This is a genomic window from Weizmannia sp. CD-2023 (genome assembly GCF_036225245.1).
Lineage (GTDB): Bacteria > Bacillota > Bacilli > Bacillales > Bacillaceae_C > Weizmannia > Weizmannia faecalis.
In genome coordinates this window covers 1-54,170 of sequence record NZ_JARTJQ010000041.1, presented here as the reverse complement: position 1 = coordinate 54,170, position 54,170 = coordinate 1, and the positions used below count along the sequence as shown (strand labels likewise).

At 45.3% G+C, this 54,170-nt stretch carries 51 protein-coding genes; 14 read left to right on the top strand and 37 right to left on the bottom strand.

Annotation, left to right across the window (positions count from 1 at the left end; translation table 11 throughout):
• Positions 1–109 precede the first annotated feature (109 nt).
• The 17 genes from P9687_RS06085 to P9687_RS06005 all read right to left on the bottom strand — a co-directional run bounded on the left by P9687_RS06085 (position 110) and on the right by P9687_RS06005 (position 15,883).
• Positions 110–499: a hypothetical protein gene (locus P9687_RS06085; protein ID WP_035183232.1), complete on the bottom strand. Its 390-nt coding sequence runs from the start codon at positions 497–499 to the stop codon at positions 110–112.
• Between the two features lie 65 nt (positions 500–564).
• A complete protein-coding gene (locus P9687_RS06080) occupies positions 565–1,137 on the bottom strand; it encodes a thymidine kinase (RefSeq protein WP_014096746.1) in 573 nt (190 codons plus the stop codon).
• A gap of 116 nt (positions 1,138–1,253) precedes the next feature.
• The gene (gene rpmE / locus P9687_RS06075) at positions 1,254–1,454 is read right to left on the bottom strand and encodes a 50S ribosomal protein L31 (RefSeq protein WP_013860746.1); all 201 of its coding nucleotides are present in this window, start codon (positions 1,452–1,454) and stop codon (positions 1,254–1,256) included.
• A 159-nt stretch (positions 1,455–1,613) separates the two neighbouring features.
• A complete protein-coding gene (rho, locus tag P9687_RS06070; RefSeq protein WP_013860747.1) occupies positions 1,614–2,894 on the bottom strand; it encodes a transcription termination factor Rho in 1,281 nt (426 codons plus the stop codon).
• Positions 2,895–3,328: 434 nt separating this feature from the next.
• Positions 3,329–4,294, bottom strand: a complete 966-nt coding sequence (gene glpX / locus P9687_RS06065) for a class II fructose-bisphosphatase (protein ID WP_014096744.1) — start codon at positions 4,292–4,294, stop codon at positions 3,329–3,331.
• Positions 4,295–4,403: 109 nt separating this feature from the next.
• Complete coding sequence (locus P9687_RS06060; protein ID WP_014096743.1) at positions 4,404–5,690, bottom strand: UDP-N-acetylglucosamine 1-carboxyvinyltransferase; 1,287 nt, start codon at positions 5,688–5,690, stop codon at positions 4,404–4,406.
• A gap of 179 nt (positions 5,691–5,869) precedes the next feature.
• Positions 5,870–6,517, bottom strand: coding sequence for a fructose-6-phosphate aldolase (gene fsa / locus P9687_RS06055; RefSeq protein WP_014096742.1), 648 nt, complete (start codon positions 6,515–6,517; stop codon positions 5,870–5,872).
• Between the two features lie 300 nt (positions 6,518–6,817).
• Complete coding sequence (locus P9687_RS06050; protein ID WP_061577325.1) at positions 6,818–7,675, bottom strand: class II fructose-bisphosphate aldolase; 858 nt, start codon at positions 7,673–7,675, stop codon at positions 6,818–6,820.
• Between the two features lie 211 nt (positions 7,676–7,886).
• Positions 7,887–8,252, bottom strand: coding sequence for a response regulator (locus tag P9687_RS06045; protein ID WP_013860752.1), 366 nt, complete (start codon positions 8,250–8,252; stop codon positions 7,887–7,889).
• A 192-nt stretch (positions 8,253–8,444) separates the two neighbouring features.
• Entirely contained in the window at positions 8,445–9,593 is a 1,149-nt protein-coding gene (locus P9687_RS06040) for a hypothetical protein (RefSeq protein WP_035183228.1), read from the bottom strand.
• A 12-nt stretch (positions 9,594–9,605) separates the two neighbouring features.
• A complete protein-coding gene (locus P9687_RS06035; RefSeq protein WP_035183226.1) occupies positions 9,606–10,439 on the bottom strand; it encodes a hypothetical protein in 834 nt (277 codons plus the stop codon).
• Positions 10,436–11,125 carry an ABC transporter ATP-binding protein gene (locus tag P9687_RS06030; RefSeq protein ID WP_035183224.1) on the bottom strand — a complete coding sequence of 230 codons (690 nt, stop codon included), beginning with the start codon at positions 11,123–11,125 and terminating at the stop codon, positions 10,436–10,438. The genes P9687_RS06035 and P9687_RS06030 overlap by 4 nt, the downstream gene beginning before the upstream one ends.
• Positions 11,122–11,523: a GntR family transcriptional regulator gene (locus P9687_RS06025; RefSeq protein ID WP_328228487.1), complete on the bottom strand. Its 402-nt coding sequence runs from the start codon at positions 11,521–11,523 to the stop codon at positions 11,122–11,124. The genes P9687_RS06030 and P9687_RS06025 overlap by 4 nt, the downstream gene beginning before the upstream one ends.
• A 272-nt stretch (positions 11,524–11,795) precedes the next feature.
• Positions 11,796–13,397, bottom strand: coding sequence for a CTP synthase (locus P9687_RS06020; protein ID WP_014096736.1), 1,602 nt, complete (start codon positions 13,395–13,397; stop codon positions 11,796–11,798).
• A 230-nt stretch (positions 13,398–13,627) separates the two neighbouring features.
• Positions 13,628–14,212 carry a DNA-directed RNA polymerase subunit delta gene (rpoE, locus tag P9687_RS06015; RefSeq protein ID WP_014096735.1) on the bottom strand — a complete coding sequence of 195 codons (585 nt, stop codon included), beginning with the start codon at positions 14,210–14,212 and terminating at the stop codon, positions 13,628–13,630.
• Between the two features lie 725 nt (positions 14,213–14,937).
• Positions 14,938–15,381, bottom strand: coding sequence for a VanZ family protein (locus P9687_RS06010; RefSeq protein WP_328228197.1), 444 nt, complete (start codon positions 15,379–15,381; stop codon positions 14,938–14,940).
• Positions 15,382–15,496: 115 nt separating this feature from the next.
• Positions 15,497–15,883 (bottom strand): hypothetical protein, encoded by a 387-nt coding sequence (locus P9687_RS06005; RefSeq protein ID WP_328228486.1) that lies wholly within the window; start codon positions 15,881–15,883, stop codon positions 15,497–15,499.
• Between the two features lie 273 nt (positions 15,884–16,156).
• On the opposite strand from P9687_RS06005, the gene P9687_RS06000 reads away from it, so the two are divergent.
• Positions 16,157–16,837, top strand: a complete 681-nt coding sequence (locus P9687_RS06000; RefSeq protein ID WP_035183217.1) for an ABC transporter ATP-binding protein — start codon at positions 16,157–16,159, stop codon at positions 16,835–16,837.
• Positions 16,830–19,295, top strand: coding sequence for an ABC transporter permease (locus tag P9687_RS05995; protein ID WP_328228485.1), 2,466 nt, complete (start codon positions 16,830–16,832; stop codon positions 19,293–19,295). The genes P9687_RS06000 and P9687_RS05995 overlap by 8 nt, the downstream gene beginning before the upstream one ends.
• Positions 19,296–19,553: 258 nt before the next feature.
• On the opposite strand, the gene icmF is transcribed toward P9687_RS05995, so the two are convergent.
• The 6 genes from icmF to P9687_RS05965 all read right to left on the bottom strand — a co-directional run bounded on the left by icmF (position 19,554) and on the right by P9687_RS05965 (position 29,616).
• Complete coding sequence (gene icmF, locus P9687_RS05990) at positions 19,554–22,808, bottom strand: fused isobutyryl-CoA mutase/GTPase IcmF (protein ID WP_328228484.1); 3,255 nt, start codon at positions 22,806–22,808, stop codon at positions 19,554–19,556.
• 65 nt (positions 22,809–22,873) lie between these two features.
• Positions 22,874–23,509: a TetR/AcrR family transcriptional regulator gene (locus P9687_RS05985; RefSeq protein ID WP_035190054.1), complete on the bottom strand. Its 636-nt coding sequence runs from the start codon at positions 23,507–23,509 to the stop codon at positions 22,874–22,876.
• A gap of 19 nt (positions 23,510–23,528) precedes the next feature.
• On the bottom strand, positions 23,529–24,671 hold the full coding sequence (locus tag P9687_RS05980) for an acyl-CoA dehydrogenase (protein WP_328228483.1): 1,143 nt from the start codon (positions 24,669–24,671) through the stop codon (positions 23,529–23,531).
• Between the two features lie 33 nt (positions 24,672–24,704).
• Positions 24,705–25,841, bottom strand: a complete 1,137-nt coding sequence (locus tag P9687_RS05975) for an acyl-CoA dehydrogenase (protein WP_013860764.1) — start codon at positions 25,839–25,841, stop codon at positions 24,705–24,707.
• Positions 25,842–25,882: 41 nt separating this feature from the next.
• The gene (locus P9687_RS05970) at positions 25,883–27,061 is read right to left on the bottom strand and encodes an acetyl-CoA C-acetyltransferase (RefSeq protein WP_029142436.1); all 1,179 of its coding nucleotides are present in this window, start codon (positions 27,059–27,061) and stop codon (positions 25,883–25,885) included.
• A gap of 437 nt (positions 27,062–27,498) precedes the next feature.
• Positions 27,499–29,616 (bottom strand): (Fe-S)-binding protein, encoded by a 2,118-nt coding sequence (locus P9687_RS05965; protein WP_328228482.1) that lies wholly within the window; start codon positions 29,614–29,616, stop codon positions 27,499–27,501.
• A gap of 238 nt (positions 29,617–29,854) precedes the next feature.
• On the opposite strand from P9687_RS05965, the gene cls reads away from it, so the two are divergent.
• Positions 29,855–31,054 (top strand): cardiolipin synthase, encoded by a 1,200-nt coding sequence (cls, locus tag P9687_RS05960; RefSeq protein WP_328228481.1) that lies wholly within the window; start codon positions 29,855–29,857, stop codon positions 31,052–31,054.
• 278 nt (positions 31,055–31,332) lie between these two features.
• Here the strand turns inward: cls and argS are convergent, their stop codons facing one another.
• The 3 genes from argS to speB form a co-directional block, all read right to left on the bottom strand.
• The gene (gene argS / locus P9687_RS05955; protein WP_328228480.1) at positions 31,333–33,003 is read right to left on the bottom strand and encodes an arginine--tRNA ligase; all 1,671 of its coding nucleotides are present in this window, start codon (positions 33,001–33,003) and stop codon (positions 31,333–31,335) included.
• Positions 33,000–33,440 (bottom strand): DUF1934 domain-containing protein, encoded by a 441-nt coding sequence (locus P9687_RS05950; RefSeq protein WP_328228479.1) that lies wholly within the window; start codon positions 33,438–33,440, stop codon positions 33,000–33,002. Before P9687_RS05950 ends, argS begins: the two co-directional genes overlap by 4 nt.
• 155 nt (positions 33,441–33,595) lie before the next feature.
• Complete coding sequence (gene speB / locus P9687_RS05945) at positions 33,596–34,468, bottom strand: agmatinase (RefSeq protein WP_017550332.1); 873 nt, start codon at positions 34,466–34,468, stop codon at positions 33,596–33,598.
• A 180-nt stretch (positions 34,469–34,648) separates the two neighbouring features.
• Between speB and P9687_RS05940 the strand changes: the two genes are divergently transcribed.
• Positions 34,649–36,700: a transglycosylase domain-containing protein gene (locus P9687_RS05940; protein ID WP_061565479.1), complete on the top strand. Its 2,052-nt coding sequence runs from the start codon at positions 34,649–34,651 to the stop codon at positions 36,698–36,700.
• A gap of 107 nt (positions 36,701–36,807) precedes the next feature.
• On the opposite strand, the gene P9687_RS05935 is transcribed toward P9687_RS05940, so the two are convergent.
• Complete coding sequence (locus tag P9687_RS05935; RefSeq protein WP_017552680.1) at positions 36,808–37,320, bottom strand: YwhD family protein; 513 nt, start codon at positions 37,318–37,320, stop codon at positions 36,808–36,810.
• A 30-nt stretch (positions 37,321–37,350) separates the two neighbouring features.
• On the bottom strand, positions 37,351–38,013 hold the full coding sequence (locus P9687_RS05930; RefSeq protein WP_014096720.1) for a site-2 protease family protein: 663 nt from the start codon (positions 38,011–38,013) through the stop codon (positions 37,351–37,353).
• A gap of 145 nt (positions 38,014–38,158) precedes the next feature.
• On the opposite strand from P9687_RS05930, the gene P9687_RS05925 reads away from it, so the two are divergent.
• Positions 38,159–38,344, top strand: coding sequence for a 2-hydroxymuconate tautomerase (locus tag P9687_RS05925; RefSeq protein WP_035190072.1), 186 nt, complete (start codon positions 38,159–38,161; stop codon positions 38,342–38,344).
• Between the two features lie 14 nt (positions 38,345–38,358).
• Here P9687_RS05925 and P9687_RS05920 read toward each other — a convergent pair whose 3' ends face one another.
• Positions 38,359–38,877: a YwgA family protein gene (locus tag P9687_RS05920; RefSeq protein ID WP_035190074.1), complete on the bottom strand. Its 519-nt coding sequence runs from the start codon at positions 38,875–38,877 to the stop codon at positions 38,359–38,361.
• A 17-nt stretch (positions 38,878–38,894) separates the two neighbouring features.
• Complete coding sequence (locus P9687_RS05915) at positions 38,895–40,211, bottom strand: HD domain-containing protein (protein WP_017550337.1); 1,317 nt, start codon at positions 40,209–40,211, stop codon at positions 38,895–38,897.
• A gap of 428 nt (positions 40,212–40,639) precedes the next feature.
• Between P9687_RS05915 and P9687_RS05910 the strand changes: the two genes are divergently transcribed.
• Entirely contained in the window at positions 40,640–41,350 is a 711-nt protein-coding gene (locus P9687_RS05910; RefSeq protein ID WP_017550339.1) for an RsfA family transcriptional regulator, read from the top strand.
• 1,389 nt (positions 41,351–42,739) lie between these two features.
• Here the strand turns inward: P9687_RS05910 and P9687_RS05905 are convergent.
• Positions 42,740–43,573, bottom strand: coding sequence for a lipoate--protein ligase family protein (locus P9687_RS05905; protein ID WP_035183189.1), 834 nt, complete (start codon positions 43,571–43,573; stop codon positions 42,740–42,742).
• A 779-nt stretch (positions 43,574–44,352) separates the two neighbouring features.
• The gene (gene pta / locus P9687_RS05900; RefSeq protein WP_035183186.1) at positions 44,353–45,324 is read right to left on the bottom strand and encodes a phosphate acetyltransferase; all 972 of its coding nucleotides are present in this window, start codon (positions 45,322–45,324) and stop codon (positions 44,353–44,355) included.
• A gap of 169 nt (positions 45,325–45,493) precedes the next feature.
• On the opposite strand from pta, the gene hemQ reads away from it, so the two are divergent.
• Both hemQ and gerQ read left to right on the top strand, forming a co-directional pair.
• Positions 45,494–46,249: a hydrogen peroxide-dependent heme synthase gene (hemQ, locus tag P9687_RS05895; RefSeq protein ID WP_014096713.1), complete on the top strand. Its 756-nt coding sequence runs from the start codon at positions 45,494–45,496 to the stop codon at positions 46,247–46,249.
• 160 nt (positions 46,250–46,409) lie between these two features.
• A complete protein-coding gene (gene gerQ / locus P9687_RS05890; RefSeq protein WP_014096712.1) occupies positions 46,410–46,856 on the top strand; it encodes a spore coat protein GerQ in 447 nt (148 codons plus the stop codon).
• Between the two features lie 42 nt (positions 46,857–46,898).
• Here the strand turns inward: gerQ and P9687_RS05885 are convergent, their stop codons facing one another.
• The 3 genes from P9687_RS05885 to P9687_RS05875 all read right to left on the bottom strand — a co-directional run bounded on the left by P9687_RS05885 (position 46,899) and on the right by P9687_RS05875 (position 48,836).
• The gene (locus P9687_RS05885) at positions 46,899–47,270 is read right to left on the bottom strand and encodes a DUF423 domain-containing protein (protein ID WP_014096711.1); all 372 of its coding nucleotides are present in this window, start codon (positions 47,268–47,270) and stop codon (positions 46,899–46,901) included.
• Positions 47,271–47,441: 171 nt separating this feature from the next.
• A complete protein-coding gene (locus P9687_RS05880; protein WP_014096710.1) occupies positions 47,442–47,699 on the bottom strand; it encodes a YwdI family protein in 258 nt (85 codons plus the stop codon).
• A 450-nt stretch (positions 47,700–48,149) separates the two neighbouring features.
• Positions 48,150–48,836, bottom strand: coding sequence for a uracil-DNA glycosylase (locus P9687_RS05875; RefSeq protein ID WP_014096709.1), 687 nt, complete (start codon positions 48,834–48,836; stop codon positions 48,150–48,152).
• A gap of 147 nt (positions 48,837–48,983) precedes the next feature.
• Between P9687_RS05875 and P9687_RS05870 the strand changes: the two genes are divergently transcribed.
• Positions 48,984–49,331, top strand: coding sequence for a general stress protein (locus P9687_RS05870; RefSeq protein ID WP_013860790.1), 348 nt, complete (start codon positions 48,984–48,986; stop codon positions 49,329–49,331).
• 124 nt (positions 49,332–49,455) lie between these two features.
• On the opposite strand, the gene P9687_RS05865 is transcribed toward P9687_RS05870, so the two are convergent.
• Complete coding sequence (locus P9687_RS05865) at positions 49,456–49,728, bottom strand: helix-turn-helix domain-containing protein (protein WP_017550349.1); 273 nt, start codon at positions 49,726–49,728, stop codon at positions 49,456–49,458.
• Between the two features lie 479 nt (positions 49,729–50,207).
• On the opposite strand from P9687_RS05865, the gene P9687_RS05860 reads away from it, so the two are divergent.
• The 5 genes from P9687_RS05860 (at position 50,208) to P9687_RS05840 (ending at position 53,546) form a co-directional block, all read left to right on the top strand.
• The gene (locus P9687_RS05860) at positions 50,208–50,435 is read left to right on the top strand and encodes an uberolysin/carnocyclin family circular bacteriocin (RefSeq protein WP_017550351.1); all 228 of its coding nucleotides are present in this window, start codon (positions 50,208–50,210) and stop codon (positions 50,433–50,435) included.
• A 74-nt stretch (positions 50,436–50,509) separates the two neighbouring features.
• Entirely contained in the window at positions 50,510–52,135 is a 1,626-nt protein-coding gene (locus P9687_RS05855; protein ID WP_013860791.1) for a hypothetical protein, read from the top strand.
• Positions 52,136–52,180: 45 nt separating this feature from the next.
• Positions 52,181–52,699: a stage II sporulation protein M gene (locus P9687_RS05850; RefSeq protein ID WP_017550353.1), complete on the top strand. Its 519-nt coding sequence runs from the start codon at positions 52,181–52,183 to the stop codon at positions 52,697–52,699.
• Positions 52,700–52,716: 17 nt separating this feature from the next.
• Positions 52,717–53,382: an ATP-binding cassette domain-containing protein gene (locus P9687_RS05845; protein WP_013860792.1), complete on the top strand. Its 666-nt coding sequence runs from the start codon at positions 52,717–52,719 to the stop codon at positions 53,380–53,382.
• Entirely contained in the window at positions 53,379–53,546 is a 168-nt protein-coding gene (locus P9687_RS05840) for a hypothetical protein (RefSeq protein ID WP_013860793.1), read from the top strand. Before P9687_RS05845 ends, P9687_RS05840 begins: the two co-directional genes overlap by 4 nt.
• A gap of 391 nt (positions 53,547–53,937) precedes the next feature.
• Here P9687_RS05840 and P9687_RS05835 read toward each other — a convergent pair.
• On the bottom strand, positions 53,938–54,170 hold a 233-nt coding region (locus tag P9687_RS05835; protein ID WP_328228877.1), incomplete at its 5' end, for a hypothetical protein.

The following is a 54,170-nucleotide window of genomic DNA, read 5'->3' as shown; positions in this document are numbered from 1 at the left end:
ATTAGATGATAGAGCGTCTTCCCATTTTTTTCCACTCATTTGCCCCTTCGAGTAAAATTTTACACATACATGAAAACAGCTGCTGAAACGCCTTTTCTAGGATGATTTCCTATTTCACGTCTATTCGGACATGAATGTCGTAACGGGGGGCCACTTTCAAAAGTTGGCTGCGGATGTCCGCCGCTTTTTTCATTCTTTCCCTGTGGTTCAGCTGTTCCTCCGTGTGGACATTGACCCACATATCTTTCCCGTTCACATATACCGAATGCGGGACGGCGTTGTCCATTTTCCAAACCGCTTCCCGCACCCTCTCGATATCCGCGTTTACAGCAGCTGCCCCGCCAGCATCCCCGTTTCTTTGCCCGGCCTTTTGCGTATCCGCCGTGCTTAACGGCCTCGTTTCAACACGATCCGGCGCAGCTTCACGGGTCCGGTTTTGGGCCGTGCAACCTGCTAAGAGCAGCATGGCCAGGCAGAGGAAAATCAGCTGTTTTGCCATAAAAAAAACCTCCTTTTCCAATAGGTTTCCCTTCGGACGGAGGTTTATTTACGGACCACGTGCCGTCACAGCGGCGGATGGTCGTGGCATTTGCGGCAAACAGGATAATACGTGTCGTTCCCGCCGATCTGGATCTGGTCTCCTGTATACACCGGCTTCCCGTTCTCATCGACGCGCAAATTCATCGTTGCCTTCCGCTCGCAAAACCAGCAGATCGTTTTCATTTCTTCGATTTTATCCGCATACAAAAGCATGTATTTGCTGCCCTCAAAAAGTTCATTTTGAAAATCATTTTTAAGGCCGAATCCCATTACCGGGATATGCAAATCATCGACAATGCGGGCAAGCTGCAGCACATGTCTTTTTTTCAAAAACTGGACTTCATCGATCAGGACGCAGTATGGCGGGGGATTGTACCCTTTCACCATTTCAAAAATATCCGTATCATCGTAGATCGGGATCGCCTTCCTGCGCAAACCGATTCTGCTTGAAATATAGCCTTCTTCATCGCGCGTATCGATACCCGATGTAAAGATAAGGACCGGTTTATTCTGTTCTTCATAGTTATGGGCAACTTTCAATATTTCAATCGATTTGCCGCTGTTCATTGCGCCGTATCTGAAAAATAGCTGTGCCATCGTTCCCGCTCCTTATTTCAACAAATATGGTTTTAGGATCAGAAAAATCCGTCCGGGCAAACCGGAATCCCATAAAAAAAACAGGCAAACGCATCGCCTGTTTTTCATGGATTCTTTTATTTAAGTCCGTATTTTTTATTAAAGCGATCAACACGTCCGTCAGCAGTCGCGAATTTTTGGCGTCCTGTATAGAATGGATGGCATTCGGAACATACTTCCACGCGCAGTTCATCTTTTACAGAACCACTTTCGAATTCGTTGCCGCACGCACATTTGACCATTACTTTTTTGTATTCTGGATGAATTCCTGGTTTCATGCTTTTCATCTCCTTCAGCCCTGAGTCATTGCGAAACAGAGTTCTATTGTTTTACGGGACACGCCCTGTAAAATTTCATAAACACACTATGCTTAGTATAGCAAGTCCGAAGTGGAAATGCAACATCACTGCCTGAAAAAAGTTCTTCCTTATTTTTCCTTATATTACACGCCTTGACGATGATACTTTCAAGTCTGCTTTGATCATTTCCACAAACTCGTCGTTTGTTTTGGATTGTTTCAGCTTGCGCAAGAATTTTTCGACAAAATCCGGAGAATCGGACATCGATTTGCGGATCGCCCACAGCACTTCGAGATGGTCTTTCGAAAGCAGCAGTTCTTCTTTCCTTGTACCGGAACGGCGGATGTCGATGGCCGGGAAAACGCGCTTTTCAGCGAGGGAGCGGTCAAGATGGAGCTCCATGTTCCCGGTGCCTTTAAATTCTTCATAAATCACATCATCCATGCGTGATCCGGTATCGACTAGCGCGGTGGCCAAAATTGTCAGGCTGCCGCCTTCTTCAATATTACGCGCCGCCCCGAAAAACCGTTTCGGACGATGGAACGCAGCCGGGTCAATCCCGCCTGAAAGCGTTCTCCCACTCGGCGGAATCACAAGGTTATAGGCGCGTGCGAGGCGCGTAATGCTGTCCATTAAAATGACGACATCGCGCTTATGCTCGACAAGGCGCATCGCTCTTTCCAATACGAGTTCCGCAACCTTGATATGGTTTTCCGGCACTTCGTCAAAGGTCGAGCTGACGACATCCGCATGCACGGAACGTTCAATATCTGTTACTTCTTCCGGCCGTTCATCAATCAACAGAACGATCAATTCCGCATCAGGATGGTTCACGGTAATAGAGTTGGCAATTTCTTTCAGCAGCATCGTTTTACCGGCTTTCGGCGGCGCCACAATCAAACCGCGCTGCCCGAAACCAACCGGGGTGATTAAATCCATAATCCGGGTGGACAGTTTTTCGGGAGCCGTTTCAAGGATAATCTGCCGGTTCGGATAAAGCGGCGTCAGAGCCGGAAAATGAACCCGTTCCTTAGCGGTTTCCGGGTTTTGGCCGTTTACCGCTTCCACATGCAGCAAGCCGTAATAGCGTTCGTTTTCTTTCGGCGGCCGGACTTTGCCGGAAACCTTATCGCCGTTTCTTAAATCAAAGCGGCGGATTTGCGAAGCAGAAATATAAATGTCCTCCGAACTTGGGGAGTAGTTGATCGGGCGCAGGAATCCGAATCCTTCCGACTGGATGATTTCGAGCACGCCTTCCATAAAGAAATACCCTTCTTGCTCTGCCCGTGCTTTTAAAATCGCAAAAATTAACTCTTTTTTCGTCAGTTTGCTATAGTAGGATACTTTATACTCTCTTGCAAGGGCATAAAGCTCTTTTAACGTCATATTTTCCAGACTTGATATTGATAAACTTTCCATAAAAACACCACACTTTTTCAATTTACAGTCGGGTAGAGCAGTCTGTTTCTTCCGTTACATCAAAATTTTCCATTTGTTCCCGGCGCTTAAAACTATACCGGTATACCAATGGAACAGAACAGGCTAAAAATAAAGGAATGTGAAGGCAAGATATGAACATCCACAGTTTTGCTTTGCGCATAGATAGAAAACATGAGCTGTCTGCAAAGAGGCAATGTTGCAGCACGTGCATCTATGGAGCCGCACCATGTACGGAAGAAAAAGAAGACAAACAATTGAATATTTATAAATAAAATCATAATCATTTTAACCCTGAAACAGAAGAGAAATCAACTAAAAATAGCATAAGAGGTAAAAAACTTTGTTGAAAATGGGAGGGAAGGCGGCACTTCCGCCCTTCCCCCGCCGCTATAGCTGCATGGTCCCCCGGAGATTTACGCTTTGATCACAAGGTTCGGCTTTTTCTTCAGACTGTGCTGCCCTTCAATAAAGCGGACCGTCCCCGACTTTGCACGCATGACGACAGAATGGGTGGATCCGTACTGGCCCTTAAATTGGACACCGCGCAAAAGTTCCCCGTCGGTTACGCCGGTCGCAGCAAAAATGGCGTCATCCCCGCTCACAAGGTCGTCCATCATCAGCACTTTATTGATGTCAACCCCCATGCTCAGGCAGCGTTCTTGCTCCGCGTCGTTTTGCGGCAGAAGGCGTCCCTGGATCTCGCCGCCGAGGCATTTCAGCGCAACTGCTGAAATAACCCCTTCCGGCGCGCCGCCCGATCCGAACAAAATATCTACACCGGTATGGTCGAATGCCGTGTTAATGGCAGCTGCCACATCCCCGTCATTGATCAGTTTGATCCGGGCGCCTGCAGCACGGAGCTGCGCAATAATTTCTTCATGGCGCGGACGGTTCAGAACTGTTGCCACCACATCCTCGATATCTTTATTTTTTGCCTTTGCCACAGCTTTTAAATTATCGATAATCGGCGCATTAATATCAATCATGCCGACTGCTTCAGGGCCGACAGCAATTTTATCCATGTACATATCCGGCGCATGGAGCAAATGTCCGTGATCTGCTATCGCCAGCACACTGAGCGCATTCCAGCCGCCGGATGCAAGAATATTCGTTCCTTCCAGCGGGTCAACTGCAATGTCAACGCGGGGGCCGTATCCGTTCCCGAGTTTTTCCCCGATGTACAGCATTGGTGCTTCATCCATTTCCCCTTCACCAATGACGACAGTGCCTTTCATCGGAATGGTGTCGAACACATCACGCATCGCGGACGTTGCCGCATCATCCGCTTCATCTTTCAATCCGCGCCCCATCCATCTTGCGGATGCAAGTGCTGCAGCTTCCGTGACGCGAACCAATTCCATTGACAAACTTCTTTCCAATTTCACTACCCCCATAAATAGATTTTTAATTAGTATATCACATTTAAAAAATTATTGTGTCATAATTTCTCTGTTTTTTTCTATTTATGGGGGAGCCGGCAGTTGTTCGCTAGGAATGGTTCAGGTGTTCCATCTCCTTTTCGGACATGCCTTCCCGCCAAACAGCAGCACCAAGTCCGGTTAGTTTTTCCACGAGGCAGCTGTATCCGCGGTCGATATGTTCAACGCCTGTCACTTCTGTCACGCCTTCTGCCATCAGGCCGGCAATGACAAGGGCAGCACCCGCACGCAAATCACTCGCTTTCACCTTTGCCCCTTGAAGCCGGACCGGACCGTTTACAATCGCAGACCGTCCTTCCACTTTAATATTGGCGCTCATTCTCCGCAACTCGTCAATATGTTTAAAGCGGGCGGAATAGATTGTATCGGTTACGATGGACGTCCCTTCTGCTCTTGTCAGAAGCGTGGTGAACGGTTGTTGCAGATCTGTCGGAAACCCCGGATAAACGAGCGTTTTAATATCAACGGGTTTCAGCTTGTCTGCTTTCCCGATAAAAATCTGTTCATCCCCGGTTTCCACAGGTATGCCCATTTCCCTGAGCTTTGCGGTCAGCGACTCGAGATGATGCGGAATGACATTGTCAACAAGTACTCCTTCACCCGCGGCCGCCGCCAGGATCATAAACGTACCGGCTTCGATCCTGTCCGGAATAATCGTATGCCGGCAGCCGCTCAAATGGTCTACGCCTTCAATCCGGATGACATCTGTTCCGGCGCCTTTAATTTTTGCGCCCATATTTGTCAAAAGTGTGGCTACGTCAATGATTTCCGGCTCTTTTGCAGCGTTTTCAATGATTGTCCTTCCCTTTGCTTTAACGGCAGCCAGCATAATATTGATCGTTGCCCCGACACTGACAACGTCCAGATAAATACGGGCACCTTTCAATTCATCCGCCCTTAAATAGATGGCACCCTGCTCATTTGTCACTTTTGCGCCCAATGCTTCAAAGCCTTTAATATGCTGGTCGATCGGCCGCGGTCCGAGATGGCACCCGCCCGGCAGCCCGATGACAGCTTTTTTGAACCTGCCGAGCATCGCGCCCATTAAATAGTATGAGGCACGCAGTTTCTTCACCCTGCCATTGGGCAGCGGCATCGAGATCATATGGCGGGGATCGACCGTAATTTCCCCGTCCTCTGACGTAACCGTTGCCCCGATCTCTTCCAGCAGGCCGGTCAATGTCCGGACATCGGAAATTTCAGGCAAGCCTTCTATTGTTACAGGAGATTCCGCGAGGATGGTCGCAGGTATTAAAGCGACAGCGCTATTTTTTGCGCCGCTCACTTTAATGGTGCCTTTCAAAGGATATCCCCCGGCAATTTTTAGCTTTTCCATATTAAGCTCCCTTCTTTAGCGGGTATGGATGTACATTCCGGCTGTAAATGGCCGTTCGCAAACTGAGTCCGAAAGCTCCGAAAAACAATATGAATCCCAGCAACAGGATTGCCGAACAGGCGGAAAATCAAACTGTCCCGGAGAAAGCAAGAAATAAAGAGCAATTTTAAATATTTCCGTTATTTTGCTGTACGGCTGTTCCAGTCGCGTGTAAATTGTTCAATCCCTTTGTCTGTTAACGGATGCTTGAACAGCTGTGTGAGCACTTTAAACGGGACGGTTGCGATATGCGCCCCTGCGAGCGCCGCTTGTGTAATATGTTGCGGGTGGCGGATCGAAGCTGCGATAATTTCCGTATCAATTTGATGGATGGAAAAAATTTCGGCAATCTCGGAAATCAGGTGGATGCCGTCATGACCGATATCATCCAGCCTGCCAAGGAACGGCGAAACATACGTTGCACCCGCTCTTGCCGCCAAAAGCGCCTGATTGCTGCTGAAAACCAAGGTAACATTTGTGCGGATGCCTGCCTGTGCCAATTGATGAACGGCTTTCATTCCTTCCGGCGTCATCGGTACTTTAACTGTAATATTCGGAGCAATAGCCGCCAGTTCCTTTCCTTCTTTCACCATACCTTCCGCATCTTCGGAAACGACTTCAGCACTGACAGAACCAGGCACGAGCGCCGTAATTTCTTTTAACCGGTCATGGAATGAAACATTTTCCTTTGCCACAAGCGACGGATTTGTCGTTACACCGGACAAAATCCCCCATTCATTTGCGGTTTTGATTTCCTCGAAATTGGCAGTATCAATAAAAAATTTCATTCTGCTTCCATCTCCTTTTATGGTTCCTATGTATCCATTTCCACTATACCACGGAACGAAAAGAAAGTTCAGAAAAACAACCGTTTTTTTCACTGGCGCCTATCCAAAAAAACTATAAATCCTCTTGTTTCGCACCTTTGAACCTGTTTCCCTAAAAAAGCCCAAATCTAAAACGCTTAAAAAACCCGCATTTTAAAACGCCATACCAAAAAAGCCCGGCACGCACGGGGCAGCGCCAGACCTTTTTTATCTTGAACACTCATCCTTAAGGCATGCGTGTTCTCGGCTAATCTAAAACGATCATGCTTTTTGGTTAGAACCGAACTCGCGGATTTTGCCGATAACGGTTTGTTTAATCGTTTCGCGTGCAGGCCCGAGGTATTTGCGCGGATCGTATACATCCGGATCAGCTGCCAATACTTCACGAACCGTTTTCGCGGAAGCAATTTGGTTTTCCGTATTCACGTTGATTTTCGCAGTACCTAAAGAAATAGCTTTTTTAATATCAGCTTCAGGGATGCCTGTCCCGCCGTGAAGTACAAGCGGCATGCCGGTAATTTTGCTGATTTCTTCCATTTCTTTGAAGCCAAGGTTTGGTTCGCCGTGGTAAGGGCCGTGAACCGAACCAAGAGCCGGTGCTAAAGCGTCGATTTTGGTTGCGTCAACCAGCTTTTTGCATTCTTCAGGATCCGCATAAATGATGCCTTTTCCGATAACATCGTCTTCCTGGCCGCCGACAGTGCCGAGTTCTGCTTCCACAGATACGCCGTGGGCATGCGCGTATTCCACCACTTTAGAAGTAATTTCCACGTTTTCATCAAACGGATGATGGGAAGCGTCGATCATTACAGAAGTAAAGCCTGCATCAATGGCTTTCTTTGCATTTTCAAAGCTTGAACCGTGGTCAAGATGGATCGCGACCGGAACCGTAACATTCAAGTCTTCCATTAAACCTTCAACCATTTTTACAACGGTTTTAAAACCGCTCATGTAACGGCCTGCTCCTTCGGAAACACCGAGGATGACCGGGGATTTTTCTTCTTCTGCAGCCATCAGAATGGCCTGTGCGTATTCAAGGTTATTGACGTTGAATTGCCCTACCGCATATTTCCCTTCTTTTGCTTTATTCAGCATTTCAGTCATGGAAACTAAAGGCATGAATTTTCCTCCTTATCATTTGCGTTAAAAAGATTGCCCGAGGTTATCATTTTTATGATATACAATCTTCATAACATCATACTAGCCTATTGATCATTCCTTAACAATCATAACAAACAAAACCGGCATTTACCAATGAACTTTATTTGTCGGTAAAAAGAAATAAAATTATCAAAATTTTACGGTTTAGCACTTTTTTCACTTCATGCGCTTACATTGCCAAATATTTTTTCACTGCCTTGCGGATGTCGTCAATATCAAACGGCTTTGCAAAATGGGTCAGCGCCCCGAGCTCCTTCGCTTTCTCAATCAAGTCCAGTTCGCCGTAAGCGGTCATAATGATGGCCCGGATATCCGGTTTCATTTCTTTCAGCTTTTTTAAAATTTCAATGCCGTCCATGCCGGGGATTTTCATATCCAGCAAGACAAGGTCGATTTCATGGTTTGCAGCCAGCGAAAGTGCCTGGGGGCCGTTTGCCGCCTGAAAGGTTTCGTAGCCCTCTTTCTGCAGCACTTCCGTAAGCAAAACCCGGATGCCAAATTGGTCGTCAACAATTAAAATATTCGGCTCTCTCATTTTTCTCCTCCATCAGCTGATCAGTTTTAACAAAATTTGTATGTATTTTTGCCTGGCAATGCCCACTTGCTTTATGTATGTTAAACTATTTCTACTTCTCGTTCCTTTTTTCCTGCTTATGCAAGTGGCAAATTGAATGATCATAGACGGAGGCGGAAAAGCGGCAAAAAAAATAAAAGGGGAAGGCCCCTTTTATTCTATCGTCAACTCAACCCCTTCCACATACCGGGGGTTAATTCGTTTTCCTTTTTGAACCACTTTTCCACTGTACAGCTGCTTGCCGCTTGAAATGTCAAACACATACAGGAGACACGCTTTTTCCCGGGAATCGTTCGGGATAAGGAAGTACAACCTGCCGTTTTTGATTTCAGGGATGGGGTTGCCCGTACTCTGGTACTTGATAGCAAATGTCTTATCTGCTTTCAGCTTTCCATTCCCGTCAAAGGTTAAAAGGCGCGCGCCTCCGTTCTTTTTTTCGGTTGCCATATAAACTGCCTTTCCGTTGTAAACAGATTTCCAATCATCGCGGTTTCGTAGCGGAATGTTTATCGGTGGCTTGAGTTTTTTCGTTTCATTTGTGCAATATTTGTAAATAAAGGTATTCACTTCCTTTACTGAACCGTCACCGTCCACTTTCTCTTCTTGATATGCCAGTATATGGTTGGGCTTGTTCACGTCGGTTTCTGCGAGCTGGGTATATTGAGCCATTCTCCCCGTCTGTCCTCTTTGTGTAATCCATTTGCCTCCGGTTATTTTCTTGTCCGGCAGGCTGACACGATATACGCGGATATCTCCATCTGTGGCTGCCGCTACTTTCAGCTCATTTCCAGTTTTTTGCACATCCCAAACCGATGGAAAAGATTGTTTTGAAAAACCTTGCACCTTCCTCTTCATTGTTTCTGTTTTTCTTGTTTTCTTATCCAGCACCTCGACATACAGTTCTTTATCGAACCGGTGAAGCGGCTGCGGAATGATGTCCGCATAAGCAATCATTTGTCTATCCTCATAAAAGCCGCCATGATTGGTCTTTCCCCTCATAAATCGGGGATACTGCTTGACATACTGCTTGTACCAATCCGGGTCTTCATCTAGTAGCGAAAAAGAAGATTCCCTTCCTAAATAGCGGCTTCCAGATGAAGTAATCGAAAACATGCGATTCAAAAGGTTATCTTCCTGGTTATCCAGAGCAGTAATTTTAACATTCCGGATTTCTTTTTCATTTCCGCTTATCTTTTTCAGCACAAGCCCCGGATCCTTGTCAGCAGCCAATGCGGTATAAAAAAGGGGGATCGCTGCCACAACCGCAACCAAAATCACCAATAAATTTATATAACGTCTCATCGTATCTCTCCCTTACACCGTTACTTTGTATTTGATCAAGTATCCCCCCAGCAGGATAGAATACCCCGCAATGATGGCCGTCATGGCCACTTCCATCCATAATACTTCCGTTTCGTATAAAACACCGGGCAGCAATATATCAAAGAGCAATTCCGGCGTCCAAAATAAAACGAACGAGAGAAAACCGAAAAGCAGGCCGAGCAAGACCCCCTTCATGCGGAAACTTCTTTCCAATAAGATGGCCGTAAAGATCACAAGGACCACTGTAAACCCTAACCCGTAATGTAAGAGAAAGTCTATCACTGTACTAGGAAGCAACAGGTTAAACAAGGGAAAACTTAAGACAGCATCTATGACCGTCATATCCATCCTGTAAATGCCCGGTGTAATGGCATTAAAAAAGAAATGTTCAACCGGCAGCAAAACAATCTGAACAGCAACAAATCCAAACACCATCAGCAAAATGCTCGCCGCTTTCGCCAAATAGAGATTCCATCTTTCAACAGGAAGCATCAAAAGCCGGTATATAAACGTATGCTTACCGTACCAGTCCCTGTACCAAATCAGGAATATATAAAACATCATGGCCGCCGCACAAAGCGCAATCGGCCCCATGAACCAAACCGAACCAAAGCAGTCGATAAAGCCGATCGAACCATAATGCTTTACGTATGCCAGTTTTGGCAGTGACTGATGATACATGATCTCATTTGCTTGCGTGATGTAACGATGCACCGTCAAAAAAACGGACGTAAATTGTGAAAGGATGGTGATTGCAACCAAAGACCAGTAGATTTTCGCAAAACGGTTAATTTCGAAGTTGACGAGTTTTACAAAACTTTTCATTGCCGGTATACCTCCCTCATTATATCGACAACGGATTTCCCTTCGCTTTGGCGAATGTCTTCCGTGTAAAATTCCTTTAAAACCTTCCCGTCCCCGAGCAGCACCACTTTGTCCAATAGATGCTCAATATCATTGATTTCATGTGTGGTAATCAACACCCCGCGGTTTTCAACCAGGTCGCTCGCGAACACATTTGCAATTTGTTCCCGGCTGAAAATATCAATGCCCGAAAAAGGTTCATCCATCAGCACATAATCGACATCGAGCGATAGCCCGAGCAGCAAATTCACTTTTGCCATGTTTCCTTTTGAAAGGTCACCGATCCGGTCATTTTCATTCAGTTTGAAAAAATAAAGCAAGTCTTTTGCGCGCAATGTATTCCAGTCTGGATAATAATCCCGCATAAAAAGAATGGCATCTTTGATTTTCATCCGCGGCAGCATGATGGGCGCATCCGGAATGAATGCCAGCTTCTCGTAAATATGTTTGTTGTACGGTTCCCCATCGATCAGAATCTTTCCTTTGCTGACCGGGACAAGCCCTGCAATCGCTTTTAAAGTGGTTGTTTTGCCTGTCCCGTTCACCCCGATCAAACAGGTAATTTCCCCTTTTTCTGCTGTAAAAGAAAGCGAATCAAGCACTTTTTTTCGCCCGTATTTTTTCGTAACTTCCATAACTTCAATCATGCCCGGCCCCCCTTTTGCCCGCGGTATTGCCTTTTTACCAGCTCCAATAGCTCCTCCAGCGGAATGTCCATCGGGCGGATCGCATCCAGAAAATCAGCCAATGCTGACTGGATCAGTTCTTCCCGTACCCCGGCAAGCACTTCCCGGTCTGTTGTAATCCGGCTCGGAAGATTGCGTTCTGTGTGGATCAAACCTTGCTCCTCCATTTCTTTATACGCTCTTTGCGCGGTATTCGGATTGATTTTTAACATGGCTGCAAGTTCGCGCCGCGATGGAATTTCCTGTCCCGCCTCAAGGCTCCCTGACGCAATCCGGGTTTTAAAATAGTGGATAACCTGGATGTAGACAGGATCGCGGTTATTCAATTTAATCTCTGCGATGATCTGAATCGCCCCCATCCTTTTTCATCTCTCCATGTGTATGAAGGGCTTCATACACGAACGTCAAAATGATCGTATTAATACATTCATACATCTGATATGTGTATCAGATCGTTCATACACTTCTCCGTCAATGGTTTTTTATAAAAAACCCGAAAAAATTTCCGGGCTTTTGTATGAAAAAAAAACGAAATGCAAAAAAGCGGTGAGAAACCAAGCATAATGGTCTCTCACCGCTTTTTTCATTTAGGTGCCTTTGGAAAAATGGGGCACTATCCGAAGGGCCAGGTTTATTGTTTACCCTTGATCGACGCTTCGATAAACCCTTTAAACAAAGGCTGCGGTCGTGTCGGGCGCGAGGTAAATTCCGGGTGGAACTGGGAAGCAACGAACCACGGATGGTCCTTCAGCTCGACAATTTCAATGAGCCGGCCGTCCGGGCTTGTCCCTGAGAACGTGAACCCGGCATTTTCCATCTGTTCACGGAATTGATTGTTAAATTCATAACGGTGGCGGTGGCGCTCATAAATGACTTCATCCTGATAAGCTTCATACGCTTTCGTACCTTTCACAAGCCGGCAAGGATAAAGCCCGAGGCGAAGCGTACCGCCGAGGTCTTCAATTTCTTTTTGCTCCGGCAAAAGGTCAATCACCGGATAAGGCGTATCCGGGTTGATCTCCGAGGAGTGCGCATCTTTCAAACCGAGGACATGGCGGGCAAATTCGACCGATGCAAGCTGCATACCAAGGCAGATGCCGAGAAACGGAATCTTGTGTTCACGGGCATACTGGATGGCAAGAATTTTCCCTTCGATGCCGCGATCGCCGAAACCGCCCGGCACTAATATGCCGTCCGCATCTTTCAGCAGATCCGCCACATTTTCCCTGTCCACCTCTTCGGCATTGATCATGTCAATATCAATATCTGCATCAAACTGGTAGCCGGCATGTTTGAGCGCTTCTGCAACGGAAAGATAGGCATCCTGGAGTGCCACATATTTGCCGACAAGCGCAATTTTTACCGTCTTTTTCAGATTGCGCACCCGGTCAACAAGCCCTCTCCATTCGGCCATATCTGCTTCCGGGCACTGCAGTTTTAAATGGTCGCAAACAAGCTGGTCCAGTTTTTGTTCCTGCAGCATGAGCGGAATGGCATATAACGTATCGGCATCGATGCATTCGACCACTTCGCGCGGCTGGATATCGCAGAACAATGCAATCTTGTCCTTCATATCCTGGGAGATCGGCATTTCCGTCCGGACGACAATGACATTTGGCTGGATTCCGAGGCCGCGCAATTCTTTTACACTATGCTGGGTCGGCTTCGTCTTCATTTCGCCCGATGCTTTTAAATAAGGAATTAATGTACAATGGATATACATGACATTGTCAATGCCGACATCCGTTTTGATTTGCCGGATTGCTTCAAGGAACGGAAGCGATTCAATATCACCGACCGTCCCGCCGATTTCGGTGATGACGACATCTGCATTGGTTACTTTTCCAGCACGAAAGACACGTTCTTTGATTTCATTGGTAATATGCGGGATGACCTGTACGGTGCCGCCGAGATATTCGCCGCGTCGTTCTTTCCGGATGACTTCGGAATAAACTTTACCGGTCGTGACGCTGCTGTATTTTGTTAAGTTAATATCAATAAAACGTTCATAATGGCCGAGGTCAAGGTCGGTTTCCGCGCCGTCGTCCGTTACAAACACTTCCCCGTGCTGGTACGGGCTCATCGTCCCCGGATCAACATTAATATACGGGTCAAATTTCTGGATCGTAATATTCAACCCGCGGTTTTTTAACAACCGCCCGAGCGATGCCGCAGTAATCCCTTTTCCCAGCGAGGAAACGACCCCGCCTGTTACAAAGATATATTTTGTCACGTGTTGTCCCCTCCTGTAATGTAACATTATTGTTGCCCCAATACACGGCTTCATCCATTTTTAAGGACTTGGGTCTGGTATGAATCGTTTTTTAAATCAGTCCTGTAAAAAACAAAAAGCCCCTCTTGCAATACGGGTTGCAAGGGGGAGCTTGATTTATTTTGCGATATTCCGTCCTTTTCAAAGGAGCCCAAACATAATACTACCGTTGTCCTGGAAAGAAGTCAAGACTAATCTTTGTCGTTAGCGTCTTCCTCTTCTTCGTCTTCAGTAATGTCGAAATCATCCGTGAGCAGTTCATCGTCTTCGAAAGTTTCATCATCATCTTCATCTTCATCGATATCAGAAAACTCATCGTCAGCCAAATCTTCGTCTTCGGCCAAATCTTCATCTTCCTCGTCTTCGTCGGCAAAATCCTCATCATCATCTTCGACGACATCATCGATATCCTCAAGATCGAGGTCCTCATCATCAATAATGTCCTCTTCTTCCTCGACAACTTTCGCTTTTTTCCGCTTCGTTTTTGTTTTCACGGTGTGGGTCACTTCTTCGTCAATCTGGTCAACCGGGTACCAGGCGCGGAGACCCCAAGTGTTGTCCCCCAGGCTGATAAATCTCCCGTCAATGTTTAAGTCCGTATAGAACTGGATCATTTTTCTTTCGGTCTCTTCTTCCGGCAATCCTAAAACCGCGCCGATTTCCGCAAGCAAGTCCTGGAAGGAAGTCACTTGTTTCTTTTCCTCCAATATTTGTTCCGCCAACTCGATAAAAGACATTTCCTTCAGTTCTTCTTTCGGCAACTGTCGCAAGCTCACGCGTCGCACACCCTTTCTCATTGATCAAAACTGCTATATGGCAGGCAAATGCTAATCTTTGCATGATTTAATAGAAAACATATTTACCATTATATACAAAAAGCAAACGTTTATGCTAGCCCCGCGGCCTTTTCCGGCTTTTTTTATCCCGGATTTTTAAGCGGCCCGGTGTCCTCATCAGCCGGTATGCAAGATAAAACAGAAAAAAAGAGAGGATTAAAAAAGGGATGGCACCAAGTTCTTTACTGTATAAATAATACCCAGCCAGCAAAAAAACGATCATACCGCTGCATGATAGTAAAATTTTGATGAAAGAAAACAAACAGTCCACATCCCTTGAAAAAATAAGCGATTGACGAGTCCTACTCCCACCTTCCGCCTATTCAAGCACATCTCCTATATCCTTGTCCATTTTACATCCATCTGGTAGAAAGAAACAACAGAATTCTATGTGGAAAGAAAATTTATTTTCGTACTTGCCATTGAGCGAAAGCAAAAAACCGGCATTCAGATGCCGGTTTTTTGCTTTTGGAAGCACACGCTGCATTTTTGTCCAGCGGCGACTCCTAGCGGAAAATGCTATTTGGGTCGTTCAGCTTTGCATCCCGATTTTCCATTGTCGTTGATAATAAGGTGGATTTTTTTAAAGCTCGGATTTTCCACCAGAGTTACTGTCGCCTTTTAGCATATAACCGCCTTCTGACTGGTGTTCTCGCATTATTGCTCTAGACACTACTAAGCAATTTTATTTTGAAGATGTTTACAAGAAAATAGCCTAAGATATACCCTATGAAATTAAGAATTACATCGTCTATATCTATAGATCTAGTACCAAGTTTGAGCAAGTATAGAATAAACTGTCCACCTTCTATTACTATTGGAATCATCACACCTAACATGATAATTTTTTTAATCGATAATTTGCTAAATTGAAGCGGGAGTAAAAAACCAAGCGGGAATAATAACAATACATTACCAGCTAGGTTTTTCACGATAACGAAAACCGGAATAGTACCATTCATCAGACTCATCACATAATTCCCTATCGTTTTAAAGGGAATTAAGTTAATTGGCAGATAGCCAAAATTTGCAGTCGGAATCAGCCATACAACTCCTACCAACAAAATAATATACATGATGAGTACAGTTCTTATAGCTAGCGTTTTCAAAACTATACGTTCCCTCTTAACGTATTTCCCATACAAAAGTAAACTGATTAAAATAAATATTAGTATGATAAGGAGGGCTATAACAAATGAGCTGACCATAAATTTCCTGTATCCTTTATTGCGTAATTTTCCCTGATCCTTTTACTCTATATCCTATTGAGGAATGCTTGTTAACAACCACAACATATGAACCAGAGCTCACTTTGCCAATTGTTTTCGTATGAGAAACTCCATCTGCAGAGATAGGATCGGAATAGGTGGTTAAAAATTTTTGTAAACCAACTGTAAATGTAGATTTGCTTGAGCTTACATGCCCAGCTTGATTATACGTATTTCCTGTCACTGTAGTTTTAGCTGTATCAGTATCCAACTTATGCTTTGTTGATCCGGTAACGCTTGCAATAATATTAAAAGAATACCCAAAACTCTTGGCACTTGCTATACTCGGAATACATAATGCTAATATCAATATTGTCGGTATGAGCAAACTCTTTTTTCTCATTCTAAATCATCCCTTTCACGATTTTTATGCTCACATTATAATTGGAATATTGTCATAAATCAAGTCTTTTTTTAAAAAAGGTTACAATTATAATTATACTGAAAAGGTCAAAATTCAGAGAGCATCTTACCATCCATTCACAAAAAATGGCAACCACTATGCCGCGAGGAGATCTCTTCTATGAATAATGACTCACGATGCAGATCCATCCCTAAAATGACCATATGAATATATAGCTCAAAAATATTATCGTTTTTATTGAAGGAGAATATTATGGAAGCATTAATAGAAGCTAATCGAATTTGTAAAAGATATAATCAAAAGAGCAGTAACATGGAATTGAAAGAAACATCCCTTACCATTCAAAAAGGAAAGATTTATGTCATTGAAGGGAAAAGTGGAGCAGGGAAATCAACCTTGTTAAATATTCTGGGAGGAATGGAGAAACCCACATCTGGAAAAGTATATTACAAAGGAAAATCCTTTTATGATCTAAAGGATTCAGAACAGGCTGCTATTAGAGGGGAACAATACGGATTTATATTCCAATCTTTTCAACTTATTCCGGAATTGACTGTAAAAGAAAATATAGAACTTCCACTCATGTTTATAAATAGGCATGAAAGAACAAATAAAGTGGAAGAATTAGCTGGATATTTAGGGATTGAAAATCAATTACATAAGCTTCCTGACTTTTTATCAGGAGGGGAACAACAAAGAGTAGCCATTGCTCGGGCACTTATTACTGATCCCAAAATTATATTTGCCGATGAGCCCACCGGTAATCTTGATGGAGAAACAACCAAAAAAATGATCCATTTATTTACAAGTCTGTGTAACAAAAAAAATATAACACTGATTGTTGTTACTCACGAAAAGAATTTATTCGAATTTCCAGACACTTTGTTTCTTATGAAAAACGGGAGATTGCAGGTGATACAAGAAAATGTTTAATTTAAGCATGAAAATTCTTTTATCGCGAAAAAAATGGTTATTTCTCATCGCTGGTTCAATTGCCATTGTTCTATCATCCGTAGCTTCTATATTTATTGCTTCTGAATCTGTAAGATCAGCAATTAAACAAAAGGCTCAGAATACTTACGGAGAACATACCGGTGTGTTAACAAATATTACAGAAACAAAAAAATCATTGTTGAAGAGAAATAAGGGGATATCGGTAGGAGTATATCAAATTATTGGTAAAACTAAAGTTAGTAGTGATAGATTTGCAACGGTGGGCTGGATGGATAAAAAATCAATATTATTGGGACATTTAAAATTAATAAGTGGGAGATTTCCGGAGAAGCCAAATGAGGTTGCGATAGAATCTGCGTATTTACAAGGCCCTTTAAAAAATTGGAGAATCGCGGAAAAAAGAACAATCAAAATTGGAAACAGCACGAAAAGCTTACGCCTTGTTGGAATAGTAAAAAATTATTCATCACAATGGTCAGTAGCCGAGGATTTTGAGAAGGGTGTCAATGACTTCCCGAATATATTTATATCTAAACAGTTAACTACCAATTATAAGAAAAATAATAGTTTTTTGTTCAAATATAACGGAAGCACAAAAGATTCGTTTGAAAAATCAATAGATCTTATTAATCACTATGACCAACAAGGCACTGTTAATAGTCGATTATTTAATAACGGACTAAATCAATGTGATACGATCAGGACCTTATCGATTACATTTCAATTATTAATTGTGATTCTTTCACTATTTTCTATAAACAGTCTCATTTTATATTTTACCCAAGATCAACATAAAAAATTGGGTATTATGAAATCCGTAGGTGCAAGTCAACGAGCTTTATACCGCATATACATTTACCAAGCTGTTATTATTTTTGTTTTAAGTGCCTTATTTTCATTTCCTATAGTATATTCTATTCAGTCACTAATCATTCATTTCTCATACAGAGAGTATTTTTCTAACTTTATGCTGATGATTGAAATGGTTGGAATGAGTATATTACTATACATTGGATTATTCTTTATGATCTTATTTTTATTCCTTAAAAATGTTAAGGAGTCCGGCACATTACATGTACAAGAACTATTGAACCAGCAAAATCGTGTAAGTTTCAGCGAACGATATAAAAGCGTTTTTAAAGGCTTTCATTCTAGCTATGGAAAATTATTAGTGAAAGAATTATTTTCAAATCCGAAGCAATTCTACCTTACTGTATTAATTTTATGCTTTTCATCTTTAACATTCACATTTACAAATTATATTCAAAAAGATAATTTGTATGGTTGGGAAGGGCTTAAATCCAAGTATTATTTAAACTCCCAAGAAGCTTTTAGCTTTAAAACACAACAAAATTTAAAAGTATTAAGTCACCAGGGATTAACCTTTACAGAAGCTGAAGTAAAAAAACTGGAAAAAACACCCGGGGTTTTATACATAGATAAAACTCCATTCATGGAAGATGTCGAAACGCTAATTGATCGGAAAATGATTACACCTTCCATTAACAATTGGATCTTTAATGAAAACTCTGCTTATAAAACTTATAATAATAAAATTATTATTCCGGATGTAAAATACGTTCTTCTCAATAAAGACGACTGGAAAAATATTGAGGCTCCAAAGAAATATAAAGATCTTGATGGCAAAGCATTCATTTATAATCCAGTTAACAAGAAAAACACAAACGAGGATAAAATCTTAGTTGGAAATACATTGACTTTAGTCAGATTGTATAAAACGCCAACCGGAATGAAAACCAGTCAAAAAAAGTTAAAAATTCTAGATGTTATTCATAAACCATTTAAATATAGAGTCAGCCCTTCTGTAGAAATAAAAAAAGATGACTTTATTATTTTGATGGACACTCAAACCGCAGTAAAATCCGGTTTGTTCCATGGGTTTAATGAACTTGAGATTTACACGAAAAAAGATATCTCTCATAAAGAAAAAATGAATCTTGATAAACAAGTAAAATCCTTATCGTCAACATTTCCTGGCAGCTTAGTGCAGAATACTTCTCAATTAATAAAAGACGATAATAAAATTTATAATTATCTCAAGGTGCTTGGCATGCTTTTGTTTTTTGTCTCTCTTATCCTCACTGCGATTTCCGTCACGATCATGATCTTTAGCAAATATCAAACTCAGAAGAGACAGTGGGGCATTTACTTATCTCTTGGGATGAGTAAAAGAAACATCATGCAACTCGTTTTTAGCGAAATATTCATTTATGTTTTTGTCTCTATGATTTTAAGTATGTTAATTTGTTGTATTGGATTGATAATGTTACCGCGTCAGTATCCCCTTGTTTTCTATTTTAAATATTTTCTGTTGTCTATTTTAATTGAAATCAGTTTTCTCATTATCGGGGGCTATATAATAAATCGTTCCTTACAACGTCAATCAATTGCTTCTTTCCTTAGAAGGGATGAGTAACACGCCTTGGACATAAATAAAGAAGCGAAAAGCTATCGTGATATGATGCAATAGCTTTTCGCTTCTCTTTCTTTTTTCTAATTCATTCGCAATATGAATAGAACGCGTGTATAATCGAAATTTTTGCCAGTTTTTTAAGAACAATACTTCTTGCAGCCGGCTCCTCGGATAGCATAACCTGCCCGTAATAAAGCCCTTAGCTTATTCCGGCCAGAACATTTGCCTGTCGGATACGGGCAAGGCGGCGGGACTTTCTGTTCACATATTCCTTCTGTATTGCCCGCCAATTTGGTAGAGGGTGTTGGTGATTTGGCCGAGACTTGCGACTTTGACGGTTTCCATAAGCTCGGCGAAAATATTGCCTCCTGAAACCGCGGTTTGCTTTAATTTTTCCAGTGCGGCTTCCGCTTCTGCTTTGTGGCGGGCCTGGAAATCACGCAAATTTTTGATCTGCAAATCTTTTTCTTCCTTTGTTGCGCGTGCAAGCTGCATATTGTTCAGTTCGTCCTCGTTTTTCGGGTTTGGATTCAGGAAGGTGTTGACGCCGATAATCGGGAGGGCGCCGGAATGCTTTCTGACCTCATATTCCATCGACTCTTCCTGAATTTTTCCCCTCTGATACTGGGTTTCCATTGCGCCGAGCACCCCGCCGCGGTCATTGATACGTTCAAATTCCTCCAAAACGGCGGCTTCGACAAGGTCTGTCAGTTCTTCAATGATAAAAGAACCTTGCAGCGGATTTTCATTTTTCGACAATCCATGCTCTTTTGTAATAATCAGCTGGATCGCCATCGCACGGCGCACCGATTCCTCAGTCGGTGTCGTAATCGCTTCATCATAAGCATTGGTATGGAGCGAATTGCAATGATCCTGAAGGGCCATCAGCGCCTGCAGCGTCGTGCGGATATCATTAAAATCAATCTCCTGTGCATGCAGCGACCGGCCGGATGTCTGAACATGGTACTTCAGCTTCTGGCTCCGCTCATTTGCCCCGTATAAATCGCGCATCACAACCGCCCAGATTCTTCTTGCAACCCGCCCGATCACCGTATATTCCGGATCAAGCCCGTTCGAGAAAAAGAATGAGAGGTTCGGGGCAAAGTCATCCACCTTCATGCCCCTTCCTAAATAATACTCCACATAGGTGAAACCGTTTGCAAGTGTGAACGCAAGCTGTGAAATTGGATTGGCACCTGCTTCTGCGATATGGTATCCGGAAATCGAGACCGAATAATAATTGCGCACTTTATGGTCAATAAAATACTGTTGGATATCACCCATCATCCGGAGTGCAAATTCAGTTGAGAAAATGCATGTATTCTGGCCCTGGTCTTCTTTTAAAATATCCGCCTGCACGGTGCCCCTGACCGTCTGCAACGTTTTTTCGCGCACCTCCGTAAATTCCTCGACGGTTAAAACGCGCCCGAGCTCCGCTTCTTTCTTTTTCACCTGCTGGTCAATCGCCGTATTCATGAACATTGCCAGAATGACCGGCGCCGGGCCGTTAATCGTCATGGAAACAGAAGTCGAAGGCGCACAAAGGTCGAACCCTGCATACAGTTTTTTCATATCATCGAGCGTGCACACACTTACCCCTGACTCGCCGACTTTTCCGTAAATATCCGGGCGTTCGTCCGGATCTTCGCCGTACAGCGTTACCGAGTCAAAAGCCGTGCTCAGCCGTTTTGCCGGATCATCTTTTGATAAATAATGGAAGCGTCGGTTTGTCCGTTCCGGTGTCCCTTCCCCCGCAAACTGCCGCTTCGGATCTTCTTCCTGTCGCTTAAACGGGAAAACGCCGGCCGTAAAAGGAAATGCCCCTGGCACATTTTCTTTATACAACCATTTTAAAATCTCGCCCTTGTCTTCCCAATCCGGCAGCGCCACTTTCGGGATCGGGAGCCCGGACAAGCTTGTTGTTCTGATCCTCGTTGTGATCTCTTTATTGCGGATTTTGACAGTGACCGTCTCCCCGCTGTATTTTTGCTTTACATCCGGCCAGCTTCTCAAAAGGGTTTTCGATTCTTCTGTCAGCCCTTTTTCCGCTTCCGCACGAAGCGCTTCAAGCGATGCGATCACATCCTCTGCTGCCCCGGACTCCTTTGCAGCCGTAATGGCGCCTTCCAGTTGAAACATTCTCCGTGCAAGAGAAGCCTGCGCTTCCGCCTTTTTATGGTACCGGCGGACGGTTTCTGCAATTTCCCGCAAGTAATGGCTGCGGCTTGCCGGAATGATGGTATGCCGGTTACCCGCTTCCAGTTTTTTCGAAAAAGACGGGCGAAAAGCCGTTCCGCTCTTTTCATTGATTTTTTCCATCAAGGCGCCATATAAGGCGTTCGTGCCCGGATCATGAAACTGGCTGGCAATCGTACCGTACACCGGCATCTCATCCAGGCTTTGGTCAAACAGCAGATGACTCCGCTGGTACTGCTTTTGCACCTGCTTTTTCGCATCCTCTGAACCTTTCCGCTCGAATTTGTTGATCACAATAAGGTCCGCATAATCGATCATATCAATTTTTTCAAGCTGGGAAGGCGCTCCGAATTCGCTCGTCATCACATACATGGCGACATCGGAAATATTCGTAATTTCGGCGTCTCCCTGGCCGATCCCGCTTGTTTCGATCAAAATTAAATCAAAGCCGGCAGCCTTTACAATCCGGATGGCGTCATGGATGGCAAGGGAAAGTTCGGAACGGGAGGCCCTCGTAGCCATGCTCCGCATAAAAACGTTCGGATGGAAAATTGCATTCATCCGGATCCTGTCGCCAAGCAATGCGCCCCCCGTTTTTTGCTTCGTCGGATCGACCGAAAGAACGGCAATTTTGCTTTCCGGATGGTCGTGCAAAAAACGGCGAATCAGTTCATCTGTCAAGGAGCTCTTTCCCGCTCCCCCGGTACCGGTTATGCCCACGACCGGCGCTTTCTTCACAGCCGACACCGCAGCTTCAAGGGCAGCGAGCGCTTCCTGATGGTTCAAATGGTTCTCGGCATAAGAAATCAGCCTGGCAACAGAACCGATCCGCCCTTCGCTTAAGCGCTCCACCTCTTTTACAAAATCCGCTTCCGTTACCGTCGGGTGGTCGCACTCCCGGAGCATGATATTGATCATCCCCTGAAGGCCGAGCTTTCTGCCGTCCTCCGGTGAAAAAATCCGCGCGATCCCGTAGTCATGCAGTTCTTTCATCTCACGCGGGATGATGACGCCTCCGCCCCCGCCGTAAATACGGATTCCGGAGGCGCCATTTTCCTGGAGCAAATCATACATATACTTGAAAAACTCGAGATGCCCTCCCTGGTAAGAAGAAACGGCAATGCCTTGGACATCTTCCTGAATCGCCGCCTGGACAATTTCGCGTGCCGAGCGATTGTGACCGAGATGAATGACTTCCGCACCGCTTGCCTGCAAAATCCTCCGCATAATGTTGATGGAAGCATCGTGACCGTCAAACAAACTGGACGCTGTGACAAAACGGACCGCATGTTTCGGGCGGTAAATTTCTGTATCAGCCATCATATCCTCCTTGTCTTCATCAGGATTAAGTTAAAACGCATAAATGAACCCCGGGATGGAAAAATTTATGCCATCATATCCCTTGTCTCAAGGCCGGAAAACAGCAAATGGGTTTGCAGACGGATATAATCCTCAATTGTAAACTTCTTTTTAAATGCCCAGCGGCGGAAAGCCCACATTTCACCCTGAACAAAAATATTGTGGGCGAGCATCTCCATCTCTTTTTCATCCAGATCAAGTTCGCCGTTTTCCGCGCATTTTCTGATCATTTTTTCAAATATGCCGACCATTTCCATTTCCTTTTTTAATACATATGGCAGTGCTTCTTTTGTCAGTGATTTTGCTTCCTGGTACATGACAAGTACTTCATCTTGCAGTTCGTCAACAATCCGGAAATAATGGGCAATCGCGAGTTTCAAACTTTCAAGCGTCCCCTGACCGGCATCAATGCGAATCAGCCTGTCGCGCACTTCATCATAAATCCGGTCGCACACCAAATAGAGGACATCCTCTTTTGCCCGGATATATTCATAAAGCGTCCCGATGCTAAAGCCGGATTTCTTGGCAATTTCCCTCGTTGTCGTCCGGTGGAACCCCTTTTCCTTAAAAAGCGCGACGGCGGCATTGATCATTTGGTTTCTGCGCTTTTCAATCAGCCTTTCATCCCTGACCGATGCCGGCACAAACTTTTTTTGGCTCACAAACGGCCTCCCCTCTCCGTCAGTCCTTTGTCAACATTCTTGAAATAACAAGCCGCTGGATTTCCTGCGTCCCTTCGTAAATTTGCGTAATTTTGGCATCGCGCATGAACCGCTCAACCGGATAATCTTTTGTATAGCCGTAGCCGCCAAAAATCTGCACGGCTTCCGTTGTGACTTTCATCGCCGTATCACCGGCAAACAGTTTGGACATGGCGGATTCTTTTCCGTACGGCAGCCCGTTTGATTCAAGCCAGGCCGCCTGGTACGTTAACAGCCTTGCCGCTTCGACTGCAGTGGCCATATCGGCAAGTTTGAAAGACACGCCCTGGTTCGCTGCGATCGGTTTGCCGAACTGTTTCCGCTCTTTCGCATAAGCTGTAGCCGCATCCAGTGCGCCTTGGGCAATGCCGACTGCCTGGGCCGCAATGCCGTTACGCCCGCCGTCCAGCGTCATCATCGCGATTTTAAATCCCTGTCCTTCTTCCCCGAGCCGGTTTTCTGCCGGGACCATGACATTGTCAAAAATGATTTCCGTTGTGGTAGAAGCCCGGATGCCCATTTTCTTTTCTTTTTTGCCGGTTGAAAACCCGGGAAAATCTTTTTCAATGATAAACGCGCTTGTACCATGGTGTTTGCTTTTCGGGTCGGTGAGGGCAAACACAATGTAAATATCCGCCACGCCGCCGTTTGTAATAAAAATTTTGGAGCCGTTTAAAACATAGTGGTCGCCTTCACGCCTGGCCGTTGTCACCATCGCGCCTGCATCGGAACCCGACCCCGGCTCCGTCAAGCCGTACGCACCGATTTTTTCCCCGCGGGCAAGCGGAACGAGATATTTCTGTTTTTGTTCTTCTGTGCCGAATTTAAACAGCGGCCAGCTGGCAAGGGAAGTATGTGCGGAAAGGGTCACGCCGGTTGAGGCGCACACACGCGACAGCTCTTCCACCGCAATGCAGTATGCCAGAAAATCGCTCCCGATCCCGCCGTACTGCTCCGGCCATGGAATCCCGGTCAGGCCAAGCGCCGCCATCCGGTCAAAGATGCCACGGTCAAACCGTTCGTTCTCATCGCGTTCCGCTGCTGTCGGCGCTACTTCCTTCACGGCAAAATCGCGTACCATTTTCCGGATCATTTCATGTTCTTCACTTAAACGAAAGTCCATTTTTCTGCCTCCAATTTTTTTATCCAAGACAACTTAAAGCCTTTTCTCCCGCAATAATTGATTGCTGATCACGATTCTTTGGATTTCACTTGTCCCTTCATAAATTTGCGTAATTTTCGCATCGCGCATGAACCGTTCAACCGGATAGTCTTTCGTGTATCCATATCCGCCGAAAATCTGAACGGCTTCAATCGCTGTATCAACAGCTGTTTGGGAAGCGAGCAGTTTGGCCATCGCCGCTTCTTTTTTGCAGCCCAGGCCGTTGCTCCGCAAAAAGGCTGACCGGTAGACAAGCAGTTTGCTGGCTTCGATGTTTGTTGCCATGTCGGCAAGTTTAAAACCGGTACCCTCAAATGCGTGGATGGGTTTTCCGAACTGGCGCCGGTTTTTTGCGTATTGAAGTGCCAGTTCATAGGCGCCTTCCGCAATCCCGAGGGCCTGTGCCGCGATCCCGATCCGGCCGGCATCCAGCACCGCCATTGCGATCTTAAACCCTTCCCCTTCTTCCCCCAGCCGGTTCTCAGCCGGAACCTGGAGATTTTCAAAGTGAAGCTGGACAGTTTTTGACCCGTGCAGCCCCATTTTTTTCTCATCCTTGCCGGTCCGGAAACCCGGCATGGTCTTTTCAATAATGAAAGCGGTGATGTTGCCGTCTTCCGTGCGGGCAAATACAATATACGTATCCGCCTCGCCGCCGTTTGTAATGAACATTTTTGAACCATTGAGCACATAATGCCCGCCCTGTTTTACCGCTTTTGTTTTTAAATTCTTCGCATCCGACCCCGCCTCGGCTTCCGTCAGGCAAAAAGCCCCCAGGTATTCCCCGCTTGCAAGCTTTGGCAAATATTTTTGTTTTTGCGCTTCACTTCCGAAATATAAAATCGGCGCGGTCCCGACGGATGAATGGACGGAAAGGATGACGCCAATGGTCGCGCTGGCTTTGGAAATTTCATGAACAGCTATAACGTATGCAGTAAAATCCAGCCCCGCACCGCCGTATGTTTCCGGAATGGTGATGCCCATCAGACCGAGGGTTGCCATTTTTCCAAGTATTTCACGCGGGAACATGCCGCGCTCCATGTCGCCCGTAGCCGGCAAAATTTCTTTTTCTGCAAAATCCCGTACGGTTTTTCTTAACAAAAGCTGTTCTTCCGTAAACTGAAAATCCATGATCAGGTCCCCTTTTTTGGGTGGTCATACACGTTGAAGTTTTATTGCACTTCAATCATGACGGCATCGCCCTGGCCGCCACCGGAGCAGATGGCTGCGATCCCGGTCCCGCCGCCGCGCCGTTTCAGTTCGTATGCAAGGGTTAAAATAATGCGCGTGCCGCTTGCACCGATCGGATGGCCTAACGCAACCGCGCCGCCGTTTACATTCACCTTATCCAAATCGAGCTGTGCGATTTTGCTGCTGGCAAGGGCCACAGCGGCAAATGCTTCATTGATTTCAAACAAATCAATGTCATCAAGCTTTCTTCCTGTTTTTTTCAGGATTTCGTTGATCACAAGCCCCGGCGTCTGCGGAAAATGCTGCGCCTCCACCGCCACTTCCGCATGCGCCACAATCTTTGCAAGCGGCTTCAACCCTGCTTTTGCAGCCCGTTCAGCGCTCATTAAAACAAGTGCAGCCGCCCCGTCATTCACACCCGGAGCATTGCCGGCCGTGATGGTGCCGTCTTTGTCGAAAGCAGGCGGCAGCTGGGACAGTTTTTCAAGCGTCGTATCCGCGCGCGGCGGTTCATCCTGTTCAACAAGCAGCGCAGGGCCTTTTCTTTGCGGGATTTCCACCGGAACAATCTCTTCGGCAAACTTGCCGGAATGGATGGCTTCCAATGCTTTCTGGTGGCTTCTTAATGCCCAGCGGTCCTGAAAGTCGCGGGTCAGCCCGAACGCTTCCGCCGTGCGGTTTCCGTATGTGCCCATATGGACGCCGGAAAATGCGCAGATGAGTCCGTCATGGGTCATCATGTCTTTCAGCTGGACATCGCCCATTTTCAATCCCCATCTTGCCTTGGGCAGGAAGTAAGGGGCGTTTGACATCGACTCCATCCCGCCGGCTACAATGACTTCCCCGTCTCCCAAACGGATGATCTGATCCGCCATGGTCACGCTCCTCATGCCGGAAGCACACACTTTATTCACCGTTTCCGTTTTGACTTCCCACGGAATGCCGGCGTGCCTTGCCGCCTGCCGGGATGGGAGCTGCCCCTGGCCGCCCTGTAGGACATTCCCCATAATCACTTCATTTACTTCCCCGTTTTCAACGCCCGCTTTTTCCAATGCATGCCGGATCGCAATCCCGCCTAACGCGGACGCCGGAAGTGCAGCCAGTTTTCCCCCGAATTTCCCAAATGGCGTACGCGCCCCGTCGATGATCACCGTGTTCAACCATCTTCTCCCCTTTTACAATGGATTTATGATAAGCGCCGGCAATTTGCACGAACGCGAATCATCGTTCATTCATAGTCCCTTTGTTATTTGCTGCCAAAACAGCAGCGAACTTCCCGATGCTTTTGGAATGGGTGAAAAGCGCCAATCGAGCGAACGCTCAATCATCGTTCATTCATGGCCCTTTGCCGTTCGTTTCCCAAAACAGCAGTGAGCCTTGCCTTACTGTGTGATTTATGAAAAGCGCCGGCAATATGCATGCGCTTACATTCCCAAACCATTATCATCCTGTGTGATCTGCCGCAAAAAAACGGCGGAGAATCTTCCTTTTGCATATCCCATTCTCCGCCGTTTTTGCGCAGATGATTTGCCGGTTTAAAATCTACCATGATCTGCTTTTCCTGCCGAGCATCCCGTTTTGCGGCGGCATCACCCGCTTAAGAAACTGCATCCGTCTGCCCCGGCGCCCCGCAGACCGAACGTTCAAGTATTTCGGCGACATCCAGGGTTTTCACGGTGTCTTCCACTTCTTTCGCTTTTGTACCGTCAGACAGCATTGTCAGGCAGTACGGGCATTCCGTGCTGATGACTGTCGGATTCACGGCAAGCGCCTGTTCGGTCCGCGCCACATTAATCCGGTGCCCGGTATCTTCTTCCGTCCACATTAATCCGCCGCCGGCCCCGCAGCACATCGCTGTTTCACGGTTCCGCTCCATTTCCACAAGCTTTACGCCCGGGATCATTTTCAAAATGTCACGCGGCTGGTTATAAATATCATTGTACCTGCCGAGGTAGCAGGAATCATGGAAGGTAACCGTTTCATTGACTTCGTATTTCGGCTTTAAGCGCCCTTCTTTCAACAGCTCGTAAAGTACTTCGGTATGATGGTAGACTTCCCCTTCAAAGCCAAAATCTTTATATTCTTTCTTAAACGTATTATATGCATGCGGATCGATCGTCACGATTTTTTTCACACCGTTCTTTGTAAACTCGGCGATGTTCTGGCCGGCCAGTTCCTGGAATAAAAACTCATTGCCAAGCCTGCGTGCCGTGTCTCCGGAGTTTTTCTCCTTGTTGCCGAGAATGGCGAATTTCACGCCCGCTTCATTCAGCAGTTTCGCAAACGACTGCGCGATTTTCTGGCTGCGGCTGTCGTAAGACCCCATTGATCCGACCCAGAATAAATATTCGAATTCCTCATCTGCTTTCTTCATTTCTTTGACCGTCTTGACCTCGATATCTTCGCGTCCTTCACGCCACGACTCGCGCTCTTTCCGGTTCAGCCCCCAAGGATTGCCCTGACGTTCGATATTTTGAATCGCCCGCTGTGCATCCGGTTTCATTTTTCCTTCCGTCAAAACGAGATAGCGCCGCAAATCGATGATTTTATCGACATGTTCGTTCATAACCGGGCACTGGTCTTCGCAATTCCGGCAAGTCGTGCATGCCCAGATCTCTTCTTCGGTAATGACATCGCCGATCAGGCTCGGATTATAATCGAGTGCTGCAGCTGCCTCTTCCGCCCCGCGGGTTGCACTTTCCCGGGCGAGCCGGTTTCCTGTCGTGTTGGCAAAAGCAAACGCCGGAACCCACGGTGCTTTAGACGTAACGGCCGCGCCGTAGTTGGTCAAATGGTCCCTTAATTTAATGATCAAGTCCATCGGTGAAAGCATTTTTCCTGTTCCGGTTGCCGGGCACATATTCGTGCAGCGGCCGCATTCCACACAGGCGTAAAGATCGACAAGCTGAAGCTGCGTGAAGTCCTCGATTTTGCCAACGCCAAAACTTTCCTGCGATTCGTCTTCAAAATCGATCGGCCGTAATTTCCCGGTATCCCCGAGCCGGTTCAGATACACATTCGCAGGCCCTGCAATCAAATGGGCATGCTTCGACTGCGGGATATAGACAAGGAAAGTAAGCAGCAGCAACAGATGGATCCACCATGCCACGTAAAACACAACGGCCGCTGCAGTTGGTCCAATCCAATGAAAGGCCGCTGCAATCCTGGCTGCCACCGGTTCCGTCCATGACGGCTCCTCAAAGTGCCAAATGATTTCCATGCCGCCCCCGACCAGGACAGAAACCATTAGCCCGCCGATAAAGATGAGCACAAGCCCCGCTTTAAAATCGCGTTTTAAGCGGACGAGCTTCTCAATGTAGCGGCGGTAAAACGCCCAGCCGACCGCAAATAAAATCACGAGCGTGACGATTTCCTGAAAGAAAGTAAATCCGGGGTAAAGCGGCCCGAGCGGCAAGTGCGAACCCGGCGCAAGCCCCTTCCATATGAAATCAATTGCGCCGAACTGGACGAGAATAAACCCGTAAAACATCATCACATGGATGGCGCCGCTCTTTTTATCCTTGAGCAGTTTTTTCTGCCCGAAAACGTATACCCATATTTTTTTGAGCCGCGCCTTGACATTGTTGTCGAATTCCTGTTTTTTCCCCAATTTGATATACTGGATCCTTGTCCTTACCAAATACGCAAAAAGGCCAATGCCGTAAGCGGTTACAGACAGAAACAACAACCAGTTTAACCATAATAAGATGTGCATTTTTCTCCCGACGCTCCCTTCGTTCATTCGTGCTCGCACAAAAAAGCAGGTAATTTTCCGAATCTTGCTTACCTATATTATATAATGAATGAGCATTCAGTCAATCCTTTTTTCTTTATTTTTTTGAATTTCTTTGTGCCTGTTTCCGGCTTTTGTAAGTAGAATCGGCCGCATTTGGGGAAGAATAAAGACATGGACTCGGCCACGGAAAAAATCGATTGAAGCGGGGAAAAAAGATATGATTTTGCTCTTATTCCTTTCTGCCGTCATAGTACTCATCATCTGGCTTTTCACCGATTACACGCTTGGAAAAAGGCATTTCCGCAAAACTCGCAAACAGCACCAATATCCCGTACGGCACGGGGATTTTACTGTTTTTACCAGCGGAGAAAATCTGTTTCCCCACTACTTTTCCGATATCCTGCATGCCAAAAAAAGCGTATACGTCCTGTTTTATATTGTAAAAAATGATGAAATCAGCCGTGAATTTTTCAGCCTGCTCGCAAAAAAAGCGCGCGAAGGGAAAGAAGTAAAAGTCTTGCTCGATTGGGCGGGCAGCCGGAAGGTCACAAAACAGATGATTGCACAGCTGAAAAACGCTGGCGCCTCGTTTGCCTTCAGCAACCGGCCGAAATTCCCTTTTTTCTTTTACACGCTCCAGCAGCGGAACCACCGGAAAATAACCGTCATTGACGGGGAGACAGGCTATCTTGGCGGTTTCAATGTAGGAAAGGATTATATCGATGGCAACAAGTCGCTTTCTCCTTGGCGGGATTACCATTTCCGCTTAACCGGCGGAAGTATCCGCGACTTGCAGCAGGAATTTATCAGAAACTGGGAAACGGCTACAGGGGAAAAAATGCCATTTGAAACGCCAATCTCTCCTGAGGAAGAAAAAAGCGGATGCCGCCACCGGATCATCCCGACTGCGGGCGATGAGCTTGAACGCCTGGTTTGCAGCCTGATTGAGGAAGCCCGCGAATCGATTTTTATCGGTTCCCCCTACTTTATCCCGACTCCGGCCATCCACAAAAAACTGGTACAGGCTTTAGCGCGCGGCGTAAACGTTACAGTGCTCGTCCCAGATAAAGCGGACCATCCGCTTGTCAAAGAGGCCGCAAGCCGCTATTTCCGGCAGCTGCTTGATAATGGCGCAGACATTCATTTGTTCAAGCCCGGATTTTATCATGCGAAAATTATGATCATGGACCAGACGATTTGCGATATCGGAACGGCTAATTTTGACCGGCGCAGTGTCCGTTTAAACTTTGAAGTCAACTGTCTTGTATACGACAACGCGTTTATCCAAAAAATGTGTGCGATCGTAAAAGAAGATATGTGCCACGCTGTCCCGCTTACAGCAGACGACCTGAACCGCCCCGGATTGGCAACGAGGCTGGCTGAATGGGGTGTGAGGGCAATTGAAGGATTTTTGTGATAAAAGACCGGCTCTGGGTCAGTCGGCGCGATCAAAAAAAATTGCTCCCTGAAGACTGGGGCACTGCCAGGCACATTAGGTGGTTAACAGCTAAACCATCGTTTGGGCTGTCCTTGAATACCATCGCCCCTTAAAAGCTGTCACGGAACCCCAGGCACGTAACTGCACGTCATCTTGCTATTTGCATTCCATTTTGCTTTTCTTAAACCCAATAAACCATTGCGCACCAAAAAAAGCCGCCCCCTGAACCTGTAAACGGATGGGGACGGCTTTTTTCTTTACATTTTTTCCGGTGCGGAAACGCCGATCAGCTGGAGCGCGTTTTTCAGCGTAATTTGCACGGCCTTCACGAGGGCAAGGCGCGCTTTGGTGGCGTCCGCATGCGCCGGCTCGATCACTTTCACAGCATTGTAAAAGCTGTGGAAGTTGGCGGCAAGTTCGTTAATATAATTTGTAATGCGGTGCGGGATCCGCTTTTCGGCCGCATCAGCAATCACCTGCGGGAATTCTCCGAGCTTTTTCAGGACATCCGTTTCCTTTTCAGACCGGATCACGGAAAAATCGGCGCCTGTATCCGGCACAAACCCTTTTTCTTCCGCCTGGCGCAAAATACTGCAAATACGGGCATGGGCATATTGCGCATAGTAAACCGGGTTTTCATTGGACTCTGAAACGGCAAGATCAAGGTCAAAGTCCAAATGCGTATCCGAACTTCTCATCGCAAAGAAGTACCGGGTTGCATCAAGCCCGACTTCGTCAATGAGTTCACGCATCGTGACCGCTTTCCCAGTCCGCTTGCTCATTTTCATTTTTTCGCCGTTTTTATACAAGTGAACAAGCTGGATGATCTCCACTTCAAGATTGCCGCTGTTATAGCCGAGCGCTTCCATTGCCGCTTTCATCCGCGGGATATAGCCGTGGTGGTCAGCGCCCCAAATATTAATCACCGTATCGAAGCCGCGGTCAAATTTGTCTTTATGGTAAGCAATATCCGGGGTCAAGTACGTGTAAGTCCCATCGTTTTTGATGAGCACGCGGTCTTTGTCGTCGCCGAAAGCCGTCGAGCGGAACCACGTTGCCCCGTCCTTTTCATAAATATGGCCTTTTTCGCGCATCAGTGTCAGCATTTCGTCAACTTTTCCGCTCTTATAAAGAGACGTTTCCGAATACCAGACATCAAAACGAACGCGGAAGTCTTCAAGGTCTTTTTTCAGTTTCGCCATCTCGTAATCGAGGCCGTACTGGCGGAAAAATTCGTAGCGCGTTTTTTCATCCGCGTCCACAAATTTCCGGCCGTATTCATCGGCAAGTTTTTTTCCAAGGTCAATAATATCCTGGCCGTAATAGCCATCTGCCGGCATTTCCTTTTCCATCCCGAGCGCCTGGAAGTAGCGCGCTTCGACTGACAAGGCCAGATTGTGGATCTGGTTGCCGGCATCGTTAATATAGTATTCACGGGTCACCTCATACCCTGCTTTTTCAAGAATATTGCACAGTGAATCCCCGACAGCGGCGCCGCGCGCATGTCCGAGGTGAAGATCACCGGTCGGGTTCGCCGATACGAATTCGACCTGGATTTTTTTACCTCCGCCGGCATCTGAACGGCCGTAATCCGCACCATCGTGAAGGATAGAAGGGATCAGCCGGGTCAAATACGTATTGTCCAAATAAAAATTAATAAAGCCGGGGCCTGCGATTTCCACTTTTTCAATCGACGTTTTCGATTTGTCGATATGTTCGACAATCGCTTCCGCAATCTGGCGCGGTGCTTTTTTTGCCGCGCGCGCAAGCTGCATGGCAATGTTTGCGGCATAATCGCCGTGTGCTTTTTCTTTTGGCTTTTCCAGCACAATAGCCGGAATATCCGCTTCCGCAACCAAGCCGGTTTTCATCACCGCTTCTTTGATTTCCGTTTTCAGCGTTTCCTGCATTTGTTCCGCAATGTTCATTTTGCTGCTTGTACCTCCTCATAATGGATCTTCATTTTATATGTACCGACCGAATCCCCATGCATATAAAGCCTATATCCGAGGGAAAGCTGCCCGGAAAGCGAGCCTGTACGCGTGTGCACAATCTCATCTGCCGCCGCTTCAATCGGGAATTGGCCATAGTCGTTTTCGTAAGTCCCCGGGCGCCTGGAGCCTTCACGCAAATCAAGCCGCATGGAGACCGCACCGCTTCTCATTACAAGCGCCCTTCCGCTTGCCACTTTGACAACCGTATGAATTTTGCCGGCTTCCTGCATTTCCTCGTACTTTAAATAGGCCGAACCGCCTTTTTCGTAATAATGGCCGAACAAAACCAGTTCGATTTTTTCCGCTTCTTCCTGGAAAATCTCCGTGGTCATATGTATTTTTACAGGGCAAGAAACGGTTTCCCCCGCCATTTTCCCACATCCTTTATTTCATCCATTATAACCTTTCCGGCGGAAAAATAATATGGTAACTCTCCTCATTTTATCATATATAATGGAGCTGCTATCCCGCAAGCTTAACTTTAAAAACCCGGCACCCGCCCCCGCAGCCGGTGCCGGGTTTTCCGTTACTTCACCCAGCCGAGCATCATTTCGCGCACGAGCTTGCTAGCCGTATTGGCTGTTTGCTCGGAATGATCATATACAGGTGCCACTTCAACAAGGTCACAACCAATGACATTCACGCCGGAACGGGCAATTGCATGAATCGATGCCAGCAGTTCTTTTGAGGTGATCCCGCCGGCATCAACCGTCCCTGTCCCCGGCGCAAAAGCCGGATCGAGCACATCAATATCGACCGTCACATACACATGGCGGCCGGAAAGCGCCGGCAACACTTTTTTGAGCGGCTCAAGCACTTCAAATTTTGCGATCTGCATGCCGTTTTTTTCTGCCCATTCAAATTCCTCTTTCAAGCCGGATCGGATCCCGAATGAATACACATTCCGAGGTCCAATTAACTCCGCCGTTTTCCGGATCGGCGTTGCATGCGAAAGCGGCTCACCTTCATAATCCGTGCGCAAATCGGTATGGGCGTCAAAATGAATGGCAGCAAGATCCGGGTATTTTTTGTAAACGGCGCGGATTACCGGCCATGTCACCAAATGCTCGCCGCCAAGGCCGAACGGAAATTTCCCGTCGTCAAGCAATGTCCCGACATAATCCTCAATCATATCGAGGCTTTTTTGCGGATTGCCGAACGGCAGCGGCATATCTCCGGCATCAAAATAGCTGATTTCAGCAAGTTCCCGGTCAAGATACGGGCTGTATTCTTCGAGCCCGATTGAAACTTCCCGGATGCGCCCCGGGCCGAACCGTGAACCCGGGCGGTAGCTGACTGTCCAGTCCATCGGCATGCCGTAAAGCACCACCCGGCTTTTTTCATAATCCGGGCTTGCCCCGATAAAAACATGGCCTGAATAAGCTTCGTCAAATCTCATCTTTTTCTCCTCTTTTTCACAATTTCGGACACATGGAAAAAGTATAGTGAAATTCCGAAAAAAAGCAAGAATCTTTTTACAGCGGGCCACCCTTCCCATAATCCTTTTTTCGGTTCCGGTGTTTAAAATTTCCTCTCTTACTAAATACTAAGGAAATAAGGAGAAAAAGAGGTGCGGATGATGGAGACACAGACAACACCAAAGATCCGGAAAGCCAAATGGGGCCTGCGCCTGATGCTGTTTGCCCTGATTACTTTCGCCATCCTGCTGTCTGCCTTAACGGCAGCTGTCTATCTGTATGCAAAAATTCTCGGTCCGCCGCCGCTGTCCGTACCGCAATCAACGCTTTATTATGCACAAAACGGCAAACAAATCGGCGAGTCGAACAGCGGCCAGCAAAGATACTGGGTGCCGCTTGACGGCATCTCCGAAAACGCCATTGACGCGACCATTTCAATCGAAGACCGAAACTTTTACCATCACCACGGCTTTGATTACCGGCGCATGGCCGGGGCGGTCGCTGCCGATATGAAAGCAATGGGAAAGGTGCAGGGCGCAAGCACCATTACCCAGCAATACGCCCGCAACCTGTTTTTAACGCTTGATAAAACATGGGAAAGAAAATTAAAGGAAGCATTCTACACGGTCCGGCTCGAGTCCAGCTACAGCAAAGACCGGATTCTGGAAGGCTATTTAAATACGATCAATTACGGGCATGGAAAATACGGGATTGAAGCCGCAAGCCGGTACTATTTCGGGAAAAGCGCCAAACAGCTGACACTTGCCGAAGCCGCCATGCTTGCCGGGATTCCAAACGGACCCGGAGTCTACTCCCCTGTCATTTCGCCGGAAAAAGCGAAAAAACGGCAGCTTGCTGTTTTGCAATCGATGGTGAAAAACGGCTATATTACAAAAAAACAAGCAGCAGCAGCCGCCAATGAAACGGTAAAAATCATGCAAAAAGCGGATCCGGATACAAACCGGATCGCCCCTTATTTCCAGGACCTTGTGAAAAAACAGCTGAAAACAAAACTCGGGTTTGATGACCGGACGATTGCGCTCGGGGGATTAAAAGTATATACCACCCTTGATGTGAAGCAGCAAAAAATTGCCGAAGAAACAGTGAAGGAAATCATTCCGGCATCTTCGCAAATCCAGCTCGGTTTTGCGGCAATCAATCCGAAAAACGGCTTCGTAACCGCACTTACCGGGGGCCGCGATTATGCGGAAAGTTCCTTTAACCGCGCCACACAGGCAACGCGCCAGCCCGGTTCCACCATGAAGCCGCTCCTTTATTATGCTGCATTGAACCACGGATTCACGCCGGCAACGATGCTCAAAAGCGAACCGACCGTTTTCCGGCCGGGCGGATCTTCATACAGGCCGCATAATTTCAACAGCCAGTATGCCAATAGGGACATTACGATGATGCAGGCGCTCGCCGTTTCAGATAATATTTACGCCGTGAAAACCCATTTGCTGCTCGGGCAAGATGTGCTTGTCCAAACCGCAAAACAATTCGGCCTTACAACCCCGATGGAAAAAGTGCCGTCACTTGCGCTCGGCACATCCGGCGTGCACCTGCTCGATATGGTGAACGCCTACAGCCTGCTTGCAAACGGCGGCACTCAAAACGGGCCTGTTTTCATCACAAAAGTGGAAGATTATAAAGGCCGCGTCCTGTATGCATACGACAAACACGAGAAAGAACGGGTGTTGGACAAAGCGGCGGCGTTTGTCACCTCGCAAATGATGACCGGCATGTTTGACAAGCGCCTGAACGGCTATGCCCGTGTCACCGGCGCCTCCATTGTCAAAAACCTCACCCGCCCGTACGCCGGCAAATCCGGCTCCACCAACACGGACAGCTGGATGATCGGGTTTTCGCCCCAGCTCGTGTCAGGCGTTTGGGTCGGATACGACAACGGGCAGGAAATCACGTTGGCCGCTGACAAAATGTACGCCAAAAAAATATGGGCCCGGTTTATGGAAAAAGCACTTGCCGGGCGCCCTGCCGCGGAGTTTAAGCCGCCCAAAGGCGTAACCGGCGTTGAAATCGATCCTGAAACCGGGAAAATCGCAACCGAAAACTGCCCGGTGGCAAGGCTGACATACTTTATATCCGGTACCGAACCGGCCGAGCCCTGCAGCAAACATCCCGCAGCAGGAGAAAATGAGTTGTATCCGAAAAAGCACCGTAACTGGCTTGAAAAACTGTTCCCGTTTTTCTAAAAATAGCAAAAAGAAAGGCCTGGCCGCTTTGCGGTCAGGCCTTTCCTGCTCCTTCAATGCATCGTGAAATTTCGGCCGGTTCCTTACGCAAAAATAAATGCGCGGGGTCAGGCCTTTAATGCTTCTTTCAATTCATCGCTGGATAAGTTCCACATCTCGCTGCTGTGGCCTTTTAAAAAGTCTGCCAGCACTTTTTTGGACCGGTCGTCCATATGGTCTACAATGATATGGCCCTTCATCGACTTGTCGAGGCGGTTGACATGTTCCGGCAGCGATTTGTAGCCGCGGCGTTTTTCCTTGTTGACCACCATTTCGCAGGCTGTCACCCCGTGATAATAAGGCCCGTTTTCGCCGCGTTCAATTGTCACCCACACAAGCCAGTACGGTTTTGCCCCCTCTTCCGGGACTTCCGAACGGTCGGGGAAAAATCTCACCCGTTTTTCCACGGCGCTCCTTGCATGCATCGCCCCAATATCGACAACCGCCGTGCCTTCATTGACATCAATGATCACCGGCGAGACATTTTCAAGGTTCAGCGCCCCGGTGCCAAAACTTTTATGGCCGTCAGTCGGCGCATTTTTAATAATATTAAATTCTGCTTTTTTCTTTTTTTCAGCCATCTTGCACATCCCCTTTCTCTCAATGGCAATCTATCCGAATACGGAAACAATGGTCTGGAATCCCTTCATAATCGACGGAACCGCACTGTTAAGCAGCGGCGAGATCGTATACCGGCCAAGCGGCGTGACCAGCAGGACCAGAAATACAACGATGCTGTACTGCTCGTACTGCGTCAATTTTGCCCGTACCCCCGGCGAAACCAAATCTTCTATGATCCGGTACCCGTCCAGCGGCGGAAGCGGAATTAAATTAAAAATAAACAATACGAGATTCAGCCAGACAAAATAATTGAAAAAGGAAAGGACAAACCATGGCAGGCCTGCGCCAAGCCCGGTTGCCACCAGCACATAAAAGATGATTTCCCCGATAAACGCCATCAAAAAATTGCTGGCAGGGCCCGCAAAAGATACCGCCACCCCTGCCAGGCGCGGATTTTTGAAATGGTAGCGGTTTACCGGGACAGGGCGCGCCCAGCCGAAGCCGGCGACAAAAATAAGCAGCGCGCCAAGCGGGTCAATATGCTGCGCCGGGTTCAATGTCAGCCGCCCCTCGCGTTTGGCAGTCGGGTCGCCGCACAAATAAGCTGTATAAGCATGGGAAAACTCATGGACGGTAAAAGCAATGATCAGCACCGCCGCGACAATCGGGATATCCCTTAACGGATATGCCAAAAACTGTTGTAATTGTTCCACGTACCGGTCTCCTTTAAAAACAATATATTGACTATAGTATACAAAATTTTCATTCGGTATTCACTTGTTTTAAAAGTGCCACTTGCAGGCGGGCAAAAAAGACTTTACAATTTTTATGAAATCATCTAAAAGGAGATGCACCCGCATGCCATATGTAACCGTCAAAATGCTGGAAGGCCGTACAGACGAACAAAAGAAAGCGCTGGTCGAAAAAGTAACGGCCGCGGTCAGCGAAACCGTAGGCGCCCCAAAAGAAAACATTACCGTGTTCATTGAAGAAATGTCAAAAAACCATTATGCCATAGGCGGCGTCCGCAAAAGCGACGAATAGGGGCGGAAAAATCGCTATGCCTGCTGGACAGGGCTAGCGATTTTTTTCAATTTTTCTATGTAATCGTACGCCTCGTTGATTTCTTCCTCCGTATAACGCTGCTTCGCCTTTAATGTAAAGATTTTCTCCTTTACTTCCTCTTTCGGAAGCATATCAAAATACATGACGGTTGAAACAAGCTCAAGGAAGCGTGCATTTTGCCCATTCATTTCTGCCAGGCACGCATCCAGCCCCGACAGATCCGGTTCGTACATTTCCAGAAATTCCCGGCCCTCGTCTGTCACCGTATACCGATATTGGACATATCCGCCTTTTTTCTCTTTTACTTCGTTTACAAACCCGAGGTTGGTCAGCTCCTCTACTTTGAGCGTCAACTCTTCAGAATACGGGCCGTAAAAGTGGAACTCAAATTTTTCCTGGAAAGGGAAGGATAATTTTTTCGCAATATAAATCATTTTTTGCAGCTTTTTACGCCCGACAATTTCTCCGCTTATGGCAAGCGCACCCATAATTTTTACATGATCTTCTAACACAAACCATTCACTCCTGACTAAATTTCCGAACTCCGGGGCAATTTCAGCAAAGCGGCAATTTCCCTTTTCTTTTCCCCGTGTGTCGTTTCGTCTTCGATCAAATCAAGCGGAAAATACAATTTATGATCCGTCCTTCTTTTCCCCGAAATCGCGTCCACAATATCCGATTCCCTTGATAATTCTTTCAGGTCACCGTTTCGCATCAGCAAATTGATCGGCAGCCGTTCCCCTTCCTCGCCCGGCCGGTAAAAATCGTACGGAAGATCTGAGGACGAATCAATGACTAAATAATAGTTCGGGTCGATCCCGGCTTCTGCAAAAAGCTTTTCAAGCCGGCTGTGCACCTTAAATTCTTTTGCCGGGTCAAACTCAATGTATTTAAACAGATTCCGGTTTACAAAGCGGGCGCAAAGGTCCCGCAAAACCGGGTCATCTTCCTCCTGCCAAACCTCAATATAATACAGCATGACGTGCTCATCCAGTTTTAAATAATCACGCAGGCTGAGTCTATCTTCAAAAAGCGACTGGAAATGGCTGGGCCCGTGCTTGAACGGGTAACGGGCATCGTACAACGTTTTTGCGCGGTGCAAAATTTTTGTTAAAATCACTTCTGCGCTTCTTGTCACCGGGTGAAAATACACTTGCCAGTACATTTGGTAACGACTTAAAATATAATCCTCGACCGCATGCATGCCGCTGTATTTAAAAACGGCCTGGTCTTCATGCGGGCGCATAACGCGGAGCAGCCTTTCAATGTCAAAATGGCCATAGCTGACCCCTGTATAATACGCATCGCGCAACAAATAATCCATCCGGTCCGCATCAAGCTGGCTTGAAATCAGGCTGACCACCAATTTGTTTTCTGAAGTTTTCGCAATCACTTCCGCCACTTTTTTCGGGAAATTTCTACCGACCCGCCGCAATACTTCATTGACTTCCGTCTCCCCGAGGATGATTTGCCTTGTAAACTCCTCATGGTCCATGCCAAACACTTTTTCAAACGAATGGGAAAACGGGCCGTGGCCAAGATCGTGCAAAAGCGCAGCGCAAAGCGACAGCAGCCTGTCCTTTCCGTTCCAGTTCACCCGGTCTTTAAAAACATCATCTGTAATTCTCCTGACAATTTCATAGACGCCAAGTGAGTGGCTGAAACGGCTGTGTTCCGCCCCGTGGAAAGTCAGGTAAGTCGTGCCGAGCTGCCGGATCCGGCGCAATCGCTGGAACTCTTTTGTTCCGATCAAGTCCCAGATCACCCGGTCACGCACATGGACATAGCGGTGGACAGGGTCTTTAAACACTTTTTCCTCACTGAGCTTAAGTTTGGCGTATTCCATGCTTTACCCTCTTCCTGATGTCGTAATTCTATTATACCGGGACAGGCCGGAGAAAAAAAGCTTGTAATATGCAGATAGGCAGCTTTTGAAATGTGGAGGTCGATTGACAAGTTTGGTTTTTCCGAAAAAAATCCCAATAAAAGGGCGCATCTGCGAAAATGCGGGATGCTGCCCTTTCTATCTGCTGCATCAGGTTGCAATGGCTGCATTTTTTAAAACCTTTGCATTTAAAGCCACCAGAATCCTTGCCTAGGCAATCTTAATGGGCTTTTTGGCTTCCCGTGTGTGCCCCCCAACTGTGTTGCTACAAGCAAAAATCCGTTTGTGCGCTAAAATTCTATTATTTTTTTACCATATTGGTATAAATTGCGTGTTTTTTGTCCATTCTCTTAGTACAAACAAAAAATTTACATTTGGGGGTAATGAGAATGAAATCACGTCAAGATGCGTGGAGCGAAGAAGATGATTTGTTGCTGGCGGAAACAGTGCTCCGCCACGTGCGCGAAGGAAGCACGCAGCTGAATGCATTTGAGGAAGTCGGCGATAAGCTGAACCGTACATCCGCCGCCTGCGGTTTCCGCTGGAATGCGGTTGTCCGCCATAACTACGAACAGGCGCTGCAGCTTGCAAAAAAACAGCGCAAACAACGCCAGCGCCTGCTTGGAAAAGACCAGGGCGGGAAAAAGAAACTGCTGTACCAGCCGCCGGTTCCAACACTCGAGGAAATTGGCGAAATGCCGCTTGCTGAATTTCCAGAACAACCGGCTCCGGACGGGGAAGAAGCTGAAAACGGCAGCCCGCAAGTTTCACAGCCGACCGAAAGCAACGGGGATATGAGCCTTGTCAAGGTCATCAGCTATCTGCAATACTTGAACAATACGCAATTCCAAAGCACGATTTTAAAAAGTGAGAATGCAAGATTGAAGCACGAAAACCAGGAATTGAAAAAGGAAACGGAAGAATTGAAAAAACGTGTCCAAGAGCTCGAAGAAGGTTCGGTTACCATGCAGGAAGACTACGAAACCTTGATGAAAATCATGAACCGCGCGAGAAAATACGTCCTTTTCGAAGAAGACGAAACCGGGGCAACCAAATTTAAAATGGACCGCAACGGCAATCTCGAAAAGCTGGCAGAATAAGTTTCGGGCGAGTAAACACAAACACCCATTGGGCGATGCATGCTCAATGGGTGTTTGGCGTGCAAGGCGGCAATCTCCCGGCTTTTGTTGCATGAAAGGATAATTGGGACGTTCCCTAGGTGCCTTTTGGCTTTTAAGATGTTCTAAAGGACAGTTTGTTTGATTCACAGGCGCTTTTTGGCTTTTTGAGATGTTCTAAAAGACAGTTTGGACGCTGTCAAGGTGTCTTTTGGCTTTTTGAGACGCTCTAAAGGACAATTGGCACGTTCCCCAAGCACCTTTTGTCTTTTTGAAACGTTCTAAAGGACAGTTTGGATGATTTCCAGGTGCATTTTGGCTTTTTGAGATGCTCTAAAAGACAGTTTGGACGCTACCAAGGTGTCTTTTGGCTTTTTGAGATGTTCTAAAAGACAATTTGAACGCTGCCTAGGTTTCTTTTGGCTTTTTGGAACGTTCTAAAGGACAGTTTGGATGATTTCCAGGTGCATTTCGTCTTTTTGAGATGCTCTAAAAGACAATTTGGACGCTGCCTAGGTGTCTTTTGGCTTTTTGAAACGCTCTAAAGGACAATTGGCACGTTTCCCCAGCATCTTTTGTCTTTTTGAAACGCTCCTAAAAGGAAAGTTTGGTCGCCGCCCAAGTGTCTTTTTGGAGCCACGTCTTAAAAATGTCTTTCATTCGTTTTATGAAAGACAAAACACAATCGCCTCAACCCCAAAATGTCCTTCATTCGTCCGATGAAAGACAAAAAATGATTGCCACCGCTTTAAAATGTCCTTCATCTTGTACATGAAAGACAATTGCCAACCAGCCGCGCTTCAAAATGTCTTTCATCCACTTTATGAAGGACAAAACAGAGACCATCTCCGACCCCAAATGTCTTTCATCCGCTCCATGAAGGACAAAACAAACTCGCCATAACCCTAAAATGTCCTTCATTCACCCGATGAAGGACAAATCAAAGACATTACAGACCCCAAATGTCTTTCATCTGCCCAATGAAGGACAAAACAAACTCACCATAACCCTAAAATGTCCTTCATTCACCCAATGAAGGACAAATCAAAGACATCACAGAGCCCAAATGTCTTTCATCTGCCCCATGAAGGACAAAATAAAGTCGCCACAACCCCAAATTGTCCTTCATGCGCCAGATGAAAGACAAAAACAGGCTACCATCACTTTAAAATGTCCTTCATCCACTTCATGAAGGACAAATCAAAGTCATTACCGGCTCCAAATGTCTTTCATCCACTCCATGAAAGACAAATCACAATCATCACGACCCCAAATTGTCCTTCATCTCGCACATGAAAGACAGCAGGCAACCGGCCACGTTTCAAAAATGTCTTTCCTCAGATCAGCAGGTGGCCCTTGATCGTTCATTCTTCACAAAAACCGTGCGTTTCTTTCCAGCATGCGTTCATAATATTTGCCGTACCATTCCGTTTCCTGTTCCGAAAGCGGACGGGACACAAGCCGGCCCCCCAACGTCTTCAGCGTTTGCAAAAGCCGCATGAACACATCCTGAACCGTGAGTGTTTCCTGTAAAAGCTCCGCCAAAGAAGCCATCACTTCAGGACGGACACATGGGTATTGCAACTTTGTCTCCGCACCCTGTTTTGCCCGCTCATAAAAATCCCGAACGAGTTCTGCCCTGTCGGCGCCGCTTCCCGTCACACACAAATAAATCTGGACGGCCACCCCTCTCCTGACCCGCCGCTGGGAGATGCCGGCGAATTTTTTCCCGCCAATGCTCAAATCATAGCTCCCCGGGCAGTACGAGCCTGCTATTTCCCCTGCTTCAATCACAACGGGAAAATCCGAAAACATCATTTGGACCAGCTTCCACATCGCTTCGTAACCACGGTTGATATCCATTCCCTTTTCCGTATCCGGCACCACAAGCGAAATGTTCAGCACGCCTGTATCCAATACAACGGCAAGCCCGCCCGAATTACGGACAATATACCGGAACCCTCTATTTTTAAGAACAGCAAGCCCCTCCTCAAAAAAGGGCAATTTTGTATCCTGAATGCCAAGGCTGACGGTGTCGTGATGCACCCATGTCCGGACAACAGCCGGGGATGCATTTGCCCCGACAGCGGTGCACAATGTGTCGTCCATCGCAAATGACTGGGCCGCTTCAAACTGCGGGCCCAACCCGGACTGGTCCATCACCCGCCACTCGGGCTGCTTCAGCAATTGCAGCGCTTCTTCCATGTTGATCTTTCCCCCATTTATTTTACTACTATCATATCATGACGGATTGACTACCAAAAAGCTGCGGCCGAAATCCCTTTACAATGGGGCTGAACCCATAAAAACTGCCCGGCCGCACTCCAATTCCGGGTGCCATCAAATTCAGCCCAACCTCCTTTTCTCCCCAAAATCTTCCATTATAAAATGGCTCCGCCCAGCATGCCGTATAAACCAGAAAAAAGGTTTGGCATCATCCAAAAGCCAAACCAAAAAAGGCGAGCATTCTAAGCCCTGGTGTGCAAGCTGGAAAAGAAGAGCCTCGGCCACATACCAAGGTCATTTTCCCCCGCAATGTCCCACAGCTTTACTTCCCTTTTCCGTTCGTACCCATTCTTTGCACATCGGTACACCCTTTTTTCGTTTTTGTTAAAAAAATCACAAAGCAGCCAGACGCAGACATTACCGGTAATTTGTCAGCCGGACACCTCCCAAAAAATCAACACGCCCTTCTACAAATGCTGTCCAACCAACCGACAAGACTGCTGTCACGGTTCAGATTCAGCCGGTTCAAACATATAAGGGATTCAGTATAGGGTTGAGATAAGAAGGCTGCTTTCCAGGAAAAAAACCTAAATAAAATGAACTTAAGTTTTTCGCGTCCAAAATTCATTACAATCAGGTTAGACATTGATTCTGGCAACACTGAAAAAATAATATTGGTTTGTTCAACTTATATAAGCCTCTTTTTTAGTTCTCCTCCCACCGCTGTCCATTCAACAGCCGGAAGCCTGGCAACTCCCTTACAAACTTTGTGCTGCGGAAATCAAAGCCAAATGATAAACATCTTCCGCATTGCAGCCGCGCGACAAATCGTTGACAGGCGCATTCAGCCCTTGCAAAATCGGACCGACTGCTTCAAAACCGCCAAGACGCTGGGCCATTTTATAACCGATATTCCCCGCATCCAGATTTGGAAAAATAAACACAGTTGCATTCCCCTGAATCACGGAATCCGGCGCTTTCTTTTGCGCCACAGCCGGCACATACGCGGCATCAAACTGCATCTCGCCGTCCATGACAAGCTCCGGATCGCGCTCTTTAGCCAATCGGACTGCCTGCGCCACTTTCTCCGTCTCATCGGAATGGGCGGAACCTTTTGTTGAAAAGCTCAGCATTGCAATCCTCGGTTCAATATCAAATGTCCGGGCAGTTTTCGCGCTCTCCACGGCCGTTTCCGCCAAGTCTTGGCTGTCCGGTGAAATATTGATTGCACAATCGGCGAAAACAAATTTCTCTTCGCCCCTCACCATAATGAAAACGCCAGAAACTTTTTTCACGCCCGGTTTTGTTTTAATGATCTGCAATGCCGGCCGGACTGTATCTGCCGTTGAATGGATGGCACCGCTTACCAGACCGTCCGCTTTTTTCAAATAGACGAGCATGGTGCCGAAATAATTGACGTCTTTTAAAATTTGGCGCGCATCTTCCTCCGTCGCTTTGCCTTTTCTTCGTTCCACAAAAGCCTGCACCATTTCTTCAAAACCGGCATAGTCTTCCGGGTCATACACTGTAACGCCCTTGACAGAAACACCGATGGCCTGGGCTTTTGCCTGAATTTTATCCTTGTTCCCGATTAAAACCGGCCGGAGTACTTCATCGGCTGCAAACCGGGAGACGGCTGTTAAAACCCTTTCATCCGAACTTTCCGGAAAAACAATCGTTTTGTTATGTCCCCGCACTTTTTCTTTTATCCCGTCAAAAAATGTACTCACGCTCAACACTCCTCGTTTACGGTATCCATTTTAAGGATAATCCATTTTTCCGGAAAATCAAAGGCAAAAGAAGGCTTCTTTTAGACAATTTCGCGGTAGCCGTAATATTTTTTCCCTTTTCTAACCTGTGTTATAGTAAGGGAAGAGAAAAACATTTGGAGGGAAAAAAATGAGCGAAGCAGCAGAAACACTGGACGGCTGGTACTCACTGCATGATTTCCGTTCTCTCGACTGGGCGGGCTGGAAGGCGCTGCCTGCCGAGGAAAGGGATGCTACGGTGAAAGAATTCCGGCAATTTCTTCAGCAACTGGATGCCATCCAAAGCAAACACGAAGGGGCTTATGCTTTATATACCATCACCGGCCAGAAAGCCGACTTTGTTTTATGGACGATGCGGCCGGCCCTGGAAGACCTCGAAGAAATTGAAACAGCCTTTAATAAATTAAGGATTGCTGATTTTACCATTCCGGCATATTCGTACATCGGTGTAAATGAACTGAGCAACTATGTGCGCGGCGGGAAAGCGGACGAGTCTGCGTATGAAAATCCGCGTGTCCGCGAGCGCCTCTACCCGACATTGCCGAAATCCAAATACTTCTGTTTCTACCCGATGGATAAACGGCGCGAAGGCAATGACAACTGGTACATGCTGCCAATGGAGGAACGCAAGGAGTTAATGAAAAGCCACGGATTGATCGGCCGCAAATATGCCGGCAAGGTAAAACAATATATTCTCGGTTCCACCGGGCTTGACGACTACGAATGGGGTGTGGCTTTATTATCCGATGATGCCCTGCAGTTTAAAAAAATCGTCTATGAAATGCGGTTTGACGAAGCCAGCGCAAGGTACGGAGAATTCGGCCCGTTCTATGTCGGCAGCCTGCTTGACGAAGAACGGTTAACCTCCTATTTGCATATTGGTTAAGAAAAATCCTTCCAGCCTGCTGGAAGGATTTTTTCACGAGAGATCTTAAGCATAACCCGTTTCCGGCCGGCATACACATAAATGTAGTGAATGCCCTTGTTTTTTGTGCATTTTACAAAAACCAGGGCAGACCGATATGCAAAATGGAGGGGGAAATCAGTTGGAAAACGGCAATTACACACCGCCCGTATACGGATATCCTTATTATTACCGGCAGTCCGCACAGCCTTATTACGGAGGATATTATCCGCCGTACCAGGTTCCCGGGGGGCAGCAAGCGCAGGCACCCTCACAGAACCTGCCCGGCCAGCTTCCGCTTGAACAATCGTATATTGAAAATATTTTGCGGCTGAATAAAGGAAAACTGGTCACGCTGTACGCCACGTTTGAAAACAACCGGGAATGGAATGCTAAAGTGTTCAATGGCATTATTGAAGCTGCCGGACGGGACCATGTCATCCTTAGTGATCCGCAAACCGGGCAGCGTTATTTAATCCCGATGGTCTATGTTGATTACGTTGTCTTCTCTGAAGAAATCGAATATGAATACCCATATGGTAGCACAACGCAAGCCGGTCAGCCGCTGGCAACCTATCCGCCGCGGTGATCAGCGAAAGAAAAAACAGCTCCGAAACCGGGCTGTTTTTTCTTACATCCACTTTACCGCCGCTATAGCAAGCAGTATCCAGGAAGCAAGGAACGCGACGCCTCCGATTGGCGTAATCGCACCAAGCACACTGATTTTCGTTAAGCTTAAAACATAAAGGCTGCCGGAGAAAAGGACGATGCCAATCAGCATCAACCATCCTGACCAGCTGAGCAGTGCGGATGATTTGAGGATGCCGGAAAGAATGCCGATCGCAATCAACCCGAGCGCATGGTACATTTCATAACGGACGCCGGTCTCCCAAATATCCAGATACTTCTGATCCATGATCCCTTTCAACCCGTGGGCCCCAAAAGCCCCGAGCGCAACAGATATACACGCGTTCAGTGCTCCAAAAAAAACAAAAATATTCATGCGATGCACTCCCATTTTTTAATGTAAAACGCTGTAGAAGCTTAAAAACAAGTCAACATAAATGTTCATGATAAAAAGCTAGATACCATGATAGGTATACAAACCGTATAAGAAGCTGCAGAGAAGACAGGAACGCCCGCTTTGGTGGACGCTTGTTTCAATTGTTTGCGATTAAAAATCAAAAATAGAGTCTCCGTTTGCACCATCTTCCATTTTCAACGGCTCCGGTTTCAGCACCGTTTTCGGCACAGAAGGACTGGCAGGCAATGGCTCTTCTGGCTGTACCGCCTTTCCGCTTTCCAATAAAACTTCACACAAAGCTTTTACCGCATAGATATGCTCCCTGAATTGTTCCGCCGGCATTGCCTGTTTTGCCTTTGCCAATTCCTGCTCCATTTTTTCCAAAAGCATTTCCGTTGTAATGGCCATTTCCGCACCTCTGTTTAATTTCTATATAAAATAAATGAAATCTGTTGCCTACTGCAAAAAAGTATGAGCAATGAATATAAGTTTTTCCCCCAAGCCCGCGTTCCATTTGCACGATGACATTTTTTCCGAAGGCAACAGAACTGCGATATTTTATTCATTTTATATAGCCTGAAAATTTGTTTTCATCCCGCTGCTGTGATGCGTTCCCTGTAGCATAGGCGTCCAACCTGAAATTTGTAATCGCTAGGTTCATGACTTCCGATCGCATCATGGCTGCAGGGTGCCGGTCCTGACAATGTTTCCTTCCTTTGCTGGCCCGCATTTGTCGTTTGCTTACATTTATTTTAACAGAGGACAATTATCCGAACAATGCGGAACGCTGTCATACCTTGCAAAAAAATCGCCATGTTTCACGTGGAACATTGTCGGATTTCCGCGATGGAATGCGTTTTATATCTTTTCCTGTTCCGGCAGCTGCCAGTCGATCTCTTTTTCTTCCAACTTGCGCAAAATATTGTTGGTTTTTGAAAACGGACGGCTCCCGAAAAAACCGCGATGGGCGGACAACGGGCTTGGATGGGCAGCAGTTAAAACAAAATGTTTGTTGGTGTCGATCAGCGCTTTTTTGCTCTGCGCAGGCCTTCCCCATAACAGAAAAATGACAGGTGTTTCTTTCGCATTGATTTTCCGGATCACTTCGTCTGTAAAAATTTCCCATCCCATTCCTTGGTGTGAATGGGCCTGCCCTTCCCTGACAGTCAACACGGTGTTTAACAGCATCACGCCCTGCTTCGCCCAGCTGACCAAGCACCCGTGCTGCGGAATCCTGCATCCAACATCGTCATGTAGCTCTTTGAAAATATTCCGGAGCGAAGGGGGAATATCCACCCCCGGCTTTACTGAAAAACTAAGCCCGTGAGCCTGGCCCGGTCCGTGGTAAGGATCCTGGCCAAGGAGGACAACCTTAACATCCCGATAAGCCGTATAGTGAAAAGCATTAAAGATATCGAACATATCAGGATGGATTCGCTGTGTTGCATATTCTTTTTTGAGGAACTCCCTCAATTTTAAATAATATGGTTTTTGGAATTCCTCCTTTAAAAGCGGGCCCCAATCATTTTTAAAAATGTCCTTCATTTTATTTACAGCCCCTTTCTTTCCTATACTTTCATTTTATCAGTTTCCTTGTCCGGCGGCTGTAAAACTTTTCTTTGTTTAAGGACGGCAGGAAGCGGTTATATAAATGTCAAACAGTATCATCATTTTTCGGAAGGAGGAAGACAGGTGCATAAAGTAGAAGTGGTCGAAAACGGGCTCGAAGCGACGAAAAAGATAACAGAGTTTGAAAATGAAGGATTTGCGAAAGACAATATTTATATTTTCTCGCATGACAAAGACCGTTCAAAAGATTTAACCGACGCAACGGAAACGGGATCTGTCGGCATGGAAGAACAAGGAGTCATTGATTCGGTCGGCAATCTGTTCAGGGAGCGAGGGGATGAACTGCGTTCGAAAATGCAGTCGCTCGGATTGTCGGAGATGGAAGCCGTACAGTATGAAAAAGTACTCGACGAGGGGCGCGTTGTCGTCATCGCCACGGATAACCAGGAGGGGCCTGAACACCTGCTATAAAACCGGACCGGGCCGGCGTTCCTTAAGCCGGCTTTTTTCTGCTTTTATTAGGTTAAATGGCTCATATTCAGCCATCCTGGGACGTGTCTTTAAACCAGGCCAATTAAACTAACAGTTGCAAAAATTATAAAAACAGATCACTTAAGAGAGACAAAAAACTGTCAGCTGATAATTCTAGTCTGCTCAATATGTAAAAAAAGGTAAACAGACTGGGTAGTACTTGACCTTTTTCAATCCGATGAACCGTTTTTTCGGATAATATGTTGCCTGCAAGATCCTTTTGCGTCAAACCCTTTTCTAATCTGGCAGTTTTTACTGCTACCCCTACATTTTCGGCATTTATGATTTTTTGTAAAAACATTTCCTCTGATTGAAATTGTTTGTCTTGATATACCATCAGCTCCCACCCCATATGATTTGAGTATTCTATTTTTGATTTACAAGTTTTGATTTACAAGCTTATCATTTCAAATTAAAAAAACGAACAATTAAAAATTCAAATCAATCACAAAATCTTTCGATACTTTTTATTTTAATAAATTACTGACTGTTGTCAACGAAAAATTTTTCGGCATCACTAAAGATATATGCTGAAATCTATCAGACACTTTTTCCAAAAGCTTTACTTCATCACCCATCCTTCTGTTTTCAGGTATAACTGGACACATGTGTCTATTGTCAACAAACACACATTTTAATAACATACACTTGAACAAATTGATAATTTCCAAGCAATAAATGATATAAATGTGCATAACATTTATATAAAAGTTATTAAAATAGGCCCTTCGGGTTAAATTAAAATAATAAAAATATTAAATTTTAAAAATGTAACTAATCCCGAGGGTCTACTTTTAAAAGGGAGGTGAATATAATATGGGATTATTCCACGTTGCATCTAAGTTTCATGTTTCTGCAGGAATAGCATCTGGTGTTGTTACAGCTGTATTGCATGCTGGTACTATAGCATCTATAATAGGAGCCGTCACAGTAGTTATGTCAGGTGGCGTTGATGCAATCCTCGATATGGGATGGACAGCGTTTATTGCAGAAGTAAAACATTTAGCTAAGGAATATGGCAAAAAAAGAGCTATTGCTTGGTAAAAACTGGAACAGCCAGGATCTACAGTCCTGGCTGTTAAAAAACATTTATTGATTTTTATTGTGGAGTGATGTTTATGGGGATTTTTAGGCTTGTTATGCTATATATCATAAATACATACTCAACCCGAGGTTTTTTAATAAAAAAGGTACTGAAAATAAAGAGCACTAAAAAATACATTCTATTGAGTTTTTTGTTTGAAGTCTTTATATCTGTATTTTTAATTTCTATTTTTAACAGGATCTTTTTACCGGACCATAAAAATATTCTTATTGGAGTGGCTCTGATTCTGACTGTTGGCGACCAAGTGAAAGCTGTTATGACAACAAGAAAAATGTTAGATGAAAGGTACTTGGTCTATCATTTTAGCAGGTATCTCGGGAAGAATAACAATTTAATGAAAAAGGTTATACTGCTCGACTGGATGGTTAGCATGGTGCAAAGTTTAACCAAAATCGTGCCGTTTGGGGTGTTTTTTTATTTACACAGGATGGGAACGAAGTACATATTGATTGTGATTTTGTTCGAACTGCTCCTGTTTTGTATTCATTTACTTGGAAAATCGTTATCTTATCATAAAGGTTTCCGTATTGTACTAAACCTGACAACAAAAGCTTTGTTATGCTGCTTCGTTTATACCGTTGCTTCCATCTTCATGCAAATCATTTATGAATCAAGACGTAACATATCTACTTATGGATATAAATTAAAAGCCATCACAAATTTAAATAATCAAGCAAAAGAAATACTTCTAAGCTCAAATTTGTTTATCATTTTTAAAAATGCAGCCTTGTTTGTTAGCCATATGCATATTCTCACGGCTACTTTAACCGTGGTATTGCTATTCATCATTAGTATTATCATTTTTGCTTTCTCAAAAGATACGAAGGAAGTTTATTATCAAACGCCCTTCTTTGGTTTTTTATATAAAACATTGAATAAGGAGCACTATTATACCTATGCTGACTACTATTCTTTAAAAGCAAACTCAAAAGAATTACTGAACAATCCTTTTGACCTGTTTATCACGGGAGAACTTTCTGTCAGTACAGGAATTTCATTGGCCTCGGCACCTTATATTCATAATATCATCGTTACCCTTATTTTTATGTTTTTTCAGCTCCACATCATTCTGAAGGGAGCGATAAGCACTACAAGCTTTATCTACAAAAAAATTTTTAAGCTTGAACAAGAATGTTCTATGATGGAAATTTTTAAAATATATGAGTTAAAAAAGAATGGTATTCTATTCTCAAAATATGAATTATTAAAAAGAACGATCAATATATATTTATTTTGTCATTTGTTTTTGTTCTTTATTGCAACTTTGTTTATTTCGTTTCAACAAAGTCTATCTTTTTTGATTTTAATTCCATTTTTTTATGCAATAAAAAACGAATATGTTTTATACTCACTTAGAACCAATTATGACGTTTTTGTTTTATTACTTAGCAAAAGTAATCCTCCCAAAATTAACAGGCTGAATGAATTCGATGGATTCTCTTTAATTGCTACAGCGAATAATGTATTATCTAAGCTTGTAACCCAATTTACAATATTAGGGTTGATCATAATAGCGATGTTCAAATTTATCTCGGGGATTTATTGGCTCTGCCCCTTCTTGGCTATCGCCTTTACTCTTTTTGGACAAGTAGTTTACAGCAACAAGGATTACAAAAAAATCAAACAGTCCTGTCAATAGGTTTATTAAAACAAAAAATAACTAAACACGGGGATTTAAGAATTTATGAAAAATATAATTACCACATATAAAAAATACTTTTTTGTTTCTTTAGCCGTTTATTGTATTAGTTTTATAACCGGAGCATTCTTATCAAAATTTTTAAGTTTCAAGTATACCGAAAATGAGCAAAGATTTGTTGACCTGTTTCTTCATAATTATACATTGGGGCTTAAAATCATGGTATTAGGTTGGATTAGTTTGGGTGTAATTAGTATAATATATTTGGGGTATAATGGGGTTTTTTTAGGTGCTTTCTCATTTGCAATTATAAGAAACCATGGGCTCAAACCTGTATTAACCGGAATAATCCCACATGGGATTATAGAAGTAATTGCATTTTTGCTTTTTGCAACAATTGGCTTTGAAAGCCTGCGTTGCATTAACATTTTAAAATTGAATTCTAAAAGTGAACAAGAGTTAAGATATAAAGTTGAAATTATAAAGTTAGTATCGATTTTTCTTTTCGCAACCATTTTATTGGTAATTGCTGCATGGATTGAAGCGGACATATCACATGTATGAACGGAAGTGAAATAGATATGGAAAGGATATCAATAAAGCATTTAACTTATGGTTATGAAAATCAACCCAGGTTATTTAATAACGTAAATATCGAGATAGATCAAAACAGTATTGTAAGATTATATGGAAAAAACGGTTCAGGAAAGACTACTTTGCTGAAAATCATTGCAAATATTATAGACGATCCTCATCTGTCTTATGAGTTGCGGTTTTTTGGTGAAAAGCTAAGTTTTGCAGACATTCGCAAGCGTAGAGTATTTGTTGGAGACTCTCCTGTATTTTATGAAGAATTAACAATGGAACAAAATATTCAATTTTACAATTTGTTATTTCATTACGGCCCTGTATTCAGCAAACAAGTATATGAATACTGTAAAAAGTTTGATGTTGATGCCTATAAGAATGAGCAAGTGAAAAATTTGTCATTAGGGACCCGGCAAAAAATCTTTTTATCCATTAACTTATCGATCCCTTCAGAATTGGTCTTATTGGATGAGCCGTTTAATTCCTTGGACACTTCCAGTAGAAAAGTTTTATCTGACATCATCACACAAAGTAAGCAAAAAACGTTTGTTATTGTGTCACATGAAAAGGAAGCAAGCCTGTCTTTCACACATGAATTAAATAGCGAAAATTGGCAGTTAAAAAGTTTAAATAACACGGATGGGGGTGTGGGAGAATGAAATCCGCCATGTTCACGCTGGTACTAATCGCCATTTTTGTTTTTGTCTATATTAAAAAAACGGGGATTTCAAATATATCTATTCCAAAGTTATTGTTTATACCGGCGATTTTTATCGCAGCCTATTTTATAGACAAAAAGTTGCAACAGAAATTACGAAAATAAGCATTCATACCAGCAATTTCCTGGGCCAGTTGCCAGATTAAACATAGGTAAAACAACGATGGGAATGCACTTTTAGAAGAAGCTGGTCCGGAATTGCGCAAATTCATCGTTGTGGAACGCGACGTGAAGCAGGAGCAGTTTCCTCCCATAAACTAAAAACGCCGCACAAGATTGTTTCTTTTCACAAAGGGCATTGAAAAAAAACACCCATTTTGTAAAAGAAGGATACGTATGCCCTTTTTGAAGAAAAATGCCCTTTTTATTTTTATTGAATTTGAAAACCTGGAAGGAAAGCCAAAAATACGGGATCATTCATTTTCCAGCGCCTCGATTAAGGGTAATTTTTAATTCAAATAATAACATTTATGGAATCCTCATTTTTATCATTTTTTCAGTTATAAAAGCGCTTTTTGCATATAATGACGGAGACTATATAAGAAATACCAGCAGTTAATAAAACACAAAGCACAAAATAAAAACCTAATTTTAGGTTAGAAGATTGATGAAAAAAATTTGAAATCTTTAAGGCTGAATGATTAACTTTGGAGAGTATAAAAGCAATCAAAATTATCAATATGACAGCAATAGTTAATCCGTTTTGATTGAACGCATATTCCGCACGTA

Bases quoted from the DNA above. Each gene is read 5' to 3' on its own strand.
- P9687_RS06085 (WP_035183232.1), bottom strand. From the start codon at position 499: ATGGCAAAACAGCTGATTTTCCTCTGCCTGGCCATGCTGCTCTTAGCA.
- P9687_RS06080 (WP_014096746.1), bottom strand. From the start codon at position 1,137: ATGGCACAGCTATTTTTCAGATACGGCGCAATGAACAGCGGCAAATCG.
- rpmE (WP_013860746.1), bottom strand. From the start codon at position 1,454: ATGAAACCAGGAATTCATCCAGAATACAAAAAAGTAATGGTCAAATGT.
- rho (WP_013860747.1), bottom strand. From the start codon at position 2,894: ATGGAAAGTTTATCAATATCAAGTCTGGAAAATATGACGTTAAAAGAG.
- P9687_RS06060 (WP_014096743.1), bottom strand. From the start codon at position 5,690: ATGGAAAAGCTAAAAATTGCCGGGGGATATCCTTTGAAAGGCACCATT.
- fsa (WP_014096742.1), bottom strand. From the start codon at position 6,517: ATGAAATTTTTTATTGATACTGCCAATTTCGAGGAAATCAAAACCGCA.
- P9687_RS06050 (WP_061577325.1), bottom strand. From the start codon at position 7,675: ATGCCTTTAGTTTCCATGACTGAAATGCTGAATAAAGCAAAAGAAGGG.
- P9687_RS06045 (WP_013860752.1), bottom strand. From the start codon at position 8,252: ATGAGAGAGCCGAATATTTTAATTGTTGACGACCAATTTGGCATCCGG.
- P9687_RS06040 (WP_035183228.1), bottom strand. From the start codon at position 9,593: ATGAGACGTTATATAAATTTATTGGTGATTTTGGTTGCGGTTGTGGCA.
- P9687_RS06035 (WP_035183226.1), bottom strand. From the start codon at position 10,439: ATGAAAAGTTTTGTAAAACTCGTCAACTTCGAAATTAACCGTTTTGCG.
- P9687_RS06030 (WP_035183224.1), bottom strand. From the start codon at position 11,125: ATGATTGAAGTTATGGAAGTTACGAAAAAATACGGGCGAAAAAAAGTG.
- P9687_RS06025 (WP_328228487.1), bottom strand. From the start codon at position 11,523: ATGGGGGCGATTCAGATCATCGCAGAGATTAAATTGAATAACCGCGAT.
- P9687_RS06005 (WP_328228486.1), bottom strand. From the start codon at position 15,883: ATGAGAAAAAAGAGTTTGCTCATACCGACAATATTGATATTAGCATTA.
- P9687_RS06000 (WP_035183217.1), top strand. From the start codon at position 16,157: ATGGAAGCATTAATAGAAGCTAATCGAATTTGTAAAAGATATAATCAA.
- P9687_RS05995 (WP_328228485.1), top strand. From the start codon at position 16,830: ATGTTTAATTTAAGCATGAAAATTCTTTTATCGCGAAAAAAATGGTTA.
- icmF (WP_328228484.1), bottom strand. From the start codon at position 22,808: ATGGCTGATACAGAAATTTACCGCCCGAAACATGCGGTCCGTTTTGTC.
- P9687_RS05980 (WP_328228483.1), bottom strand. From the start codon at position 24,671: ATGGACTTTCGTTTAAGTGAAGAACATGAAATGATCCGGAAAATGGTA.
- P9687_RS05975 (WP_013860764.1), bottom strand. From the start codon at position 25,841: ATGGATTTTCAGTTTACGGAAGAACAGCTTTTGTTAAGAAAAACCGTA.
- P9687_RS05965 (WP_328228482.1), bottom strand. From the start codon at position 29,616: ATGCACATCTTATTATGGTTAAACTGGTTGTTGTTTCTGTCTGTAACC.
- cls (WP_328228481.1), top strand. From the start codon at position 29,855: ATGATTTTGCTCTTATTCCTTTCTGCCGTCATAGTACTCATCATCTGG.
- argS (WP_328228480.1), bottom strand. From the start codon at position 33,003: ATGAACATTGCGGAACAAATGCAGGAAACGCTGAAAACGGAAATCAAA.
- P9687_RS05950 (WP_328228479.1), bottom strand. From the start codon at position 33,440: ATGGCGGGGGAAACCGTTTCTTGCCCTGTAAAAATACATATGACCACG.
- speB (WP_017550332.1), bottom strand. From the start codon at position 34,468: ATGAGATTTGACGAAGCTTATTCAGGCCATGTTTTTATCGGGGCAAGC.
- P9687_RS05940 (WP_061565479.1), top strand. From the start codon at position 34,649: ATGGAGACACAGACAACACCAAAGATCCGGAAAGCCAAATGGGGCCTG.
- P9687_RS05935 (WP_017552680.1), bottom strand. From the start codon at position 37,320: ATGGCTGAAAAAAAGAAAAAAGCAGAATTTAATATTATTAAAAATGCG.
- P9687_RS05925 (WP_035190072.1), top strand. From the start codon at position 38,159: ATGCCATATGTAACCGTCAAAATGCTGGAAGGCCGTACAGACGAACAA.
- P9687_RS05915 (WP_017550337.1), bottom strand. From the start codon at position 40,211: ATGGAATACGCCAAACTTAAGCTCAGTGAGGAAAAAGTGTTTAAAGAC.
- P9687_RS05910 (WP_017550339.1), top strand. From the start codon at position 40,640: ATGAAATCACGTCAAGATGCGTGGAGCGAAGAAGATGATTTGTTGCTG.
- P9687_RS05905 (WP_035183189.1), bottom strand. From the start codon at position 43,573: ATGGAAGAAGCGCTGCAATTGCTGAAGCAGCCCGAGTGGCGGGTGATG.
- hemQ (WP_014096713.1), top strand. From the start codon at position 45,494: ATGAGCGAAGCAGCAGAAACACTGGACGGCTGGTACTCACTGCATGAT.
- P9687_RS05885 (WP_014096711.1), bottom strand. From the start codon at position 47,270: ATGAATATTTTTGTTTTTTTTGGAGCACTGAACGCGTGTATATCTGTT.
- P9687_RS05880 (WP_014096710.1), bottom strand. From the start codon at position 47,699: ATGGCCATTACAACGGAAATGCTTTTGGAAAAAATGGAGCAGGAATTG.
- P9687_RS05875 (WP_014096709.1), bottom strand. From the start codon at position 48,836: ATGAAGGACATTTTTAAAAATGATTGGGGCCCGCTTTTAAAGGAGGAA.
- P9687_RS05865 (WP_017550349.1), bottom strand. From the start codon at position 49,728: ATGGTATATCAAGACAAACAATTTCAATCAGAGGAAATGTTTTTACAA.
- P9687_RS05860 (WP_017550351.1), top strand. From the start codon at position 50,208: ATGGGATTATTCCACGTTGCATCTAAGTTTCATGTTTCTGCAGGAATA.
- P9687_RS05855 (WP_013860791.1), top strand. From the start codon at position 50,510: ATGGGGATTTTTAGGCTTGTTATGCTATATATCATAAATACATACTCA.
- P9687_RS05850 (WP_017550353.1), top strand. From the start codon at position 52,181: ATGAAAAATATAATTACCACATATAAAAAATACTTTTTTGTTTCTTTA.
- P9687_RS05845 (WP_013860792.1), top strand. From the start codon at position 52,717: ATGGAAAGGATATCAATAAAGCATTTAACTTATGGTTATGAAAATCAA.
- P9687_RS05840 (WP_013860793.1), top strand. From the start codon at position 53,379: ATGAAATCCGCCATGTTCACGCTGGTACTAATCGCCATTTTTGTTTTT.